General features: G+C 67.7%; 53 protein-coding genes and 1 pseudogene (2 of these 54 cut by a window edge). 37 read left to right on the forward strand and 17 right to left on the reverse strand.

Translation table 11 applies throughout. The annotated features are described in order from the left end of the window. The 5 genes in view from BLS74_RS06215 to BLS74_RS06235 are tightly spaced (at most 37 nt apart) and all read left to right on the forward strand, a layout consistent with a single transcriptional unit that may run on beyond the window. Positions 1–803: the 3' portion of an aminotransferase class V-fold PLP-dependent enzyme gene (locus BLS74_RS06215; RefSeq protein ID WP_093103803.1), read on the forward strand. 376 nt of this gene lie to the left of the window's left edge; only the last 803 of its 1,179 coding nucleotides appear in the window; its start codon lies beyond the left edge, outside the window; the stop codon is at positions 801–803. Between the two features lie 37 nt (positions 804–840). Continuing rightward, on the forward strand, positions 841–1,740 hold the full coding sequence (locus BLS74_RS06220; RefSeq protein WP_093103804.1) for a transporter substrate-binding domain-containing protein: 900 nt from the start codon (positions 841–843) through the stop codon (positions 1,738–1,740). 30 nt (positions 1,741–1,770) lie between these two features. Then, the gene (locus BLS74_RS06225) at positions 1,771–2,538 is read left to right on the forward strand and encodes an amino acid ABC transporter permease (protein WP_093103806.1); all 768 of its coding nucleotides are present in this window, start codon (positions 1,771–1,773) and stop codon (positions 2,536–2,538) included. Beyond that, entirely contained in the window at positions 2,535–3,227 is a 693-nt protein-coding gene (locus BLS74_RS06230; protein ID WP_093103807.1) for an amino acid ABC transporter permease, read from the forward strand. The genes BLS74_RS06225 and BLS74_RS06230 overlap by 4 nt, the downstream gene beginning before the upstream one ends. An 18-nt stretch (positions 3,228–3,245) precedes the next feature. Then, positions 3,246–4,037 (forward strand): IclR family transcriptional regulator, encoded by a 792-nt coding sequence (locus tag BLS74_RS06235; RefSeq protein ID WP_093103809.1) that lies wholly within the window; start codon positions 3,246–3,248, stop codon positions 4,035–4,037. 4 nt (positions 4,038–4,041) lie between these two features. Here the strand turns inward: BLS74_RS06235 and BLS74_RS06240 are convergent, their stop codons facing one another. After that, the gene (locus BLS74_RS06240) at positions 4,042–4,782 is read right to left on the reverse strand and encodes a hypothetical protein (protein WP_093103810.1); all 741 of its coding nucleotides are present in this window, start codon (positions 4,780–4,782) and stop codon (positions 4,042–4,044) included. Positions 4,783–4,916: 134 nt separating this feature from the next. Between BLS74_RS06240 and BLS74_RS06245 the strand changes: the two genes are divergently transcribed. Together BLS74_RS06245 and BLS74_RS06250 are read left to right on the forward strand one after the other, a co-directional pair. Beyond that, on the forward strand, positions 4,917–5,552 hold the full coding sequence (locus tag BLS74_RS06245) for an FABP family protein (RefSeq protein ID WP_093103812.1): 636 nt from the start codon (positions 4,917–4,919) through the stop codon (positions 5,550–5,552). Positions 5,553–5,634: 82 nt separating this feature from the next. After that, positions 5,635–6,873 (forward strand): lytic murein transglycosylase, encoded by a 1,239-nt coding sequence (locus BLS74_RS06250; protein ID WP_244503788.1) that lies wholly within the window; start codon positions 5,635–5,637, stop codon positions 6,871–6,873. Here BLS74_RS06250 and BLS74_RS06255 read toward each other — a convergent pair. Further along, positions 6,870–7,337, reverse strand: a complete 468-nt coding sequence (locus BLS74_RS06255) for an SET domain-containing protein (protein WP_093103815.1) — start codon at positions 7,335–7,337, stop codon at positions 6,870–6,872. The two genes, BLS74_RS06250 and BLS74_RS06255, sit on opposite strands and share 4 nt — an antisense overlap. 205 nt (positions 7,338–7,542) lie before the next feature. On the opposite strand from BLS74_RS06255, the gene BLS74_RS06260 reads away from it, so the two are divergent. From BLS74_RS06260 to BLS74_RS06270, 3 genes are read left to right on the forward strand one after another with little or no spacing between them, the layout of a single operon-like run. Next, entirely contained in the window at positions 7,543–9,453 is a 1,911-nt protein-coding gene (locus BLS74_RS06260) for a galactose oxidase early set domain-containing protein (RefSeq protein WP_093103816.1), read from the forward strand. Positions 9,454–9,485: 32 nt separating this feature from the next. Then, a complete protein-coding gene (locus BLS74_RS06265; RefSeq protein ID WP_244503780.1) occupies positions 9,486–9,923 on the forward strand; it encodes a hypothetical protein in 438 nt (145 codons plus the stop codon). Further along, on the forward strand, positions 9,920–10,522 hold the full coding sequence (locus BLS74_RS06270) for an SCO family protein (protein ID WP_093103818.1): 603 nt from the start codon (positions 9,920–9,922) through the stop codon (positions 10,520–10,522). The genes BLS74_RS06265 and BLS74_RS06270 overlap by 4 nt, the downstream gene beginning before the upstream one ends. On the opposite strand, the gene BLS74_RS06275 is transcribed toward BLS74_RS06270, so the two are convergent. Then, a complete protein-coding gene (locus BLS74_RS06275) occupies positions 10,505–11,941 on the reverse strand; it encodes a cytochrome P450 (protein ID WP_093103819.1) in 1,437 nt (478 codons plus the stop codon). The two genes, BLS74_RS06270 and BLS74_RS06275, sit on opposite strands and share 18 nt — an antisense overlap. Positions 11,942–12,006: 65 nt before the next feature. Next, entirely contained in the window at positions 12,007–12,660 is a 654-nt protein-coding gene (locus BLS74_RS06280; protein WP_093103821.1) for a GNAT family N-acetyltransferase, read from the reverse strand. Between the two features lie 216 nt (positions 12,661–12,876). Here BLS74_RS06280 and BLS74_RS06285 point away from each other — a divergent pair, with 216 nt between their 5' ends. Together BLS74_RS06285 and BLS74_RS06290 are read left to right on the forward strand one after the other, a co-directional pair. After that, a complete protein-coding gene (locus BLS74_RS06285) occupies positions 12,877–14,427 on the forward strand; it encodes a metallophosphoesterase family protein (protein ID WP_093103822.1) in 1,551 nt (516 codons plus the stop codon). 2 nt (positions 14,428–14,429) lie between these two features. Beyond that, positions 14,430–18,194, forward strand: coding sequence for an alpha/beta fold hydrolase (locus BLS74_RS06290; RefSeq protein WP_212733646.1), 3,765 nt, complete (start codon positions 14,430–14,432; stop codon positions 18,192–18,194). On the opposite strand, the gene BLS74_RS06295 is transcribed toward BLS74_RS06290, so the two are convergent. Further along, positions 18,157–20,793 carry an ATP-binding protein gene (locus tag BLS74_RS06295; RefSeq protein ID WP_093103825.1) on the reverse strand — a complete coding sequence of 879 codons (2,637 nt, stop codon included), beginning with the start codon at positions 20,791–20,793 and terminating at the stop codon, positions 18,157–18,159. The two genes, BLS74_RS06290 and BLS74_RS06295, sit on opposite strands and share 38 nt — an antisense overlap. Positions 20,794–20,889: 96 nt before the next feature. Next, a complete protein-coding gene (locus BLS74_RS06300) occupies positions 20,890–21,288 on the reverse strand; it encodes a nuclear transport factor 2 family protein (protein ID WP_093103827.1) in 399 nt (132 codons plus the stop codon). Positions 21,289–21,697: 409 nt separating this feature from the next. Here BLS74_RS06300 and BLS74_RS35030 point away from each other — a divergent pair, with 409 nt between their 5' ends. Beyond that, a complete protein-coding gene (locus BLS74_RS35030) occupies positions 21,698–21,787 on the forward strand; it encodes a hypothetical protein (RefSeq protein WP_244503781.1) in 90 nt (29 codons plus the stop codon). A 193-nt stretch (positions 21,788–21,980) separates the two neighbouring features. Here the strand turns inward: BLS74_RS35030 and BLS74_RS06310 are convergent. The 3 genes and pseudogenes from BLS74_RS06310 to BLS74_RS06320 form a co-directional block, all read right to left on the reverse strand. After that, positions 21,981–22,961 (reverse strand): annotated as a pseudogene (locus BLS74_RS06310) (IS66 family transposase); the annotation flags it as partial. A gap of 112 nt (positions 22,962–23,073) precedes the next feature. Continuing rightward, on the reverse strand, positions 23,074–23,451 hold the full coding sequence (locus tag BLS74_RS06315) for a response regulator (protein ID WP_093103830.1): 378 nt from the start codon (positions 23,449–23,451) through the stop codon (positions 23,074–23,076). 114 nt (positions 23,452–23,565) lie between these two features. Continuing rightward, a complete protein-coding gene (locus tag BLS74_RS06320) occupies positions 23,566–24,624 on the reverse strand; it encodes a hypothetical protein (protein WP_170855523.1) in 1,059 nt (352 codons plus the stop codon). On the opposite strand from BLS74_RS06320, the gene BLS74_RS33740 reads away from it, so the two are divergent. Continuing rightward, positions 24,581–25,024, forward strand: a complete 444-nt coding sequence (locus tag BLS74_RS33740) for a hypothetical protein (protein WP_170855524.1) — start codon at positions 24,581–24,583, stop codon at positions 25,022–25,024. The genes BLS74_RS06320 and BLS74_RS33740 overlap by 44 nt on opposite strands. 19 nt (positions 25,025–25,043) lie before the next feature. Here BLS74_RS33740 and BLS74_RS06325 read toward each other — a convergent pair whose 3' ends face one another. Further along, a complete protein-coding gene (locus BLS74_RS06325) occupies positions 25,044–25,376 on the reverse strand; it encodes a hypothetical protein (protein ID WP_093103833.1) in 333 nt (110 codons plus the stop codon). Between the two features lie 266 nt (positions 25,377–25,642). On the opposite strand from BLS74_RS06325, the gene BLS74_RS06330 reads away from it, so the two are divergent. Further along, positions 25,643–26,209 (forward strand): hypothetical protein, encoded by a 567-nt coding sequence (locus BLS74_RS06330; RefSeq protein ID WP_093103834.1) that lies wholly within the window; start codon positions 25,643–25,645, stop codon positions 26,207–26,209. A gap of 14 nt (positions 26,210–26,223) precedes the next feature. Then, on the forward strand, positions 26,224–26,814 hold the full coding sequence (locus tag BLS74_RS06335) for a hypothetical protein (RefSeq protein ID WP_170855525.1): 591 nt from the start codon (positions 26,224–26,226) through the stop codon (positions 26,812–26,814). Positions 26,815–26,864: 50 nt separating this feature from the next. Here BLS74_RS06335 and BLS74_RS06340 read toward each other — a convergent pair whose 3' ends face one another. Genes BLS74_RS06340 through BLS74_RS06350 form a run of 3 tightly spaced genes read right to left on the reverse strand, consistent with a single transcriptional unit; the run spans position 26,865 to position 30,194 of the window. Further along, positions 26,865–27,923, reverse strand: a complete 1,059-nt coding sequence (locus BLS74_RS06340) for a malate/lactate/ureidoglycolate dehydrogenase (protein ID WP_093103836.1) — start codon at positions 27,921–27,923, stop codon at positions 26,865–26,867. Positions 27,924–27,940: 17 nt separating this feature from the next. Continuing rightward, positions 27,941–29,467 carry a UxaA family hydrolase gene (locus BLS74_RS06345; RefSeq protein ID WP_093103837.1) on the reverse strand — a complete coding sequence of 509 codons (1,527 nt, stop codon included), beginning with the start codon at positions 29,465–29,467 and terminating at the stop codon, positions 27,941–27,943. A 19-nt stretch (positions 29,468–29,486) separates the two neighbouring features. After that, the gene (locus BLS74_RS06350) at positions 29,487–30,194 is read right to left on the reverse strand and encodes a FadR/GntR family transcriptional regulator (RefSeq protein ID WP_093103839.1); all 708 of its coding nucleotides are present in this window, start codon (positions 30,192–30,194) and stop codon (positions 29,487–29,489) included. A 149-nt stretch (positions 30,195–30,343) separates the two neighbouring features. Between BLS74_RS06350 and BLS74_RS06355 the strand changes: the two genes are divergently transcribed. The 3 genes from BLS74_RS06355 to BLS74_RS06365 are packed head-to-tail and all read left to right on the forward strand — an operon-like array spanning position 30,344 to position 32,692. Further along, positions 30,344–31,078: an SDR family oxidoreductase gene (locus tag BLS74_RS06355; RefSeq protein WP_093103840.1), complete on the forward strand. Its 735-nt coding sequence runs from the start codon at positions 30,344–30,346 to the stop codon at positions 31,076–31,078. Next, entirely contained in the window at positions 31,075–31,821 is a 747-nt protein-coding gene (locus BLS74_RS06360; RefSeq protein ID WP_093103842.1) for an SDR family NAD(P)-dependent oxidoreductase, read from the forward strand. Before BLS74_RS06355 ends, BLS74_RS06360 begins: the two co-directional genes overlap by 4 nt. A 22-nt stretch (positions 31,822–31,843) precedes the next feature. After that, on the forward strand, positions 31,844–32,692 hold the full coding sequence (locus BLS74_RS06365; protein ID WP_093103843.1) for a fumarylacetoacetate hydrolase family protein: 849 nt from the start codon (positions 31,844–31,846) through the stop codon (positions 32,690–32,692). A 22-nt stretch (positions 32,693–32,714) separates the two neighbouring features. Here BLS74_RS06365 and BLS74_RS06370 read toward each other — a convergent pair whose 3' ends face one another. The 3 genes from BLS74_RS06370 to BLS74_RS06380 form a co-directional block, all read right to left on the reverse strand. Continuing rightward, positions 32,715–33,068, reverse strand: coding sequence for a type II toxin-antitoxin system PemK/MazF family toxin (locus BLS74_RS06370; protein ID WP_093103845.1), 354 nt, complete (start codon positions 33,066–33,068; stop codon positions 32,715–32,717). Beyond that, on the reverse strand, positions 33,068–33,328 hold the full coding sequence (locus BLS74_RS06375) for an AbrB/MazE/SpoVT family DNA-binding domain-containing protein (protein WP_093103846.1): 261 nt from the start codon (positions 33,326–33,328) through the stop codon (positions 33,068–33,070). The genes BLS74_RS06370 and BLS74_RS06375 overlap by 1 nt, the downstream gene beginning before the upstream one ends. 221 nt (positions 33,329–33,549) lie before the next feature. Beyond that, on the reverse strand, positions 33,550–34,302 hold the full coding sequence (locus BLS74_RS06380; protein WP_093103848.1) for a tetratricopeptide repeat protein: 753 nt from the start codon (positions 34,300–34,302) through the stop codon (positions 33,550–33,552). Between the two features lie 126 nt (positions 34,303–34,428). Between BLS74_RS06380 and BLS74_RS06385 the strand changes: the two genes are divergently transcribed. The 16 genes from BLS74_RS06385 (at position 34,429) to BLS74_RS06460 (ending at position 51,535) form a co-directional block, all read left to right on the forward strand. Beyond that, entirely contained in the window at positions 34,429–35,211 is a 783-nt protein-coding gene (locus tag BLS74_RS06385; protein WP_093104163.1) for a GntR family transcriptional regulator, read from the forward strand. 15 nt (positions 35,212–35,226) lie between these two features. Then, entirely contained in the window at positions 35,227–36,429 is a 1,203-nt protein-coding gene (locus tag BLS74_RS06390; RefSeq protein ID WP_093103849.1) for an ABC transporter substrate-binding protein, read from the forward strand. A gap of 91 nt (positions 36,430–36,520) precedes the next feature. Next, complete coding sequence (locus BLS74_RS06395) at positions 36,521–37,393, forward strand: branched-chain amino acid ABC transporter permease (RefSeq protein WP_093103850.1); 873 nt, start codon at positions 36,521–36,523, stop codon at positions 37,391–37,393. After that, positions 37,390–38,370: a branched-chain amino acid ABC transporter permease gene (locus tag BLS74_RS06400; protein ID WP_093103852.1), complete on the forward strand. Its 981-nt coding sequence runs from the start codon at positions 37,390–37,392 to the stop codon at positions 38,368–38,370. The genes BLS74_RS06395 and BLS74_RS06400 overlap by 4 nt, the downstream gene beginning before the upstream one ends. Then, complete coding sequence (locus BLS74_RS06405; protein ID WP_093103854.1) at positions 38,363–39,118, forward strand: ABC transporter ATP-binding protein; 756 nt, start codon at positions 38,363–38,365, stop codon at positions 39,116–39,118. The genes BLS74_RS06400 and BLS74_RS06405 overlap by 8 nt, the downstream gene beginning before the upstream one ends. Next, positions 39,115–39,825 carry an ABC transporter ATP-binding protein gene (locus tag BLS74_RS06410; protein ID WP_093103855.1) on the forward strand — a complete coding sequence of 237 codons (711 nt, stop codon included), beginning with the start codon at positions 39,115–39,117 and terminating at the stop codon, positions 39,823–39,825. The genes BLS74_RS06405 and BLS74_RS06410 overlap by 4 nt, the downstream gene beginning before the upstream one ends. A 25-nt stretch (positions 39,826–39,850) precedes the next feature. Further along, positions 39,851–40,807 carry a tripartite tricarboxylate transporter substrate binding protein gene (locus BLS74_RS06415; RefSeq protein WP_093103857.1) on the forward strand — a complete coding sequence of 319 codons (957 nt, stop codon included), beginning with the start codon at positions 39,851–39,853 and terminating at the stop codon, positions 40,805–40,807. After that, complete coding sequence (locus BLS74_RS06420; RefSeq protein ID WP_093103859.1) at positions 40,804–42,081, forward strand: 3-isopropylmalate dehydratase large subunit; 1,278 nt, start codon at positions 40,804–40,806, stop codon at positions 42,079–42,081. The genes BLS74_RS06415 and BLS74_RS06420 overlap by 4 nt, the downstream gene beginning before the upstream one ends. Then, a complete protein-coding gene (locus BLS74_RS06425; RefSeq protein WP_093103861.1) occupies positions 42,078–42,575 on the forward strand; it encodes a LeuD/DmdB family oxidoreductase small subunit in 498 nt (165 codons plus the stop codon). The genes BLS74_RS06420 and BLS74_RS06425 overlap by 4 nt, the downstream gene beginning before the upstream one ends. After that, positions 42,565–43,938 (forward strand): MmgE/PrpD family protein, encoded by a 1,374-nt coding sequence (locus BLS74_RS06430; RefSeq protein ID WP_093103862.1) that lies wholly within the window; start codon positions 42,565–42,567, stop codon positions 43,936–43,938. The genes BLS74_RS06425 and BLS74_RS06430 overlap by 11 nt, the downstream gene beginning before the upstream one ends. Next, positions 43,935–44,903, forward strand: a complete 969-nt coding sequence (locus BLS74_RS06435; protein WP_093103863.1) for a tripartite tricarboxylate transporter substrate binding protein — start codon at positions 43,935–43,937, stop codon at positions 44,901–44,903. Before BLS74_RS06430 ends, BLS74_RS06435 begins: the two co-directional genes overlap by 4 nt. Positions 44,904–44,905: 2 nt before the next feature. Beyond that, a complete protein-coding gene (locus BLS74_RS06440) occupies positions 44,906–46,591 on the forward strand; it encodes a hydantoinase B/oxoprolinase family protein (protein WP_093103864.1) in 1,686 nt (561 codons plus the stop codon). Beyond that, entirely contained in the window at positions 46,588–48,663 is a 2,076-nt protein-coding gene (locus BLS74_RS06445; RefSeq protein ID WP_093103865.1) for a hydantoinase/oxoprolinase family protein, read from the forward strand. Before BLS74_RS06440 ends, BLS74_RS06445 begins: the two co-directional genes overlap by 4 nt. Beyond that, a complete protein-coding gene (locus BLS74_RS06450; protein ID WP_093103867.1) occupies positions 48,653–49,267 on the forward strand; it encodes a cysteine hydrolase family protein in 615 nt (204 codons plus the stop codon). Before BLS74_RS06445 ends, BLS74_RS06450 begins: the two co-directional genes overlap by 11 nt. After that, on the forward strand, positions 49,264–50,679 hold the full coding sequence (locus BLS74_RS06455; protein ID WP_093103868.1) for an FAD-dependent oxidoreductase: 1,416 nt from the start codon (positions 49,264–49,266) through the stop codon (positions 50,677–50,679). The genes BLS74_RS06450 and BLS74_RS06455 overlap by 4 nt, the downstream gene beginning before the upstream one ends. Next, positions 50,669–51,535 (forward strand): isocitrate lyase/PEP mutase family protein, encoded by an 867-nt coding sequence (locus tag BLS74_RS06460; protein WP_093103870.1) that lies wholly within the window; start codon positions 50,669–50,671, stop codon positions 51,533–51,535. Before BLS74_RS06455 ends, BLS74_RS06460 begins: the two co-directional genes overlap by 11 nt. 29 nt (positions 51,536–51,564) lie before the next feature. On the opposite strand, the gene BLS74_RS06465 is transcribed toward BLS74_RS06460, so the two are convergent. Beyond that, positions 51,565–52,866, reverse strand: a complete 1,302-nt coding sequence (locus tag BLS74_RS06465; RefSeq protein ID WP_348272416.1) for an NAD(P)/FAD-dependent oxidoreductase — start codon at positions 52,864–52,866, stop codon at positions 51,565–51,567. A gap of 234 nt (positions 52,867–53,100) precedes the next feature. Here BLS74_RS06465 and BLS74_RS06470 point away from each other — a divergent pair, with 234 nt between their 5' ends. Both BLS74_RS06470 and BLS74_RS06475 read left to right on the forward strand, forming a co-directional pair. Continuing rightward, on the forward strand, positions 53,101–53,784 hold the full coding sequence (locus BLS74_RS06470) for a TetR/AcrR family transcriptional regulator (RefSeq protein ID WP_093103873.1): 684 nt from the start codon (positions 53,101–53,103) through the stop codon (positions 53,782–53,784). A 51-nt stretch (positions 53,785–53,835) separates the two neighbouring features. Further along, positions 53,836–55,478, forward strand: the 5' portion of a protein-coding gene (locus tag BLS74_RS06475) for an acyl-CoA dehydrogenase C-terminal domain-containing protein (protein ID WP_093103875.1). Its footprint extends 154 nt past the window's final position; the window shows 1,643 of its 1,797 coding nt (coding positions 1–1,643); it begins with the start codon at positions 53,836–53,838; the stop codon falls past the right edge of the window.

The following is a 55,478-nucleotide window of genomic DNA, read 5'->3' on the forward strand; positions in this document are numbered from 1 at the left end:
AGGTACGCTTCGTGAAGGTGGCAGACGATGAAATCGCGACGGCGGAAACCTTCGAGCGCTTCATCGACGCCACGACCAAGGTGATCTCGCTGTCTCACGTGACCTTCCATGCTGGCCAGCGGCACGATATCGCCAGCATCGGCCGCCTGTGCGCACAAAAGGGCATCTACCTGGTTGTCGACGTGATGCAGTCGGTCGGCGTGGTTCCGGTCGACGTCAAGAAACTGGGCGTTTCTGTGCTCGCCGCCGGCTGCCACAAGGGTTTGCTGGTACCCCAGGGCCTGGGCATCCTCTACGTGAAGGCCGGCCTCGATGAGCTTCAACCGGCGTACCTGGCAATGAGCAGCCTGGCGAATCCCCCCGAAGACTACATAGCGCGGCCTGACGATCTTGCACCGCGCAAGGATGCGGGTCGCTTCGAGTTCGGCAACTACAACCTTCCGGATCTGCATGCCCTGTCGAGCTCGATCGGTCTCATTCAGAAGACCGGCGTCGAGCGAATCGAAGAGCATGTGCTCGCGCTCGGTGATCGGCTGATCGCCCAACTCGAAAAGCTCGACGTGCGCCTCGTTGGACCGCGCGCTCGTGCCAGCCGTGCGCACATCTACGTGATGGATCTGCCGGTTGCCGAGTGGCACGACTATTTCACGCAGAACCAGGTTCGCGTGTCGCCCGAGCGAGGCGGTGTTCGCATCTCCTTCGGCATGTTCAACACCGCCGAGGACGTTGACCAGGTTGTGTCGCTGATCGAGCAGCGCTTGAACCGAACCAGTCATCCGACCGCTGCGATACAGGTCGACTGAGCGCCATCCATTTCCATTGCCCGCAGGAGAATCTTTCATGAACTTGAAGTCGTCCTTTCTCACCATCGCAGCGGCGTGTCTGTTGGCTGCGAGCATGCCCACCTTCGCCCAGGCGGGCGGCGATACGCTGCAGAAGATCAAGGAAACCGGAGCGATCACGCTCGGCTACCGCGAGTCGTCCGTGCCGTTCTCATTCCTGGACAGCCAGCAGAAACCCGTTGGCATCTCGATGGACCTGTGCGCGGCCATCGTGGACAAGGTGAAGCAGCAGCTGAACCTGCCCAAGCTTGAAGTCAAGTACGTGGCGGTCAACTCGTCGAATCGCATCCCGCTGGTCGTGAACGGCACTGTCGACGTCGAGTGCGGTGGCACCGCGAACAATGCGGCGCGGCAGAAGCAGGTCGGCTTTTCCGTTGCTACCTTCGTCAGCCAGCCGCTTTGGCTGGTGCGCGTGGACTCCGGCGTGAAGAAGCCCACGGACCTCAAGGGCAAGACCGTCGTGGTCACGCAGGGCTCCAACGCCGTTGGCTTCGTGCGCAAGTTCAACGAAGAGCAGAAGATGGAGCTGGTGACGATCGCGGCCAAGGATCACGGCGAATCGATGCTCACGCTCGACAGCAACCGTGCTGTAGCCTGGCTCGAAGACGACATACTGCTGGCGGGCGAGAAGGCCAACTCGCGCAACTCGGCATCGTTTGCCCTCGTGCCGGGCGGCTTCGACAACATCTACTACGGCTTGATGCTGCGCAAGGACGATCCAGCGTTCAAAGCCCTGGTCGACGGCGTGCTCGGCAACCTCATGAAGAGCGGCGAGTACGACAAGCTCTACAAGAAGTGGTTCGAGTCGCCGATTCCGCCGCGCAACGTGAGTCTTTCCTTTCCGATGACGGAAAAGCTGAAGGAGCGAGTCAAGGCGCCCAGCGACAGGATCGACTGAAGAACCATCTGCAACTGACCGGAGCTCGGCGTGTTCGAAGTCCTTTTCGAAACAGTCCAGGACGGAGAGGAGCTGTATCTCACCTGGCTGCTCAATGGTTTGGCTTGGACGGTGGCTCTGGCGCTGGCAGGCTGGTGTTTTGCCTTCGTCTTGGGGGTGCTGGTCGGATGCTGTCGGACATCCTCCAACCGGGGCATAGCGCTGGCCGCGCGGCTCTATGTGGAGGTTTTCCGCAATATTCCAATCATCGTCCAGATGTTCCTTTGGTATTTCGTACTGCCGGAACTGCTACCAGCCGATCTCGGCAGTGCGATGAAGAAGATGGCGCCCCCCTGGGGTGCGTTCGTTCCGGCCCTCATCGCGCTCTCGCTCTACACCGGAGCGCGCGTGGCCGAGCAAGTCAAAGCGGGCATCGAGGCGTTGCCCTACGGCCAGCGTTCAGCAGCCAGGGCACTTGGCATGAGCGAGCTGAGGGTGTATCGCACCATCCTGCTTCCGCAGGCGCTGCGAATCATCATGCCTACGCTGACCAGCGAGGTGATGGGCATCTTCAAGAACACGTCCGTAGCACTAACCATCGGGTTTCTCGAACTCACCGCGCAAGCCCGACAGATCAACGAGTTCACCTTCAAGACGTTCCAAGCCTTTGGCGCGGCAACCCTTCTCTATCTGCTGCTCGCTCTCTTCGTCTACGCAATCATGCATGGCTTGGAACGGCGCCTTCGCACGCCTGGCTCGGAACTCACGATCGCGCGGCGCCGCTTCTTCTTGCTGAGGAAGGAGGCCGCAAAGCCATGAATCACATCGATTTCTCCGTGATTGCGCAGGCCTACCCGTTCCTGCTCAAAGGATTGGTGTTCTCGCTGGAGCTTACCGCGGTCGGCTTCGTCGGAGGGTTGGTACTCGGTATCGGCTTGGCTCTTGTGCGGCACCTTGAAGTTCCGGTGGCATCGCAACTGGCAAGCGCGTACATCACGCTGATTCGCTCAGTGCCGCTGATCATGGTGCTCTTCTGGTTCTTCTTCCTCATGCCGCTCGTGCTGATGTGGATGACAGGAGCTTCAAGGCCGGTGCAGATCGGACCTGTGTGGACGGCCTTCGTGACCTTCACATTGTTCGAGGCCGCCTACTACGCCGAGATCATCCGCGCCGGGTTCAAGTCGATAGCAAAGGGGCAGTATGGCGCTTGCAGAGCGTTGGGAATGTCCACCTGGCAGACTTATCGGCTGATCATCCTCCCGCAGGTCCTGCGGGTTGTCAGTCCGATCCTGCTCACGCAGACGATCATCCTGTTTCAGGACACGTCGCTGGTCTACGTGCTTTCCGTGACCGATCTCTTGGGTGCAGCGTCGAAGATCGCCCAACGTGATGGGCGCCTCGTCGAGATGTACCTGGCGGTCGCCGTGATTTACATGGTGCTTTGCTCGATCACGTCGCAACTCGTTGCCGTACTGAAGAATCGCTATGCAGTTCCAGGACGGCGCTAGAGTCCCAATAATCCGGTCATGAGCACATCGACCAGGAAGGCCAGGAAAACTTCGACAGCCGTCGCAGGAACGCCCGTCGAACGACTGTTCGCGGTCCTCAACCTGGCGGCCAAGATGGGCATGATCTCCGCAGCCGATGTCGTCTACCTCCTCGATCTGCCCAGGCCTACGGCTCACCGGATGATCGCCTCGCTGGAGGAACTGCAGTTTCTTCAGAAGATGCCGGCCAAGGGCAAGTACGCCGTCGCGCCCAAGCTGGTCGGATTGGCGACCTCGATCCTGAGCTCCACGATTGTCTACGCGCCCATCCAGGCGCTGTTGACCGCCGTTGCACAAAAGACCGGAGAGACCTGTGGGCTGGCACTGATGTCCTTCGGCGAGGTCGAGTACATCGCAAGCGTCATGGGCCAGTCGCCGCTCACGCTGCAGTTCCAGGCTGGGCAAAAGGCGCCGCTGCACTGCACGTCCAGCGGTCAGGTCTTTCTTGCAGCGTTGCCGCCGGATGAACTCGCAAAGTTCATGGCCTCCGGCCCCTGGGAGCCGCTGACGCCCAAGACCGTCACCGAACCGAAGGGGCTTCTCGAGCGCCTCCGAAAGGTGAAGAACCAAGGTTATGCGGCCAATGAGTCCGAGTACATCGTGGGCGTCGTCGGTGCCGCAGTACCCATACAGGGCACAGATGGCCAGGTCGTGGCGGCGCTCACGATTTCTGCGCCGAAGAGCAGACGCACGCTCGAGGAAGTCGTCGCGATGGTACCTACGTTGACGACGTACGCAGATCGGATCAGGCGGGCGATCCAACCTAGATAGGATCTCAGCGGTCTCGGCACCACCGGCCCGAATCCGGACACACACTGGCCCGTGCGCCGTTCAGCCAGACTTGCTCTTCATCCAATTGCAACGAGGTCGAAGGATCGATGTCGAAGTCGATCCGAAGTGCGCGCGCGACATCGGCATTCTCGATAGGAAGTTCCCAGGTCAGGAATACCTGGGTGCAATCCTGGTCGGGCGCGAAGTCGGCCACATGGAAGCCGCCGCTGCGGCGCTTGATGACGGCGTGCGGCTGGCCCGTATCGAATATCACAGCCATACCCCTGGCAAGCGGGATTCGATGACCTGTGGCGGGGAAATGCAAGTCCAGACCTCGGTCCTCGCTCAGGAAGAGATTGCAGAAGGCCGCACCGCCATAGTGTTCGCCGTCATGATGGTACTTGGCGCCGCGGCAGGCCATGAGGGCTACGTCACAGGAGGCAAGCACCTCAGGCAGGCCGAGCGTGCGCGTCCAATCGGACACTGCCTTCACGCAGTGCCTGTAGTCCGGCCAGCGCGCACGCGCTCGCGCCAGAGGCAATGCCTCGACGTCTCCGGGTTCCAGGCCCAAGCGCAACGATGTCTCCCTTTCCCAATCTGCCATCAGCCTTGCAGGGGGCGCAGGCACGTCGACCGTGCCAGACAGCACCACATCACTCATGCTTCGACTGCGGATGGCATCGCCACTCCAGAAATAGGAAGCAAGAAGGTCTTGCACGCGATGCGGTTGAGGGGGGTGGCTCATCCGACCAGTGTAGTAACCGGCGATGGATCACCCATCGCAAGCAGCCGTGCTGCGGTTGGCGCTGTTGTGGCAGGATGCGGCCAGAACCAGGCGATCGAACTCGCCGACTGCAACTCAACTTCCCGGCCTCTCCCATGCCCACGTTTCCGGACGACATCTACACCGAGCCTTCCGACCTGGATGGAAGAACCCTCTCCAACCTCGGTCCGCTGCGCAGGATGGCGGGCCTGTGGCAGGGCGAGAAGGGCGTGGACGTCAAGCCCAAGGCGCAGGGACCGAAGACGCAGGTCTATGTAGAGCACTACGAATTGCAGCCGATCGATCCCCAGACCAACGGCCCGCAAGTGTTGTATGGCCTGCGCTATCACACCTACATCCACAAGCCGGGCCTGACCAAGATGTATCACGATCAGGTCGGCTACTGGTTGTGGGAACCTGCCACCGGCACCGTCATGCACACACTGGCGATTCCTCGAGGCCAGGTAGCGATGGCGAGCGGCCAAGTGAAGGCGGACGCAGACCGCTTTGAACTCGTCGCCACGCGCGGGAGCCTCGTGAACGGCATCGTGTCCAACGCGTTCATCGAGCATGCTTTCACCACGCTGGAGTGGCGTATCGAGGTCGCGTTCAATGCCGATGGCACCTGGTCGTACAACCAAGATACCGTCATGCAGATCCAAGGGCTGGCCGAACCCTTTCATCACACCGACCGCAACACGCTCACGAAGATCGGTGAGCCGGCTCCCAATCCGTTGGCAATGCAGGATTGAGCGTCGGCGCCAGGATCGGTGGCGAATAGTCAGAATGCACCAAGCCCATTGCCCGTCGCTGCATTTCCCCCGGCTTGCCCTGATGGCGCTCGCGGTCGCTCTGCTGGGCGGCTGCGCTTCCGCGCCAGCTACAGCGCCATCGCAGCCATCAACAGCGCTCCCGACGCCCATGCCCGCGGCCGTGGACGACGCAGAGCTCCGCAAGCGGTTCGCACAGTGGGTCGCGGACTTCCGCGCGACTGCGCGCGCAGGAGGCATCGGCGAGGCCACGCTGCGCAGCGCATTCGACAATGTCCAGTACCTGCCGCGCGTCATCGAACTGGATCGTGTGCAGCCCGAACTCACGCGCACGGTCTGGGACTATCTTGAGAGAACCGTGACCGCCCAACGTGTTGCGGCGGGCCAGGACAAGCTCCTGCAGGTTCGCAACGAAGCCGAAGCGGCGGCCTCGCGCTACGGCGTCCCGCCCAGCATCGTGGTCGCCATCTGGGGCATGGAGAGCAACTACGGCAGCAATTACGGCAGTACCCCGACCATCGACGCGCTGGCGACGCTGGGCTTCGAGGGGCGTCGCGCGGACTGGGCGCGCGCTGAGTTGCTCGCGGCGCTGAAGATCGTCGACAACGGCGACATCGATCGCGAACACCTGGTCGGCTCCTGGGCTGGTGCCATGGGCCAGACCCAGTTCCTGCCGTCGAACTTCCTGGCCTACGCGGTGGATGCCGATGGCGATGGTCGGCGTGACATCTGGGGCAGCATGGCGGACGTGATGGCCTCGACCGCGAACTTCCTGTCGCGCGCGGGCTGGCAGGCGGACAAGCCTTGGGGCGCCGAGGTCCGGTTGCCGACTGGCTTCGACTACGGTCGGGCCGACACAGCCGTGCGCCAGTCCACGGCTCAATGGGCCGGCGAGGGGCTGCGAAGCGCGGACGGTCAGCCACTGCCGGAGTTTGCGGACGGCACGATCCTGCTGCCCGCAGGCGCCCGCGGGCCGGCTTTCCTGGTCGGATCGAACTTCCGAGCCATCTTGCGCTACAACAACTCGACCAGCTATGCGCTCGCGGTCGGCCTTCTTGCGCAACGCCTGACTGGCGGCCCCGACGTGCAGTCCCCTTGGCCGCGGGATCTGGCCGCTCTCACGCGCAGCCAACTGATCGAGCTCCAGACCGCGCTCAATCAGCGTGGCTTTGCCAGCGGAGCGCCCGACGGCGTGATGGGCCCCGCCACCCGTGACGGCCTGCGCCGCTATCAACGCAGTGTCGGCTTGCCCGCGGACGGCTATCCAAGCGCAGAGTTGCTTCAGCGCCTGCAACAGCGCTAGCCGAGGTCTGCGAGCATCGTGCCGCGGCAATTGGGAGACCCGCAACGGCAGGGATAGTCCGAGGCCGGCGGGCCGTCGTCCGCTGTCAGGCAATAGTCGATGAACAGTTCGTCCCCCGCGTTCACGGGAGCGATCGTCTGGAACTTCAGCAACAACTGGCCTGCGTCGTCGTACTCCTCGTCCGCCTCGCAGTTCGGGTCGCAGGCGTGATTCAGGTGGCGAGTGCCATTGCCTCCCTTGGCGCCATCGATGGTTTCCCGATTGGACAAGGTAAACAGGTAAGTGAGCTGGCCATCCCGGACCTTGGCGGCGATCTCCTGCTGTGAGTAGCGCCGGCCTTCGTAGATACCCAGCAATGCGAAAGCGGGCAACGCGCGCGTCGCGAAGGCGCCGAGGCCGTGGACTTCGCTGGGCCCCACCCTGAGGCAGGGCGTAGAGGAATGGTGTTTGCGAAGCTTTGCCATGTGAGTCGGATTTGTAGACGGAGCCCGAACTTGCCGAAGGCTGTATCGGGTAGTCGAACAGGTTCTTTCTGAAGTCGCTCCAGATCGGCGGTTTCATCCGAACAGCTGGGCCGCGGTGCCATTTTTGAATACTTTCTTATTGTTTCTTGCGCACGCAAGGACTAAGCTGGCACCCGTCGGATGAAGATCAAAAAAAGGAGGAACGATGACCAGCGTTCCATCGGCGCGCGCCTTGCGCGGCCTTGCTTATGCGTCCCTGGTGTTCCTGGCTTGGTGCGGCGGTGACGACGGAGGCGGCGGCAGAGCGCAGGGCGCCAACGCGGCGCTCGCGGACGTGTCCGCATCGAGCAACAGGCCGGCGCCGGGCGGAGAGCCTGCGATCCTGACCAGTCCGCCCCCCGGCACCAAGTTCGCCAGCCGCAGCGCGACCTTCGTCTGGACCAACACCGGCGCCAACCAGTACGGCTTCGCGATCCAGTCGACCTCCTCGGCGACACCGGTGGTCGACACCGTGACCAGCGCGACCACGCTGACGGTGACAAACCTGCCCACGGACGGCGCGGGACTCGTGGTCCGGCTGCGCTCCCGATTCAAGGGAAAGTGGCTGCCATCCAACGAGTACAGCTTCACGGCAGCCGGGTACACCGCGGCGCAGTCCACCGCTGCCGTCAAGCCCTGGTCCGATCCGATCGCGCTGCCGCTCGTGCCCGCCTCGGCCGCCAACCTGCCGGACGGCAAGCTGCTGCTGTGGGCCGCCCGCTCGCCCACCAGCTTCAGCACGAGCAGCAACGAGGCCTACACCTACACCTCGGTGTTCGACCCCGCCACGCGATCGTCGAGCCCCCTGACGGTCACGGCCACGGGCCACCAGATGTTCTGCCCCGGCCTCAGCATGCTGGCCGACGGCAGCGTGCTGGTCACCGGCGGCAGCGATGCGGTGAAGACCTCGATCTACGACCCGGCGCTGGGCGGCTGGGTGACGGGTGCGCAACTCGGGATCGCACGTGCCTACCAGTCCAGCACCACGATGTCCGACGGCTCCGTATTCACGGTCGGCGGTTCATGGAACGGCGGACTGGGCGGCAAGTATGGCGAGGTGTGGTCGGCCAGCACCAGCACCTGGCGCACGCTGTCCGGCGTACCGGCCAACATGCCGGACGCGAGCAATGTCTCCAACCCGCCGCTGGCCGGCCCGGACGCGGCCGGCGTCTACCGAGGCGACAACCACATGTGGCTGTTCGGCGCCGCCGGCGGCTGGGTGTTCCACGCCGGTCCCGCCGCCGCGATGCACTGGATCGACACGCGCGGTAGCGGTGCCATCCTGCAGGCCGGCCCGCGCAGCGACGACCCCTACGCCATGACCGCCAGCGCCGTGATGTACGACATCGGCAAGATCCTCAAGCTCGGCGGCGCGCCGAACCACGACAGCGGCAACGCCTTCAAGACCGCCTACATCATCGACATCAATGCGGGCGCGCCGAACCCACCCACGGTGCGCAAGGTCTCGCCCATGGCCTATGGCCGCACCTTCGTCAACAGCGTGGTGCTGCCCAACGGCGAGGTGCTTGTGATCGGCGGCCAGACGCAGCCCGTGACCTTCTCCGACTCCTTCAGCGTGCTGGCTACCGAGCTGTGGAGCCCGGTGCTCGAGAGCTTCATCACCCTGCCGCCGATGCAGAGACCGCGCAACTACCACAGCGTGGCATTGCTGCTGCTGGACGGACGCGTGCTGGCGGGCGGCGGCGGGCTGTGCGCTTGCCCTGCCGACCACCCGGACGCGGAGATCTACACGCCACCCTACCTGCTGGCGCCCGACGGAACGCCCGCACCCCGCCCGGCCATCACGGCCGCGCCGGCCACCGCCACATGGGGCAGCCAGATCGCCGTGGCCACCGACCGCGCGGCGGCCAGCTTTGCATTGGTGCGCATGGCGTCGGCCACTCACTCGGTCAACACCGACCAGCGTCGCATCCCGCTCTCCTTCACGGGCACGGCAGGCAACTACCAGCTGGGCATTCCGGCCGATCGCGGCGTGGTGCTGCCGGGCAACTACATGCTGTTCGCGCTGGACGGCAGCGGCGTGCCCAGCGTGGCGCGCACCATCAACATCCGCTAGTGGCCGGCGCGCTTCGCAAGCTGAGGCTCCCGATGGCGCTGGCGCTCGCAACCGCACTGGCCGCGGGCCTGGCGTGGCGCGGGTGGCGCGAACCCGCCGTGCCGGCCTCGGTGGCGCGCGGCGCGCGCCTGTTCGACGGCACCGAGCCGCTCGCCGGCACGCTGTCCGGCCACAGCGCGCCGCTGCCGGTCGCGGCGACGCGCTGCACCCAGTGCCACGCCGGCCCTGGCAAGTCCACCGCCGCGGCCTCCAATTTCGCGCCGCCGCTGGACCGGCGCCAGCTGCGCGAAGCCCGCCCGCGCCGGGGCGGCCCGCCCGTCGCGTACGAGCAGGCGTCCTTCTGCCGCACGCTGCGCACCGGCGTCGACCCGGCCCACATCGTGTTGCCCCGAGCCATGCCGCGCTTCGATGCCGACGATGGCCAGTGCGCGGCCTTGTGGGACTACCTGACGCAGGGCCTCCCCGAATGAACGCGCATCGCCCCCTCGTCCCATCCCGGGTTGCATCCCCCGGGCGCCGGCGCCTGCTTGCCGCCGGTGCGCTGGCGTGGCTGGGGGTGCCGCCGGCCGCCCGTGCCAACGCCGGCGTCGGCCCGGTGATGCCGGCCGTGGCGGCGCCGGCCTTGCCGCTGCGGCGTCACGACGGCGCCGCGCCGACGCTCGCGGCGCAGCTGCGCGGCGCCCCGACCGCCGTTCAATTGATGTTCACCGGCTGCAGCACGGTCTGCCCGATCCAGGGCGCCTTGTTCTCGGCGCTGCAGGCCGCGTTGCTGGCCGAGCGCGATGCGGCGGCGCGCCTGCTGTCGCTGAGCATCGACCCGCTGGCCGACGACCCCGCCGCCCTGAGCGCCTGGCTGCGGCGCTTCGGCGCCAGGCCCACATGGAGCGCGGCGGCGCCTGCCCCCGAGGCGCTCGACCCGATGCTCTCGCTGTTCAAGGGGGGCGCGGCCGCGGGCGACCGCCATACCGGCCAGGTTTATCTGTTCGATCGCCACGCTCGGCTGGTCTGGCGTACCAGCGAGCTGCCGCCGGCGGCCGAGGTCATGGCCGCGCTACGGCGCGTTGCGTAGCCGCAGCCTCAGGCCTACGGGCGACATCGTGAACGCCAGCCGCTCCTGCACTTCCATGCCGTCGGCGGTTGATACGTCCGCGATCTCGAACGCGCCGAGCAGCATGGCGGCCACCATCTTCATCTCCGACAGCGCGAGGTAGCGGCCGGGACAGGTGCGCGGCCCGGCGCCGAAAGGCATGGCGACCCGCTTGGCTGAGCCCGCGGCCCGGCCCGGGCCATCCCCGGCGAGCCAGCGTTCCGGCCGGAACGCCTCGGGATCGGAGAAATGCGCGGCATTCACGGCCCCGGGGCGCATCAGGCACATTACCGGCGTGCCGGCAGGCACTGCCACACCGTCCACCACGGTATCGCGCACGGCCTCCTGGATGAGGAGCGGGGCGACCGGCTTGAGCCGCATCGTCTCGTGCGCGCAGGCTTCCACGAAATCGAGCTGGCCCAGCTGCTCGTGGGTGGGATGCGATCCCTCGCCGATCACGCTGCGCACTTCCTCGGCGGCCCGTTGCGCGGCCTCGGGATGGCGATGCAGCAGCCAGACCATCCACGCCAGCGTGTTGGCCGTCGTGTCCTCGCCGGCCAGCAGCATGGTCAGCATGTTGCCGGAAACGTCCTCGTCGGTCAGCTCGGAGCCGGGCCGGTCGCGCTCGGCGACCATGGCTTCGATAAGGTTGCGGGGGTGCTCGCGCAGTTCAGGCTCGTCGGCGAGCCGTTGCCTCGCGGCGGCGATGAAGCCGTTCACGGCGCCGTGCACCGCCGCCAGATCCGCTTCCACCGCCCGGTCGCGCCGCGTCAGCCAGCGCGGCAGCGGCGACAGCACGCGCTTGGCCAGCGCGGGCAGCAGCTTGTCCAGGTGCTGCTGGATCACCTCCTCGTCCGACTCCAACGTGTTGATGTCCGTGCCGAAGGCCAGGCCCGCGGTCACGTCGACGGTGTAGCGCATCAGGTCCGCCTGCAGGTCGATCGGCTGTCCGGCCTCCGCGGCCCGGCGCCAGCGGCCCTCGAAGCGCTGCGTGACCTTCACCAGCGTCGGATGGAAGGCCTTGATGTGGGTCGGGTCCAGGCCGCGCAGCACCATGGGCCGGTGCCGCCTCCATTCGTCGCCGTTGATGGTGAACAGGCCATTGAAGCCCAGCGAGCGAGCCGCCGCGTTGAGCTTTGCGCCGCGCTGGAATCCGTCGGGCCGGTCGCGCAGCACCGCGGCGACCGTCCCCGGGTTGGAGATGACGACGAACTCGCGGGAGGCGATGCGGAACCGGTAGATCTCGCCGTACTCGCGCGCCCACTGCTCGACCTTCTGGTGCAGGCGTTCGCGCTCGATCTGGAGGGCATTGCCCAGCAGAGGCAGGCCGCGCGGCCCCGGCAGCTCGCGAATACGCCGCAGAGGTGCATCCGCACGCGGTCCATCGGTGGTGATCGCCATGTCGGTCCCTTCGTGCGCCGGCGCGCTAAAAGCGCGGCATCTTATCTCGACCCACGGGAGGCCACTCAGAAGCCGAACTGGAAGAGCTGGTTGTTCAGCCAGCGCCGCAGCACGTCCACGGGCCGCGGCGCGGGCGCCTGCTGCAGCCGCGCGGCCACGCCACGTTCCATGCGCAGCACCGGCCGATCGGCGCCCTGGGCGCACGCGACGAAGCCCATGCGCTGCATGAAGCGGATCATCCGGCGGTTGGAAGACGGCACCTCGCCGACAAGCCGGTGCAGGCCGGCATCGCGCGCCGCTTCGAGCAGGCGATCGAGCAATTGCTCGGCCAGCCCCTGGCCCTGCCAGAAGTCGGCCACGACAAGCGTCAGCTCCGCGCAGTCGCCGTCCGCGCCGACGTCGTAGCGCGCCTCCCCGATCACCTCCTCGTCGTGGTCCAGCCTCAGCGTGGCGACGAAGCCGGCATGGCGAACGCCGTCCACGTTGACCAGATCCAGCAGCATGGCCGGCGAGCAGGCACCGAAGCCGCGGCCGAAGCGCTCGCAGCGCGACGCGGCCGACAGCCTGGCGATGAAGCCGCCGAAGCGCTTCGCGTCGTCGGAGCGCAGGGAACGGATCTGGGCCGGTACGCCGTTGCGCAGCCGCACGTGCCGAGGCAGTCCCACGGCACGCCGCGTCGCGGCGATGGCTGCGGCCGGGGTGGTGTTCAGCTTGAGCATGGGGCTATTCCGTTGGCTGGTGAAAAGGAGTGCCAAGCTTCTCGCGCCGCGCCCTTCCAGTCCTTAAGTAGTACTGAAGCGTGCTGAAGCCCGCTTCAGGCGGCCGCCGGCCTCCCGAATTCAGAACGCTTAAGGGCCGAATTCATGACGCCGCGGCCGCCTTCGGCGACAGTCTCGGCACGGACCCGGCCGGGTCCACCGATCCGCCCACGAACCATGGCCTTGAATGCACCGCGCTATGTCTGCCTCTCCGACCTTCACCTCGGCGCCGCCTACAGCACCCTGACCTACGCCGACGCGCAGGGACGGCCCGATCCCGGCCGCCCCAGCGACACCCAGGTCGCCTTCGGCAGCGCCTTGCGCCAGCTGCTGTCCACCATGGACGGCCCGCCCCCGACACTGATCCTGCTGGGCGACGTGCTCGACATGGGCCTGTCGCCGATGGGCGACGTGGCGGCGGCCTTCCGGTGCTTCGTGGAGACGGTGATGCAGGACGGCGGCCGTCCGGTGTTCGCCCCGCGCGTGCTGTACGTGCCCGGCAACCACGACCACCATCTCTGGCGCATCGCACAGGACCAGCAGTTCCAGGACGCGCTGCAGCAGGGCCGCATCGAGGACGACCTGATCAAGCACACCGCGCTGTTCGAGGACGCTGTAGCGGGAGACGTGGCCGGTGCCGCCCGGATCGCGTCGTCGATGCTGACGCGGCTCGTGGCCGGCTGCCCCGGCCTGGCCGACGCGCGGGTGGACATCGCCTACCCGAATCTCGGCCTGCTCGATGCGTCGCGCCGCCGCTGCGTCGTGCTGCACCACGGGCACTACATCGACCCGATGTACCGGGTGATGACGATCCTGAATGCGCAGGCTCCGGGCCGGAGCGCGGGACGCAACCCCGGCACCGTGACGGTCTCGGACCTGGAGGGCCAGAACGGCGCCTGGGTCGACTTCATGTGGTCCGACCTCGGCAGTTCCGGCATGACCGGGGCCGGCGCCGGCAAGCTCTACGAGGTAATGCGCGATGCCGCCGCATCGCACGACTTCTCGCAACGGCTGGCCGCCCTGCTGGTGGCCAAGCTCGACCAGAACTTCGGCATGAGCGGGAGCATGGACGTGTTCCAGGGCATCACGGTCAGCCAGCTCGTGCTCGGCACGCTCGACGCCACGCTGGGCCGGGGCGCCGAGTCGCAGCGCGACGGCTATGCCGAAGTGATGAGCGCCGACGACGTGGCGGACCTGCGCTGGTACCTGTCGGGGCCGGTGAAGCTGCAGCTCGAGCAGGCCGGGCTCAAGCCGTCGGAGCTGGATTTCAGCTTCGTCTTCGGCCACAGCCACAAGCCTTTCGAGGACGAGCTGCCGGTGGCCGGCTTCGACCGGCCGGTCGGCATCTTCAACACCGGCGGCTGGGTGATGGACCAGCCCACCATGACCACCACGCAGGGCGCCTCGGCCATGTTCATCGACGATGCGCTGAACGTCGCGTCGCTGCGCCTGTTCAACGATCCGGTGAACGGGCGCATGCCCCCCGTGCACGCACGCGGCATCGGCGGTTTCCGCGACCGCGACAACCCGATGCTGGCGGCGCTGGCCGCCGGCATCGAACGCACGGCACCGGCCTGGGGGGCGTTCTCGCGCAACGCGCAACAGGCCACGCAGAGCCGCGCCACGCTGCTGCTCGACGAATTCTTCACCGCCTCGGTCGCGGTGATTGCGGACGCACGGGCAGAGATGGAGGCCCGGGCAAAGACGATGGCAAAGGCGAACGCATGACGATGAAGCCCATTTCCCGCTCACTCGACGAGATCGCCTCGCACTACACGGTGGTCGTGGTGGGTTCCGGCTATGGCGCCGGCGTGGCGGCTTCGCGCCTCGCGCGTGCCGGCCAGACGGTCTGCGTGCTGGAGCGCGGCCGCGAGATCCTGCCCGGCCAGTTCCCGAACGACATCGCCACCGCGCAGGCCGACATGCAGATCGACGGTGCGCGCGGCAAGCTCGGCGCGCCCGACGGCCTGTACAACCTGCACCTGAACGACGACATGCTGGCGATGGTGGGCTGCGGCCTGGGCGGCACCTCGCTGATCAATGCCAACGTCGCGCTGGAGATCGATCCGCGCCTGTTCGACGCCACGCCCTGGCCGGCCGAGTTCCGCCGCGACCCGAAGCTGCTCGATCCCTACATCGCACGGGCCCGGCAGATGCTCGACCCCTCGCCCTATCCCGAGGATTCGGAAGACTTCCCGCCGCTGAACAAGCTGCTGGCGCTGCAGAAATCGGCCGCGGCGATGAAGAAGCCGTTCAAGCGCCCGCCGATCGCGGTGAACTTCGTCGACCAGGTGAACCCGTTCGGCGTGACGCAGCCGCGCTGCAACCTGTGCGGCGATTGCACCAGCGGCTGCAACGTGGGTGCGAAGAACACCACGCGCATGAACTACCTGCCCGACGCGCACGGCCACGGCGCGCAGATCTTCACGGGCGCGCGGGTCAGCCACGTCGAGCGCGACGGCGCGCGCTGGCGCGTGTTCTTCGACGAGGTTGGCTTGCGGGGTCCGGACGGCCCGGCCGCGCAGGGGACCGCTGGCCGGCGCAGCGTCAGCGCCGATGTGGTGATGCTCGGCGCAGGCGCCCTGGGCTCGACCGAGATCCTGCTGCGCTCCAAGGCGCACGGACTGCCACTGTCGGACCGGCTCGGCCAGCGCTTCTCCGGCAACGGCGATGTGCTCGCCCTGGGCTACAACAGCTACTGGCAGTCCGGCACCGATGCGGAGGGCCAGGCGGTCCAGCGCAAGATCAACGGCGTGGGCACGGGGCGCAACGAGGTCGCGCTGGCCGATCTGCCAGGGCCGTGCATCACTGGCGTGATCGACATGCGCCAGACGCCCGAGGTGGGCGACGGGCTGGTGATCGAGGAGGGCGTGATCCCCGGCGCGCTGGCCCCGCTGCTGACGCCGGCGCTGTTCTTCGCCGACGCCATGCTTGGCGGCGAGTTCGCGTACGGCGCCACGCAAGCCAAGTCCCGCCTGCTCGATGCCCAGGCCCTGGGCGAGGCGGTGCAGGGCGACCCCGGCAGCCTGACCCAACTGGCCTACAGCGGCGCGGTGGCCCGCACGCAGACCTACCTGGTGATGAGCGTGGACGAGGCGGCCGGCCGCCTGCACCTCGAGGACGACCGGCTGCGCATCGACTGGCCGAACGCCGGCGCCAGCCCCACGATCGCCAGGGACGAGGCGTGGCTGAAGGCCGCCAACGACGCGGTCCAGGGCCAGTTCATCCCGAACCCGCTGTCGGCCGAATCGCTCGGCCGCAAGCTGATCACCGTGCACCCGCTCGGCGGCTGCGGCATGGGCGACAGCGCGCGCGCTGGCGTGGTCAATCACCAGAGCCAGGTGTTCTCGGGCAACGACGGCGAGGCGGTGCACGAGGGCCTGTACGTCTGCGACGGCGCGGTGCTGCCGGGCGCGGCAGGCGTGAATCCGCTGCTGACCATCACCGCGCTGGCCGAGCGCGCCTGCCAGAACCTGTGCGACGCGCGAGGCTGGGCGATCGAGCTCGGCCTGAAGCCACGCCAGATCTTGCCGGCGCGCAGCAGCACATCCTCGCCTCCAGCCGCGCCTCCTTCGGGCCTGCTGGAGCGCCTGGAGCGCGAGATCTCGTCGATCGCGCACGACGCCGAAGCGCTGCTCCAGAGCGTGGCCGGGAATCTCGAAACAGGCGCCATCGAGCTGGCGAAGTACGCGATCAAGAAGCTCATCGAGAAGGATCCGGCGCTGCTCAGCCCGAGCTTCCAGTTCACCGAAACCATGCAAGGCTGGATCAGCACCGAGGCGGTGGTCGCGCGCCCCGACGCGGCGCGCCGCATCGCCGACGACTACGAAGTCGCCTGCGCGTGGGGCCGCGTGCGCAACCAGACGATGTGCTTCGAGCTGACCATCCATACCCACGACCTGCACGCGATGGTCTCGGATCCGACCCACGCCGCAACCATCTCCGGCACCGTCACCTGCCCGGCGCTGTGGCACGAGCCGATGCCGGTCGTGAGCGGCGTGTTCCACCTGCTGCCGGCCGATGCGCAGCGCGTGGAAACCTGGACCATGACCTACGAGATGATGTTGCAGCGCGGCGACTCGCGGCTGCGCTTCAAGGGCCACAAGCTGCTGCACCAGCGGCCCGGGTCCTCACCCTGGACCGACACCACCACGCTGTTCGTGCGCGTACACGACGTGGAAAGCGCCGAGAGCCCGCTGGTCGCGCAGGGCATCCTGACGCTCGACCTCGACGATCTCCTGTGGCAGGCCTCCTCCATCAAGCTCGAGCCGCCCGCGAACCTGCTGGGCGAGGTGGAGCAGCAGGTGCCGGCCGCGCGCGACGCCATCAACGCCGCCTACCTGGCCAAGTTCGGCGGCTTCTTCGCCACGACGCTGTTCCGCGCCTACGGCGGACTGCTGGCGGACCTGAACAACTTCCCGGCGCTCGACCTCCGCCAGCTGCAGCGGCGCGCATTGCACGCACCGGTGCCGGTGCCGCACAGCGTGGACGTCGGCGACGGCTTCCGGATCAAGCTCACCCGCTATGCCGGCGGCGCGCGCGGGCCGGTGGTGCTGGCGCCGGGCTTCTCGGTGCGGGCGTCGTCCTTCGCCACCGACACGGTGGAGCAGAACCTGGTGGAAGCGCTCTGTGCGCGCGGCTGGGACGTGTGGCTGTTCGATTACCGGGCCAGCCCCGATTCCGGCAGCCCGATCGCCCCCTTCACCATCGACGACATCGCCCGCATCGACTGGCCGGCCGCGGTGCGCTTCATCCTGGAGGCCACGGGCGCACGGGATCTGCAGGCGATCGCGCACTGCGTCGGTTCGATGAGCCTGCTGATGGCCTTGCTCGACGGCATGACCGGCGTGCGGTCGATCGTCTCCTCGCAGCTGACGCTGCATCCGGTGACGAACTGGCTCAACTACGCCAAGGCCGATCTCGGCCTGGCCCGGCTGCTGGAAGGCTATGCACCGCTGGAGGACCGCTTCGACAGCGTGCCCGGCACCACCGACCTGGACCGCGAAATCGACACGCTCGCCTGGAAGGTGCCCATTCCCGCCGGCGAGGAATGCAAGAACCCGTTGTGCCGCCGCGTGTTCTCCATCTTCGGCCCCTCGTATGCGCATGCGCAGCTGAACAACGCCACCCACACGGCGCTGGCGGAAATGTTCGGCTGCGTCTCGCTGCGCCCCTTCGAGCAGCTCAGCCTGATGATGCAGCAGGCCAAGGCGGTGGACAGCGAGGGGCGCGACGTCTACGTCGTGCCGGAGAACGCGCCGCGGCTGGCGCTGCCGATCAGCTTCGTGGCCGGCGCCGGCAACCAGCTCTTCTTCCCGGAAACCTGCATCCGCACGCAGAGCTGGCTGTCGGCCTTCAACGACCCGGCGCTCTACACGCGCCACATCTTCGACGGCTACGCCCACATGGACCTGTTCATCGGGCGCGATGCGGCGCGGGATGTCTTCCCTTACCTGATCACGCAGCTCGAACGTGCGGACCCGAGGCAGCGTTGAGAAGGTGCCGTTCGGACACCAGCGCCACGATGTCGTCCTCGTCGAGCCCGGCCCCTTCGAGGCGCCAGGCCTCGATGCTGGCCGCCGGATGCGCGGCACCGATGAGCGCCAGGGCGGCCGCCATCGCGCGGTCGTCGCTGGGCGAGCGCCGCTCGCCGCGCCGCTGGCGCGCGGCGTCGTCGCAGCCGATCAGCAGCGCAGCCTCGCGCAGCCGGCCCTGGCGCGCCGCCAGCAGCGCCAGCATGCCCGCGAAGTGGCGCAGCCCGACCGAACGGCGGCAATGCGGCAGGCTTCGAAGCACCTGGGTCTGGGCCTCCTCGAGCGCGCCCTGGCCGGTCAGCGCATGCGCGTACCAGTTCAGCGCGAAGGCCATCATCTGCGCATCGGCCAGCGGCGAGCGCTGCAAATGGTCGATGAGCCCGCGGAACTGGGCCACCGCCTCGTCGACATGCCCCAGTTCGTGATGCATGGCAGCCAGGTTGTTGAGCACATGGAACAGCGTGCGCGCGTTGCCCTCTGACCGCACCAGCGGCAGCGCCTGGGAGAAGGCAGACAACGCCTGGACGGGCTGGTCCTGGTAGCGCCGCACCATGCCCGTGCAGTACAGCCAGGTGCCCTTGAAGGGGCGCAAGCCGGGTTGCTCGACCAGCTCACGGCATTGCACCAGCCTGCGCTCGGCGCTGTCGAAATCGCCGCTCACGGCTGCCACGTAGGCGTTCGAGCACAGGGTGAGGGCCAGCAGGCCGTGCGGCGGCTGCCGCTCGAAGATGTCGCAGGCCCGGTCGAGCAGTTGCATCCGCCGCTGCGCGCTGATGCCGCCGTGCAGCCCGACCAGCGCCAGGCCGAGGCTGAACTCGGCCACCACCTGCGCCGGCGTGGCCTCGTCGATCAGGGGCTCGGCCATCAGCATCCAGCGCAGGCATTCGGGGTAGCGGCCTGCCTGGTACATCAGCACTGCGGCGATGTTCACCAGGTCGAGCGCCAGCGCGGCATCGCCGCCGGGGCCGCAGGCCCATTCGATCGCGCTGCGCAGGTTGTCTATCTCGGGGCTGCAGGCCAGCACCCACTGGTCCACCGTCTCGGCGCCCAGGTGGCCGGCACGCACGCGCCGGTCGAGCGCCGACTGCATGCAGCGCGCATGCCATTGGCGCAGGCTGTCCCATTCGGAGGCCGCCTCGAGCTGCTCGCGGGCGTAGACGCGGGCCGTCTCCAGCAGGCGGTAGCGCGGCACCGGGCCGGCATCGACCACGACGATCGACTTGTCGACCAGGTTGCCGAGATGGTCCAGCACGGCCCAGACATCGATGCTCTCGTCGGACGCCACCTGCTGCGCCAGTTCGAGGCCGAAGCCGCCGACGAACACGCCGAGCCGGCGGAACACCTTCTGCTCATCCGGGCTCAACAGCGCATGGCTCCAATCGAGCGTGGTGCGCAGGGTGCGATGGCGCGAGGGGGCATCGCGCACGCCGCTCTTCAGCACATGCAGGCGCTGGGCCAGGTGCTGCCGCACGCCCTGCACGCCCAGGAGCGGCACGCGCGCGGCGGCGAGTTCCAGCGCCAGCGGCAGGCCGTCGAGCTCGCGGCAGATGTCCACCACCGCGTCCAGATTGCCTTCGTCGAGCCGGAAGCCCGGCTGCATGGCGCCGACGCGGGCCACGAACAGGGCCACCGCGCCATGCGTCGTCGCATCGGCCAGGACGGCATGGTCCGGCACTGCCAGGGCGCCGAGCCGGACCGGCCGCTCGGTGGCCAGCTTCAAGGGCTCCTGGCTGGTGACCAGGACATGCAGCTTGGGCACGGCTTCGAGCAAGTAGCCCACGAGCGCAGCCACGGGCTCGATCAGGTGCTCGCAGTTGTCCAGCACCAGCAGTTCGTGGCCGCGCAGGCGTTCGGCCAGCTCGACGCTCGCGTCGGCCCGGCCGGGCAGGTTGATGCTCAGGGCGAGCGCCACCGCGCCGGGCAGCGCGGCCGGGTCCGAGATGGAGGCCAGTTCCACCATCCAGGCGCCGTCCCGGAAGTCGTGCGCCACCTGGCGGGCGGCGGCGCGGGCCAGGCTGGTCTTGCCGATGCCGCCCGGCCCCAGCAGGCTGAGCAGCCGATGCTGCTGCAGCACCAGCTCGCGCAGCATCGCCAGCTCGGCATCCCGGCCCAGCAAAGGGGGCAGCAGGGCAGGCAGGTTGCCGGTGTCCGAGCGCAGGGCCCTGGCGGCGGATGCCATGGGAGCGCCCCTGGGACTCGATGCGGGCGCCCCGGCGCTCGCGGCAACCGCGGCGACCGCGGCCAAAGCGGGCAGGGCGTCCAGCGCGGCGGCGAAGCGATAGCCGCGGCCCGGAATCGTGACGATGGCTTTGGGCCCCAGCAGCTTGCGCAGCGCGCTCACATGCACCTGGAGGTTGTTTTCCTCCACCACCAGGTTCGGCCACACCATCTCGAGCAGCTCGTTCTTGGTCAGCATCCGCTCGCGGTGCGCGATCAAGGCCGAAAGCACATCGAAGGCGCGGCTCCCCAGGTTGGCGGGCTGGCCCCCTACCAGCAGTTGCCGGGTGGAAGGGCGCAATTCGATGTTGTCGAAGCGGTAGATCGAATCAGTCGGAAGCAAAGCGACCTCAAAGCGGTATGAACACAGGCAAAGCCAGGGTTGTAACCGCGTCGGTCGAAAGTAACAACTCCGGTAACAATTTTTGTCGATGCCCGGCTACTTCGAGTTGAGTCTGGCGGCCGTGTCCCCCGTCCCAATCCAGCGGCTGATCTTGGTGTCGTCCTTCCACGTAAAGACCTGCACCCATTCGGACTCGTGCATCTTGCCATCCGGGAGCGCCCTGCTTTTTACGCGGCCGAGGACCGTCACGTGGTTGGGCCCTTCGAGGAACTCGCGAGGCTCGAACTCCTGGATCTCATCGGCCTGCGCGAGCTTTCCGAAGAATTCGGCCACCTGCTGCTTGCCCTTGCAGGTTCCGCCATAGGGCGTACCGGTTTCCGGACTGCCCAGGAATCGCCATTCCACATCATCTGCAAGGAGCTCGAGGAGCGCAGGAATATCGCGGCTGGCGAACGCTGCGTAGCCTTGCTTCGCAATCTCGGTGGGGGTACCCATGGCGCGTCTCCTTGTGGGTTGAAAGGGGCGAATAGTTTAGTACTACATGCGCAACATGCAACGCCGCGCTGCGGTTAAGCGTTGCGCTGGCACCGGTGAGCTACTTCCTTGCGCATGCATGGGCTGTTCGAATCGCGGCCGAGATAGTGACCAGGCCGCAGGTCACATCGGGCGGCGCCGCGGGTGGTGGGTTCGTCGTGACGTCGGGGCGATTCACGGCGCGCGAGTTCGCCAAGGGACGCAATGCCAAGTTGATTTGGGTGGCGATGTGCTCTTCGAGTTGATCCGATCGGCGCGTGGAGCAGGGCTCGACGAGCGCTCATGGATTGCTGAAGCAAAGCCCCAGCCTGAAGCGACGGACACCAGCAGCGCATCGGCAACGCCTGTATGCCCACGATGCGCGGGGCACATGGTGCGAAGGACCGCGAGGAAGGGCGCGCATGTGGGCGAATCTTTCTGGGGATGCGCCGCGTTTCCCAAATGCAGGGGCACTGCATGAGCGCCGGTCGAGGTCGCGCGTGAAGAAGCTGATGGACGGTGCGGAACATCCATGGACAAGGGGCGCTTGAGCGATTCGCTGTGTCGGCGCCGAGATTGAACGTATGCGGTCATCTAACCGCGTCCCTTGCGTGAATTGAGGAGATGTGATGGACGGCCGACAGTGTGAGCTGAGGGCCAGCGGCCGGCGTTTCTCAGGTGTCTGAGAGCGAGATGTTCCAGGGCAGCAAGGCTTCGTAGTCGTCAGCGGTCTTGGCACGAGGCAGCGCGACGAGCAACGCTCGCAGGTACCGATACCCGTCGATGCCGTTGACCTTGCAGGTCTGCAGCAGCGAGTACAAGTTCGCGCTCGCATTGGCCCCGGCCACCGTGTCCGCGAATAACCAATTCCGGCGCCCGACCACAAAGGGGCGGATCGAATTCTCACAGGGGTTGTTGTCGATCGGGTAATTGCCGTCTTCGACGAAGAGCTTCAGCTTGGCCCACTGCGAGGACAGGTAGTGCAGCGCCTTGCCCAGCAGGCTCTCGGGCAGCACCGCATGCAAGTTGGCCAGCAGCAAGGCTTCGATCGCACCCAGCACCGCAACGCTGTGCTGTTGGCGCAGTTGCTTCAGGGCAGCTGCGTCGAGCTTCTGCTCGCGAGCTTGGGCCTCGACGCCGTAGAGTCGCGCGATCAACTCGATGAACCGCGCGGCCAGTTGATCCGCACCGCGCCTGTTCTTCGGCAGTGCCTGCAGCGCATCGTTGAAATAGCGTCGGCAATGCGCCCAGCATCCCACGTGCACCAGCTTGTGCGCCACCGCGATCTTGTTGTACACGTCGTAGCCGTCCGTCATCAACACGCTGCCTTCGCGCACGCCCGCGTACAGGCGCTGCGCGGCGTCGGTGCTGCGTGACGGCGAGTATGCGAACAGCCGGATCGGCGGGCCGGTGCCAGCGGCTCCCGACCGCTCTGTCATCTGCGCCCACATGAAGCTCTTGGACTGGGCGGTTTTGCCGCCGGCCTCCTTCAGCACCTGGATCGTGGTCTCATCCCCGTAGATCAACGGCGCTTCCAGCACCAGGTCGCGCAGCAGGTTGATGACCGGCTGCACCGCCTGGCCCACGCGCACGATACTCGCGGCCATCGTGTTGCGCGAGATGTCGCTGCCGCCGAAGCGCGCGAGCAGCGCGGCGTACTTCATCTCGACGAACGCCGAACTCTCGTTCTTCTCTTCTACGACTTCAAGCGCGATGAGTCCGTGCGGTAACGCACGGAGAAGTTCCAGCTCGCGCAGTCCAGGCGCGTCACATGGGGGTATCTTTTGGCGCATTGCAGAAGTTGAAAAACCCGTCCAGTTCCGTAGATTTGTCGAAGACGGCATCCGCACCCAGAGCCATGCATCGCGCACGGATGTCGACCGTGCAGTAGTTCGTGAGGATGACCACTCGTTGGTGCGGCTGTCGCTGGTCGCACCCTTTCAGAACACCGAGCCCTGACCCATCCTTGAGAAAGAGGTCGACCACCGCCAAGTCCCAGCCGTTGTGGCCGTCGAGCCACTCGCTCGCGTCATGCTCGCCTTCGGCAAACCCTACGACCCTGCAGTTGGAAAGATCGTGCAGCGTAGGAATCAGGTTTTCCCTGATGGTCGCATTGTCCTCAACGAGATAAGTGACGGCTGCCACAGGCGCACGCATTGGAGAGAGGGGAGCCTATGGCGCCTGACTCACCCAAGGAGATGGGTGGGCATGCTGCCCGACTTCTTGTGGGACCAACACCTGCTGGCAGCTGCGAGCTGCTTAAGCCTTGAACGCCAAAATAATCCGATCCATAAACGCAAACACCAGCTCCGTCCCGTACCCCGCCACAAACGCCAGCGTCCATATCGGCAGACTGCTCGACAGCCCCACCTGCTGCGGCGTCAGCAGCCAGGTCGATGCGATGCCGGCCAGTGCGCCGAGCGAGAGCCGCGCGATGTGGTGCAGTGACGAGTGCGGCGCAAACTGTTGGGCTCGAATCTCCAGGCTGATGTTGCGCAGCAGGTGAGAGTAGGAGCCGAGCAGCCCGAAGAGCAGGGGCAGCACGATGCGGTTGAGTCGGTCCAGCGTGGTCCTGGCGCTGTCGAGCACTTCGGCGGCGGATGTCGTGCCGTTGCCGTTGCCGTTGCCGTTGCGGACGTTGCCGCCGTTGCCATTGCCGCTGTCCAGGCACAGCCACGCCTTCAGCAGCCACGTGTTGCACGGCCGCTGCTCCCAGCGGGCCAATGTCGGCGGGATGCCGTCTCTTTCGGATTCGAGCTGCTTCTTCTGGTCGGCCTTCACCACCAGTTCGTCCCCGGCCTGCCGCACCGCGTTCGCAAGGGCACGTGCCGCAGGCGATCCGGGCTCCGACCGGTCCCTGTCCGACAGCGCCTGCTTGTCGAACATCGCGGCCTGCAGCTTCACCCTGTCGTCGGCCAGCTTGGTGATGTCGTCGCTCAGCGCCTTGTGGCGCGCCAGCGCGGCGCTGCCGATGGTCTGGTGGCCCAGCGCCAGGGCGGCCATGATGAGCACGACGACGAAAAGCACCGCGTGGATGAAGCGGCCCCAGGTCATGCCCGACATCCGGGTCATGAAGTTGCCGCGCAACTGCAACAGCGACGACAGCGGGGGCAGCCGCTGCATCGATGCCTGCAGCGTTTCGGCGGTCACGGGCGCGAGCTTGCGGGTCAGTTCCTGGTAGGCCTTGAAGAACTTCTGCTCGTCCTCGAGCGTTGCCGCGTGGCGGCCGACGAGGTCGTGGGTCGAGATGATGGCGTTGCGCAGGTCGTCGTCGATGTCGGGGCTCTTGGTCGATGCCGCATGGCGCAGCAGCTTCATCGCGTCGTCGACCATGGGCGCGAGGCGCATCGACCGTTCGCGTGCGCGCGTGGCCGGCGCGGTGGCCGACCTGGCGCGCGCCGCTTCCACCGTGATGGCGGGGAGCGGGGTCGAGACCGGCGCTCCCGCGATGTCGGTCGCCGCGTTCCACGATTCGCCGTCCTTCAGCTGGCGCATGGCGCCCGAGACGAGGTCGACGACCAGCGGCGGCTTGGTTTCTTCGCCGAAGTCGAGCTGCTTGTCCGCGGTGCTGGCCGCGTTGTCGACCTCGAAGACCGCGCTGCTCGCGCAGATCACCTGCCACCTGCCGGGGGGAAGAACGATGAAACCCATGCCGCCGGCTCCGAGAGTGGTCGCAGGCCGCATGATGACCCGCGCGCCCGCGGGCGCCATCCACTAAAGGATGTATGGCCGGGCGCTCAGTCCAGCGTCAAATTCCTGTACCCCGCCAGCTCGGTGCGCTGAAAGTCCCCCACAGGAATCCGCCGCTCCGCCATCCCCGGAAAGCGCGCGACGATCTCACCGCGTTCGCGGACCCAGCAGCCCTTCAGCGTCGCCGAGTCCCACCAGCTCAGGTAGGCCACGCGGCCGGGGGTGTCGCAGACGTCCTGCGCATCGGTCAGGCTCATCACGTTGAAGTCGGCGCCGTTGGCAACGTAGATCACGCCGGGCGTCATGTCGCAGCCGGTGGCGACCCATGCGCAGGCGGCGAGGAGCGCAGCGGTGGCAAGGCGATTTTTTTGGAACGGCATGGTGCTTCCTTCCTTCGATCGGCACGCGCTGAATGAAACGCGCGTGCATGCAATCTAGAAAAGAAGCCCCGCGGCAGAAATGCCGCCTTCGCGTTTGGCATCCCGCGTTCGGGGGAAGGGGACCGACGCTCGGTTCATGAGGCGCCTGAGAGAGAAATTTCACGAACGGTTGCGAAACCTGGGGGGCAGTTTCAGGGCGCGGCGGCCTTTGCTGTACAACAAGTTACATTTCCCGCTCCTCAAACAACCAGAAGAAAGAGCGAGAGATGGCATCACGCCTGAGACTGATCTCGATGTGCACGGCTGCGCTTCTAGCCACCGGCTGCGCGCAACTGATCGCACCCCCTTACTCCAGCGACTACGAAGCGCTCGACCGCCTGAAGCGCGTCCCGGCGGAGCGCGTCGCCGTGGCGACCGTGCAGCCCACGGACGCGAACAACGCCGTCAACAACCTGTCGCTGCGCGGCGCGGGTTTTCGGTCGGGCAGCGGCACTTTCGCCAAGTACCTGGAAGACGCGCTGGTTGGCGACCTGAAGGAAATCTCGTTGTACGACGCCGCCGCCCGTACGCGCATCGACACGGTCATTCAGAAGAACGAAATCGCCGTGGCCAACATATCGACCGGCACCGGGCTGATGGACGTCGAGCTGACGGTCGCCCGCGACGGCAAGCAAAGGCTGCGCAAGGTGTATTCGGCGCAGACGAGCTTCGAGTCGAGCTTCGCGGGCGCGGTGGCGATCCCGAAGGGCCAAGCCGAATACCCGAACCTCGTGCGCGCGCTGCTGCGCGAGGTGTACACAGACCCGGCGTTCATCGCCGCCATCAGCAAGTGAAAAAGAAAGATCCCATGTCCATCCGCAGTTTTGTTCGTCTTTGTGCCGCGACCGCGGTCGTTGCCGTTCTCGCCGGTTGTGCCCACCCCATCGTGGTCAGCGCCGAGAAGACGCCGGAACGCGTCGAGTCCCAGTTGATCCAGAAGAAGGTCGCCTATGCAATGACCGATGCGGACCGCGCCAAGGAAGTGACCACCGAAGGCGGCGGCGGCGACCGCGTCAGCTACTACCCGTATCGCGATCTGGAGAAGGCGATCCGCGAAGCGCTTCGCTCGGTGTATGCGGACGTCGTCGTGATCCGTTCGGTGGCCGACGCCAACGCGATGCGCGAATCGGGCGTGGCGCTGGTCTTCACGCCCGAGATCAAGACCACCTCCGGATCGCCGTCTCCGTTCACCTGGCCGCCGACGCGCTTTACCAGCGAGATCGCGTGCAAGGTCACGGATGCGTCCGGCCAGGAAGTTGCCAGTGTGCGTGCTGCCGGATCGGGCAACGCGGAGTTCAGCGAATTCAAGAGCAACTTCAGCCTCGCGGCGAACCGTGCGGGTACGGATGTCGCCAGCAAGCTGAGCGCCGAGATCAGGGCCAACGACAAGCTGCGCTGAAGGCGCGTCGCGCCTGAAGGATTGGGCGGCGAGCCGGACTTCCGGCTGCCTCAGCCGAGGCTCACGCCCACCTTCGCCCCGGCCGCGACGATCTCGCCCCAGGTCGCGTCGTCGAGCCAGATGCCCCCGCGCTCGCGCGCCGCACGCGCCTTGCGTTCGGGTTCGCCGGCGATCTGCACCGCGTCGAAACCCTGGCCTGCCGGGCTCTGGCGCAGCCAGGCGATGAAGGCGCTCGCCTCCTCTTCGAAGCTGGCCTGCGTGCCAAGCTTGGCCGGGTCGATCACGATCGCCAGCATGCCGTTGAGCACCGTGCGTGCGGTGTCGGCGGGGCGGTGCCATGTGCCGCCGCCGGTCAGCGCGCCGCCGAGCAGCTCGCAGGCCACCGCCATGCCGTAGCCCTTGTGTTCGCCGAAGGTCATCAGCGCGCCGAAGAGGCCGTTGCTCTGGGGCACGACGACCACGCCGGGGTCGTCGGTGGGCGCGCCGTGTTCGTCGATGAGGTAGCCGGGCGGCACGCGCTCGCCCTTGTTGTGGGCCACGCGCATCTTGCCTTGCGCAACGCGGCTGGTCGCATAGTCGAGGATGAAGGGCTCTGCGCCCTTGATCGGTATGCCGATGCAGCACGGGTTGGTGCCGAAGCGCCCGTCGCCGCCGCCCCAGGGCGCGACCACGGGGCGCGAGAGCACGTTGACGAAGTGCATCGCCACCAGGCCCTGCGCAGTCGCCATCTCGGCGAAGTGGCCGATGCGGCCCAGGTGGTGCGCGTTGGCGAGCGAGAGGATGCAGCTGCCGTGCTGCTCGGCGCGCGCGATGGCGAGTTCCATCGCCTGCACGCCGACGATCTGGCCGTAGCCGCGCTGGCCGTCGAGAGCGAGCATGGGGCCGGTGTCGAGGTTGATCTTGACGCTGGCGTTGGGTTTGAGGCCGCCTTCGGCTGCGGCGTCGACATAGCGCGGGACCATGCCCACGCCATGCGAATCGTGGCCGCTGAGGTTGGCGAGCACGAGGTTGGCGGCGACCTGTTCGGCTTCGGCGGGCGTGCTGCCGGTGCCGGCGATGATGGCGGCGACTTGGGTGCGGAGGGTGGATGCTTGAAGTGTTTGGGGCATGAAGATTTCCAATCCGGCTACATCACGGCGCCGACTTGCCACGGCACGAATTCGTTCTGCCCGTAGCCGTGCTTCTCGCTCTTGCTCTGCTCGCCCGAGGCCGTGGCCAGCACGAGCTCGAAGATGCGCTGCCCCATCTCCTGGATCGACACCGTGCCTTCGACGATCTCGCCGCAGTTGATGTCCATGTCCTCTTCCTGCCGCTGCCACAGCGCCGAGTTGGTCGCGAGCTTGAGCGAGGGCGAGGGCGCGCAGCCGTAGGCCGAGCCGCGGCCGGTGGTGAAGCAGATCATGTTGGCGCCGCCCGCGACCTGGCCGGTCGCGCTCACCGGGTCGTAGCCCGGCGTGTCCATGTAGACGAAGCCGTGCGCCGTCACCGGCTCGGCGTATTCGTACACCGCCTCGAGGTTGCTGGTGCCGCCCTTGGCCACCGCGCCCAGCGATTTCTCGAGGATGGTGGTGAGCCCGCCGGCCTTGTTGCCGGGCGAGGGGTTGTTGTTCATCTCGCCCTCGTTGATCTCGGTGTAGTGCTCCCACCAGCGGATGCGCTCGACCAGCTTCTCGCCCACTTCGCGCTTCACCGCGCGGCGCGTGAGCAGGTGTTCGGCGCCGTAGACCTCGGGCGTTTCCGACAGGATGGCGGTGCCGCCGTGCGCCACCAGCAGGTCGACCGCGGCGCCCAGCGCCGGATTGGCGCTGATGCCCGAATAGCCGTCCGAGCCGCCGCACTGCAGGCCGATGGTGATGTGCGCCGCGCTGCAGGGCTCGCGCTTCACCGCGTTGGCGCGCGGCAGCATCTCGTTGATGAGCGCCACGCCTTTCTCCACCGTCTTGCGCGTGCCGCCCGTGTCCTGGATGTTGAAGACGCGGAAGTTCTCGCCCTCGGCGAGGTTGCCGGTCGCGAGCCAGGCGTTGATCTGGTTGGCCTCGCAGCCCAGGCCGACCACCAGCACGGCCGCGAAGTTGGCGTGCGTGGCGTAGCCGGTGAGCGTGCGTTCGAGGATCTGCATGCCCATCCCGCCGGTGTCCATGCCGCAGCCGGTGCCGTGCGTGAGCGCGACCACGCCGTCGACGTTGGGGTAGTCCGCGAGTGCGGCCGGATTGGTCTTGCGCGAGAAGTGGTCGGCAATGGCGCGCGCCGCGGTGGCCGAGCAGTTCACGCTGGTCAGCACGCCGATGTAGTTGCGCGTGGCTACGCGGCCGTCGGCGCGCTTGATGCCCATGAAGGTGGCTTCGCGCCTCGCGGGCGGCGGCTTCACGTCGGCGCCGTAGGCGTAGTCGCGGTCGAAGTGGCCCTTGTCGGGGCCCATGTCGAGGTTGTGCGTGTGCACGTGCTCGCCGGGCGCGATCGGCTTGCTCGCGAAGCCGATGATCTGGTTGTAGCGGCGCACCGGCTCGCCCTGGGCGATGGCGCGAATGGCGATCTTGTGGCCGGGCGGGATCAGGCCGCGCGCGGCGACGCCTTCGACCGGCGTGCCGCCGAGCAGCTGGCCGCGCGCAATGACGACATCGTCGGCGGGGTGGAGGCGGATAAAGGGGTTCATCGTGTGTGTCCTTGAAGTATCAAGCGGCATTCGCGCGGCGCCAGCTCGCGCTGAATCGCTGGTGCGACTTGTCCATGTGCGCGTGCATCGCGCGGCGCGCCGCGTCGGCGTCGCGCGCGGCGATCGCATCGCGGATCGCCTCGTGCTCGGCGATGGCGCTGCGCCACGATTTCACGGTCTCGAAGTAGCCGCCCAGCCGGGTGAAGATGGGCCCCTTGCGCGAATCCCAGAAGGCCTGCACCGTTTCGGAAAGCACCACGTTGCCGCAGCAGTCGACGATCGCAAGGTGGAAGGCGCGGTCGCCATCGAGCGGCATCAGGTTGCGGTCGGCCAGCTCACGCATGCGATCGATGGCGCGCGTCATCGCATCGATATCCTTGCGCGTGGCGAGCTCCGCCGCGATCGCCGCGGTCTCGCCCTCGACCACGCGGCGCGCGCGGATCAATTCGAGCGGGCCCCATTCGGTGGCGGCCACGGGCGCCGCGGCGCGGTGCGAGCGGTCGAGCACATAGACGCCCGAGCCGGTGCGCACCTCGACCCAGCCCTCGACCTCGAGCGCGATCAGCGCCTCGCGCACCGAGGGCCGGCTCACGCCCAGCTGCTTGGCCAGGTCGCGTTCGGCAGGCAGGCGTGCGCCGGCTGCGAACTCGCCCTTGGCGATCAGCGCGCGCAGCTGGTCGGCGATCTGGCGGTAAAGGCGTCTGGGTTCGACGGTCTGCAGGGGCACGTGGGTCAATGGGTTTAAGGGTTGTCCTGAATTGGACAAGTGGTAAGGCCAATTCAGAATACGATTCTCGCCGCGATGCGGCCATCGGGCCAAACCCTGAACGCTGCATCGCTTCCCTTTTTTCGACCCAGATCCAACGAGGAAACCCCATGAGACTCAAGGGCAAGACCGCGCTCGTGACCGCGGCCGGGCAGGGCATCGGCCATGCCAGCGCACTCGCACTCGCCGCCGAGGGCGCGCAGGTCTGGGCCACCGACGTCAACGAGAAGCTGCTCGTGCGCTACGCAGGCGTCGCCAACATCCAGGCCGCCACGCTCGACGTGCTCGACAAAGCCGCGATCGACGCCTTCACCAAGACCCTGCCCACGCTCGACATATTGTTCAATTGCGCGGGCGTGGTGCACAACGGCGCCGCGCTGCAGGCCACCGACGACGACCTCGACTTCGCCTTCCGGCTCAACGTGCGGGCCCAGTTCTGGCTGATCCAGGCCGTGCTGCCCGGCATGCTGGCCGAGGGCCGCGGCAGCATCATCAACATGGCCAGCGTGTGTTCGAGCATCAAGGGCCTGCCGAACCGCTGCGTCTACGGCACCACCAAGGCCGCGGTGCTGGGGCTCACCAAGAGCGTCGCGGCCGACTACGTGGGGCAGGGCATCCGCTGCAATGCGGTGTGCCCCGGCACGGTGGACACGCCCTCGCTGGGCGAGCGCATCAACGCCAATGCCGACCCGGTCGAAGCGCGCAAGGCTTTCATCGCGCGTCAGCCGATGGGCCGGCTTGCGCAGGCAGAAGAGATCGCGCCGCTGGTCGTGTTCCTCGCCAGCGACGAATCGCAGTTCGTCACCGGCCAGGCCTACGCGGCCGACGGCGGCATCACCATATGAACCAGCTCGATTTCGCCGGCCGGCACGCAGTCGTCACCGGCGGCGCGACGGGCCTGGGCTACGGCATCGCGCAGCGGCTCATCGCCTCCGGCGGCAGCGTGACCTTGTGGGACCGCGACAGCGAAGCGGTCACCAAGGCGGCCTGGGCGCTCGGCGCCAAGGCCTTCGCGCTCGCGGTCGACGTGTCGCAGCGGCCCTCGGTGGCGAAGGCCGTGGCGGACACGCTGGCGCAGGCGAAGCGCATCGATGCGCTGGTCAACAGCGCCGGCATCACCGGGCCCAACACCCGGCTCTGGGACTATCCGGTGGATGCATGGCGCGAGGTGATGGAGGTCAACATCAACGGTGTTTTTCTCTGCTGCCGCGAGGTCGTGCCGCAGATGCGCAAGCAGGGTTATGGCCGCATCGTCAACATCGCCTCGGTCGCGGGCAAGGACGGCAATCCCAACGCCAGCGCCTACAGCGCGAGCAAGGCGGCCGTGATCGCGCTCACCAAGTCACTGGGCAAGGAGCTGGCCGACACCGGCATCCGCGTCAACTGCGTGACGCCGGCCGCGGTGAAGACCGCGATCTTCGACCAGATGACGCCCGAGCACATCGCCTTCATGCTCTCGAAGATCCCGATGGGGCGCTTCGGTACGGTGGAAGAGATCGCCGCGATGGTGAGCTGGCTTTGCACCGAAGATTGCTCCTTCTCCACCGGCGCCGTATTCGACCTGTCCGGCGGCCGCTCCACTTACTGAACTCGCAACAAGAAAGGCACACATGAAACTCGTTCGCTATGGCAACCCCGGCAAGGAGAAGCCCGGCCTCATCGACGACAAGGGTCTGCTGCGCGACCTGAGCGCGGTGGTCGAGGACATCGGCCCCAAGCAGCTGGGCGATGCCGCGCTGGCCAAGCTGCGCAAGCTGAAGACCGACAAGCTGCCGCTGGTCAAGGGCAAGCCACGCTACGGCAGCCCGGTCGCCGATGTCGGCAAGTTCATCGCCATCGGCCTCAACTACGCTGACCACGCGGCCGAGTCGGGCCTGCCGATCCCGGCCGAGCCGGTGGTCTTCATGAAGGCCACGAGCTGCATCCAGGGCCCGAACGATCCGGTCATGCTGCCCAAGAACTCGGTCAAGAGCGACTGGGAGGTGGAGCTCGGCGTGGTGATCGGCGCCCAGGCGCGCTACGTCTCGCAGAAGAGCGCGCTCGACTACGTGGCCGGCTACTGCGTCATCAACGACGTGAGCGAGCGCGAGTACCAGATCGAGCGCGGCGGCACCTGGGACAAGGGCAAGGGCTGCGACACCTTCGGCCCCATCGGCCCCTGGCTGGTGACGCGCGACGAAGTGCCCAACCCGCAGAAGCTCTCGATGTGGCTGGACCTCAACGGCAAGCGCATGCAGACCGGCAACACGAAGACCATGATCTTCAACATCGCCAAGATCGTGAGCTACGTGAGCCAGTTCATGACGCTTGTGCCCGGCGACGTCATCACCACCGGCACGCCGCCCGGCGTCGGCCTCGGCATGAAGCCGCCGCTCTATTTGAAGAAGGGTGACGTGATGACGCTGGGCATCGAGGGCCTGGGGGAGCAGCGGCAGGACGTGGTAGCGTTCAAGCTGTAGTCGTTTGCCGTTCGCCGAGTCTTCAGATTTCCAGGATCGAAGCTAACTCTTCGCACGCCGATCTGAAGACGGCTGGAGGCGCCTGCTTCCACGGATGCTGTCGAGCGCCGCGGGCGCGCCAGTCGAAAGACTTCGGCTGGTGACAGAGAACGTAGCAGGCCTCGTTCTTCGGGCCCTGAAACTTCACGGCGAACGGGTTGTCCTCATTCATCTCCGAATGCGTCATCGGCAGCCCGATGACGATGCCCGTTCGCTCGTTGAAGGCTTTGACCGAAAGAACCAGAAGCGGATGCGCGCCCGGCATCTCCTTGCCTGCTTTCGGGTCATGGTTGATCCAGATGACATCGCGCCGCTCGGGCGCCCAATTGCCAGCCATCAGAGAATTTCGCGGCCCACAGGCCGGCTGGCCATCGCTTCGCCGCCGTGCTTCTGCGGATCGAAGGCCTTGAGCTTCTGGGCCAAGGTCAGTCGCGGGCGGCCTGCCGGTCGCAAGAGCACGCCGTCCTCGACCACTTCAACCGTGATGGGAAGGCCGCGAGCGAAATGCGCGGCCTTCGCGATGGGCGCTGTGATACGAACACCCAGTCCGTTGCCCCATTCCTGGATCGTTTGGGCGACCTTGACTGTTGTTGTCATCCCTGTTCCTTTCGTTGCGCGAGGAGTCAGTATAGAGAGACTGAGCCGTTGTTTCAACGTGTATATACATTGTCGTTGCGCCGACTTGAAATGTCCCACGCCGCCTCCCTACCAGCGCACCGAAGCGGCTGCGCTGGTAGGCAATTTGCACTTGTGGCTCGATGCTCCAGCGCGTGTCGAGCGCGAAAGGCTTGCCCGCTTCGATCGAGGCCGGCACGCCTTCAAAGCGGCGTGGGGCGTCCGGGAAGCGTCGTACGACCGCGCGCGCGAAGACTGTCGATGAGGCGCAACTCCGTCTGCGCCCGCCTGTCGCCGGCATCGAGTTCGAGGCAGCGGCGATAGCGGCTCTCGGCTTCGTCGAGACGGCCCATCTCGATGAGGGCGAAGCCCTGGCCGCGCAGTGCGCGGGTTTGGTGGCGAACCCTTTCGTCGTCCTTGGAAAACTCGATGAGGCGCTCGGCCTCGGTGAAGATCTCGAGCGCCTTCGGCCAGTTCTTGTCGACCTGGTAGGTGTGGCCGAGCTCCGAGCGGAATTGCGCATTGGCAGGCGAGAGCTCGATCGCGCGCTCGATCGCGCGGCGTCCTTCGGGAACTCGCTTCAGTTCGATCAGCGCATAGCCCTTGAGGTATTGGGCATGGCCCCAGGTCGGGCCGACGTCGATCGCATCCTTCCGATCGCTCGCCGCCTGGGTCATGTAGTAGAGGCTTTCGGGCAAGGTGCGCGCGCTGTAGATGCGCTGCTTGCTGTCGCGGTATCGGGCCTCGAAGCGACCGATCAATGCATCGATCACTTGCAGACCTTCCGCAGGCTTGGCTTGCTTGAAGACCAGAAGGCTCGCCTTCTGGAAGTCGGCCAAGTCCTGTGCCTGTGTCTCCTTCGCGATGGGCGCCGTTGCCTTGGCACCCGGGCCGGTCGCGCAGCCGGAAGCGAGGAAGGCGACGGTCATCGCCAGCGCCAGCAGGAATGTCCTCACGTTTCCCTCCTCCTCTGCGGGCGAGCTTAGCTGAACACGCGTCCCCAGGACAGAGGGCCCACGCCGACTTCAAATGTCTCATTGACAGAACATTAGAACTCCACAAACATTCAGGGCATGTCGCAGATGCCCTTGCCGAAATACCACCAGATCTACCTGGTGCTGCGCGAGCAGTTGGATGAAGGGCGTTTCGCCGAAGGCGTGCCGGGCGAGCTGGCGCTGATGGCGCAGTTCGGCGTGGCGCGCGTCACCGTGCGGCGCGCGCTGGAGCGGCTGTCCACCGAAGGGCTGATCTCGCGCAACCCCGGGCGCCGGACGCGGCCGGTGCCGCCCGTGTCGGCCGCCGAGCCGCGCGAGAACGAGGGCAGCCAGCGCGCCAATCTGCATGGCCTGCTGGAGAACCTGGTCACCATGGGCCTGCGCACCTCGGTCAAGGTGGTCGATGTCGCCATGGTGTCGGCTTCGACGCAGGTGGCCGAGGCGCTGCAGATCCAGCTCGGCGATGCGGTGCAGAAGGCGGTGCGCGTGCGCTCGACGCGCGAGGGGCCGCTCTCGCACATCACCACCTACGTGCCGGCCGAGGTGGCGCGGCGCTTCGGGCGGCGCGAACTCGCCAAGAAGCCCATCCTCGTGCTGCTGGAAGAGGCGGGCGTCAAGGTCGGGCGCGCGCACCAGACGATCTCTGCGCGGCTTGCGGACAACGTGCTGGCCGAACACCTCGAAGTCTCCGTCGGCTCGGCGCTGCTGGCCGTGCGCCGCCTCGTCTACGACGACGCCGATCGGCCGGTGCAGTGGCTGCACGGCTTCTACCGGCCCGACCGCTACACCTACGAGATGCAGTTGTCCCGCGTGGGCAGCATCGACGCCAAGGTGTGGGTCAGCAAGGATGTGTCAGCCCAGTTCAACTGAAAGAGGAAAAGCCCCATGTCGAATCGTCGCCGCTTCATGTCGCAATCCGCCGCCGTGGCTTCCGCCATCGCATTCCCGCTCGTGGCCGGCGCGCAGCCGAAGCCCGTCAAGGTCGGCGTGCTGCATCCGGTGACCGGCGCGCTCGCCTATTCGGGCCAGCAATGCCGCCTGGGCGCACAGCTCGCGATCGAGGACATCAACAAGGCCGGCGGCATCAAGTCGCTCGGCGGCGCGCAGATCGAGGCCCTGCTCGGCGATGCGCAGTCGCAGCCGCAGGCCGGCACGGCGGAGGTCGAGAAGATGAACGAGGCCGGCGTCTCGGCCATCGTCGGCGCCTATGCCTCGGCCATCTGCCTCGCGACCACGCAGGCCGCGGCCAAGTACAACCTGCCGCACGTGGTGGATGTGGGCGTGGCCGACCAGATCGTCGAGCGCGGCCTGAAGAACACCTTTCGCTTCGGCCCCGGCTACAAGAAGTCGACCGAGGTCGCGATGGCCAATCTGCTGGTGCTCAACAAGGCCGCGGGCAATCCGGCCAAGACGGTGATGATCATCCACGAGGAGTCGCTGTTCGGCGCCGGCACGGCGGCGCTGCTGTCGCGCGAGCTGCCGGGCTATGGCTTCGACGTGAAGGAAGTGGTGAAGCACGCGAATCCGACGCGCGACTTCAACAACATCGTGCTGCGCATGAAGTCGGTCAACCCGGACATCGTGATCCCGGCCAACTACTACAACGAGTACGCGCTCCTGGTGCGCACCATGCAGCAGCAGAAGGTCAGTCCCAAGGCGATCTTCTCGGTGCTGGGCGGCGCGGCATCGAGCTACAAGTTCGTGAAGGAGTTTCCGGACGCGGCCAACGGCATCATCGACTGCAACCACTGGTTCAACCCGAAGGACAAGCGCTCGCAGGAACTGAAGAAGCGGGTCGAGGCCAAGGGCCAGTTCTTCAGCTACGAGGTGTTCATGACCTATACCGCGATGTGGCTGTTGGCCGATGCGCTGGAGCGTGCCAGGTCGGCCGAGCGCGCTGCCATCATCGATGCGCTGGAGAAGAGCACCTTCTCGAATCACATCATGCCGTATGGCCCGACGAAATTCACGAACGGCCAGAACGAGGGCGCGCAGCCGCTGATGACGCAGGTGGTGAAGAACGACATCAAGGTGATCATTCCGCGCGACTACCGCGAGGTGGATCCCGTGTTCCCGCTCAAGGCATGAGCACCATCTCTCGTTCCCTCCCCTCCCGGGGGAGGGCTAGGGTGGGGGCTGCGGGCCTGTCCATCGGCGTGCATCTTCGAGACGCCTGACCATGCTCGACTTCGGCATTCTCTTTCCCTCCGTCCTCAACGGCCTCACCACCGGCGCGGTCTATGCGCTGATCGCGCTCGGCCTCACGCTGATCTACGGCGTGCTGCACATCATCAACTTCGCGCACGGTGCCTGCCTGATGCTGGCGCTGTACGCGGTGTACTTCCTCAAGGAGCGCTGGGGCGTCGACCCCTACCTGGCGCTGCCGATCATCGTGCCGGGCATGTTCGCGCTCGGCTACGCGCTGCAGCGCATCGTGATCAACCGCGCGGGCCACGGCAAGGACGAGAACATCCTGCTCGCCACGCTGGGCATCGCGATCGTGATGGAGAACCTCGCGCTGATCTTCTTCAAGTCCGACACGCGCAACATCGACACCGCCTATTCGCTCAGCACGGTGGCCATCGGGCCCGCGATGATCGCGGTGCCCAAGTTGGTGGCCTTCGCGGGCGCGCTGGTGGTGTCGGCACTGCTGTTCTGGATCATGGGCCGTACCGACCTGGGCCGCGCGATCCGCGCGGTGGCCAAGGAAAAGGAAGGCGCCAAGCTCATGGGCATCGACGTCGACCATGTCTACGCGATGAGCTTCGGCATCGGCCTGGCCTGCCTGGGCGCGGCCGCGTGCTTCCTGCTGCCGGCCTACTACGTCAACCCGCAGGTGGGCAGCGGCTTCGTGCTGGTGGCCTTCACCATCGTCGTGCTCGGCGGCATGGGCAGCTTCGTCGGCGCGCTCCTCGGCGGCTTCCTGGTCGGGGTGGTGGAGTCGCTGGGCGGGCTCTACCTCGGCGAGTCGCTGGGGCAGATCGGCATCTTCGCGATCTTCATCGGCGTCGTGCTGTTCCGGCCCGAAGGCATGTTCGGAGCGAGGGCATGAGCGCAGGCAACCGGCAACTCGCCCTCATTGCGCTGTTCGCGGTGCTCGTGGCCTGCGTGCCGCTGGTCACGGCGTCCGGCACCACGCTCAACTTCGTGATGATGGCGCTCTATGCCACGCTCATTGCGCAGGCCTGGAACATCCTCGGCGGCTTTGGCGGGCAGTTCTCCTTCGGCCATGCGCTCTTCTTCGGCACCGGCGCCTACATCCAGGCCATCGCGCAGCTGCAGGGCGGCATCAACGCCTGGGTCGCGCTGCCGCTCGCGGTGGCGGGCGCGGCGCTGGTGGGGCTCTTCGTCGGCGCGCTGAGCTTCCGCTACGGACTCAAGGGTTCCTACTTCGCGCTGGTCACGCTGGCTTTCGCGGAGGCGTTCCGCATCCTCGCGCTGTCGGTGCCTTTCACCGGCGGCGGCGTGGGCTTGATGGTGCCGCTGCGCGAGTCCGCCGCCAACCTGCAGTTCGCCTCGCGCAGCGGCTACCTGTGGCTGGTGCTGGGCTTCGTCACGGCCGCGCTCATCGTCACCTGGTGGCTGCGCAACAGCCGCTTCGGCGCCTGCCTGCAGGCGGTGCGCGACAACGAGGATGCGGCGCGCGCAGTGGGCGTGAACCCCTTCAACGTCAAGCTCGCGGCCATCGGCATCTCGGGCGCCTTCATGGGCGCGGCCGGCGCGTTCTACGTGCAGGTGTTCCAGTACATCGACCCCGGCATCGCCTACGGCCCCGCGACCTCGGTCGAGGCGCTGGTCGCGGCCATCGTCGGCGGCATGGGCACGCTGTGGGGGCCGGTGCTGGGCGCGCTCGTGCTGCACGTGCTGTCGGACTTCACGCGCAACCTGTTCGGCGAGCTCCCGGGCATCAACATGGTGATCTACGGCGTGGTGCTGGTGCTGATCGTGATCTTCGTGCCGCGCGGCATCGCGGGCATCGGCCTGTCGGCACGGCAGCTCTGGGCCGGGAAGGGAGGCCGCCGTGGCTGAAGCGCTGCTGACCCTCGCCGGCATCTCGCGTTCCTTCGGCGGCCTCGCGGCGGTGCAGGACGTGAGCCTCGCGGTGGAGGAAGGGCGCCTGTGCGCGCTGATCGGCCCCAACGGCGCCGGCAAGACCACGCTGTTCGCGCTGATGTCGGGCTTCCTCAAGCCCGACAGCGGCACGGTGCGCTTCGCGGGTCAGGACATCACGGGCCGCGAGCCGCATCGCAATGCGCTCCTGGGAATGACGCGCACCTTCCAGATCGTCAAGCCTTTCGCGGCCCAGACGGTGCGCGAGAACATCGCGGTCGGCGCGCACCTGCACGAGCGCAGCCGCGGCATCGCGCTGGCGCGCGCGGAGGCGGTGGCGCAGCAAGTGGGCCTTGCGCGACAGATCGACAAACTGGCCTCCGACCTCACCGTGGCCGGCCGCAAGCGGCTGGAGCTGGCACGCGCGCTCGCCACGCAGCCGCGCCTGCTGCTGCTCGACGAGGTGCTGGCCGGCCTCAATCCGCAGGAGATCGCCGAGATGATGCCGGTGGTGCGTGGCATTGCCGCGAGCGGCGTGACGGTGCTGATGATCGAGCACGTGATGCAGGCCGTGATGCACCTGGCCGAGCATGTCTGGGTTCTGGCGCAGGGCCGCCTGATCGCCGAGGGCAGCCCGGCCGAGGTCACGTCGAACGACAAGGTGGTCGAGGCCTACCTGGGCCACGGCACGGCGGCGCGGCTGCGCGCCGCGGGAGCGGCGGCATGACGGTCCTGCTCGACATCAAGGAGTTGCGCGGCGGCTACGGTCGCGTCGAAGTGCTGCGCGGGGTCGACCTGCAGGTAAATGCCGGCGAGATGGTCGCGCTCTTGGGCAGCAACGGCGCCGGCAAGTCCACGCTCAACAAGGTGGTCTGCGGCCTCTGCCCGGCCTGGGCCGGCACGGTGCGCTTCGACGGGCAGGACCTGAGCGGCGCCCACTACCGCGAGGTGGTGCGCGCCGGGCTGATCCAGGTGCCCGAGGGCCGCAAGGTGTTCCCCAACCTCAGCGTGCTGGAGAACCTCGAGCTCGGTTCCTTCACGCGCGCCCGCGAACGCCGCGCGCTCAACCTGGAGCGCGTGTTCGCGATCTTCCCGCGCCTGAAGGAGCGCCTGCGCCAGCACGCCGGCACGATGAGCGGCGGCGAGCAGCAGATGCTCGCGATCGGCCGCGGCCTCATGGCCGAGCCGGTGCTGCTGATCCTCGACGAGCCCTCGCTGGGCCTGTCGCCGCTGCTGGTGGAGGAGATGTTCTCGCTCGTTCGCCAACTGCGCGACGACGGCCTTGCGGTGCTGCTGGTCGAGCAGAACGTGGGCCAGTCGCTGGAGATCGCGGATCGTGCGTACGTGCTGGAGAACGGCAGCGTGCGCTTCTCGGGCTTGCCGAAGGACTTGCTGGCAAGTGACGACTTGCGGCGCGCTTACCTGGGCCTTTGATCCGGCCGCGCCAGAAGGAGACAACATGAAACGTCGTGACATCCTCATTGCACCCATGGCGGCGGCATTCGCCGGCGGCGTGCGCGCCCAGATCGGCGGCGCGCCGGTGCGCATCCTGGTCGGCGCGCCGGCCGGCGGCTCCACCGACACGCTGGCGCGCACGCTGGCGGCCAGCATGGGGCCGGTGCTCGGCCGCACGGTGATCGTCGAGAACCGGCCGGGTGCCGGCGGCAACATCGCGGCGGACGCGGTGGCCAAGGCGGCGCCGGACGGCAGCACGCTCCTGATGAGCTTCACCAGCCATGCGATCAATGCCACGCTCTACCCGTCGCTGCCCTTCGATCCGGTGAAGGACTTCACGGCGCTGACCTGCGTCGCGACCGCGCCTTCCATCCTGGTCGCGCATCCATCGGTGCCGGCCAACAACGTGCGCGAACTGATCGCGCTGGCCAAGAGCAAGCCGGGGCAGCTCAACTTCGCGATCGGCGGCATTGGCTCCTCGCTGCACATGGCGGGCGACGCCTTCAAGATGCAGTCGGGCGCCTTCATCGTGAACATCCCCTACCGCGGCACCGCGCCGGCCGTGCAGGACGTGCTCGCGGGCCAGGTGCAGCTGATGTTCGCGGCGGTCGGCAACGTGCAGGCGCATATCAAGGCCGGCAAGCTGAAGGCGCTGGGCGTGACGAGCGCGAAGCGCCTGCCCGCCTTTCCCGAGGTGCCTGCGATCGCCGAGGTGCTGCCGGGCTACGAGTCGAGCGCCTGGTTCGGGCTCTTCGGGCCGGGCAACATGCCAGCCGACGTCGCGCGCCGCACCAGCGATGCGGCGCGCCAGGCGATTGCGCAACCGGAGATGCGCAAGCGCCTGGAGACCGAGGGCGCGATCCCGGTCGGCAACGCGCCCGAGCAGTTCTCGGCTTTCGTGCAGAGCGAGATCACGCGCTGGGCCAAGGTGGTCAAGTTCTCCGGAGCGAGGCCGGAATGAGCGCCGCTGCACGCGCGCCGCAGACGCTGGCGCAGAAGCTCATTGCCCGCGCCTGCGGGCGCGCGCAGGTGGCGGTGGGCGAGGTCGTGACCTGCGCGGTCGATCTCGCGATGTTCCACGACTCATCGGGCCCGCGCCGGCTGCAGCCGATGCTCGAGGAACTGGGCGCACAGGTCTGGGACAAGTCGCGCATCGTGCTGGTGATGGACCATTACGTGCCCGAGCGCGACGAGGACTCGCGCCGCATCGTGCGCATCGCGCGCGACTGGGCGCGCGACCAGAAGCTGCCGCATGTCTACGACAGCCAGGGCATCTGCCACGTGGTGGTGCCGCAGCACGGGCACATCCGCCCCGGCATGCTGTGCGTGGGCGGCGATTCGCATTCGCCCACCGGCGGCGCGTTCGGTGCCTACATGTTCGGCGTCGGCAGCACCGAGATGCTCGGCGTGGTGGTCACCGGTGAGATCTGGCTGCGCGTGCCCGAGACCATCCGCATGTGGTGGGATGGCGCGCTGCCTGCCGGCGTGACGGCCAAGGACATGATGCTCTCCATGATCGGCCGCTTCGGCATGAACGGCGGGCGCTACCAGGCGGTCGAGTTCTGCGGTCCGGCCGTGACCGCGCTGTCGATGCAGGAACGCATGACGCTGTCGAACATGAGCGCCGAGCTCGGCGCGCAGGCCGGGCTGATCGCGCCGGACGCGACCACCGCCGCCTACCTCGCCGAGGCCGGCGCGCCGCCGGTGGACATCGCGCCGTGGTTCACTGATGAAGGTGCCACGTTCGAGCAGCACCGCTTCGACGCCGCCGCGCTGGAGCCGCAGGTCGCGGCGCCGCACAGCCCGGCCAATGCCCACGGCGTGAGCCGCGATGCCGGCATGCCGGTCGACGTGGCCTACATCGGCGCCTGCACCGGCGCCAAGCTCGACGACCTGCGCGCCGCCGCGCAGGTGCTGCGCGGTCACAAGGTGGCGGCCGGGGTGCGCCTGATCGTCGCGCCGGCCAGCCTGCAGGACCAGGAGCAGGCGCGCGAAGAGGGCGTGCTGCAGGTGCTGATGGACGCCGGCGCCGAACTCTTCCCGACCGCCTGCGGCGCGTGCTCCGGCTATGGCGATCCGATGGGCGACGACATCACCGTGATCTCGACCACCGCGCGCAACTTCAAGGGGCGCATGGGTTCGGCGACGGCGCAGGTGTACCTCGGTTCGCCCTATACCGTGGCCGCTTCGGCGCTGCGCGGGTGCGTCACGGACCCGCGGGAGATCCTGCAATGACTCACCGCGTGTGGCGCCTGGGCGCTGATATCGACACCGACGCGCTGGCCCCCGGCCATGCGATGAAGCACGGCATTGAGACCATCGCGCAGCATTGCCTCGAAGCCGTGCGCCCCGAGTTCGCGCGTGAGGTGCGGCGCGGCGACGTGATCGTGGCCGGCCCGAACTTCGGCATCGGCTCTTCGCGCGAGCAGGCCGCGGCGGTGCTGGTGCAGCTGGGCGTGGCGGCGGTGATCGCACCCTCGTACAGCGGGCTTTACTTCCGCAACGCCTTCAACGTGGGGCTGCTGCTGCTCACTTGCGCGGAAGCCGAATCGCTGCAGGAAGGCGAGAGGGTAGAGCTCGATGTAGAGACGCCGGCTGTGCGCACCGCCGAGGGCCGCACGCTGGCCTGCGAGCCGGTGCCGGCTTTCCTCATGGACATGGCGCGCGCGGGCGGCTTGTTGAAGCAGCTGCGCCTGCGTCTCGCCACCGGGGACGCGCATGCGCGCTGAAGAAGGCGACCTGCGCCGCTGGGACGCGCATCTCGCGGTGCTGCATGCCACCGTGGCGCGACACGCGGCGCGCTCGGCAGACCCCGAAGCCGCGCAGCAGGCGCGGCGCCTGCTCGTCGACACCGTCGGCTGCGCGATCGCAGGCCGCCATGCAAGAGAGGTGCGGCAGCTCGAAGCGGCGGTGGCCGATTGCGAACCCGGCGGCTTCGCGCTGCCCGACGGTCCCTCGATGAGCGTGCACGCCGCGGCCCAGGTGCTGGCCATGGCCGCCACCTGGGACGAAGCCTGCGAAGGCCACGCGCTCGCGCACGGCCGGCCCGGCGTGCCGCTGGTGGCGGCGCTGCTGCCACTGGCGCTGCAGCGAGATACGACGCTCGACGCCTTTGTCGATGCCTTCGTGCTCGGCTACGAGGTCGGCGCGCGCTGCGGCGCCTGGCTGCGCATTCGCCCGGGCATGCATGTCGATGCCAACTGGCCGGCGCTCGGCGTCGCCGCCGGCGTGGCGCGGCTCATCGGATTGCCCGCGGCGGGCATCGTGCAGGCGATCGACATCGCCGCCTGCCAGCTCGCGACCAGCCTCTACCTGCCCGTGACCCAGGGCCGCACGGCGCGCAACACCTACCTCGGGCACAGCGCCTCGCTCGGCCTGCAAGCGGCCTTCGCGAGCGCGGCGGGCATCGACGCGCCGGCCGATGCGCTGGCCCACTATGCCAACGCGCATGCGGCCGCCGCGCAGCAGGCGCTGCCCGATGCGGAGATCACGCTGTTGCTGGATGCGTATCTCAAGCCCTTCGCGGCGGTGCGCCACGTTCACTACGGCGCGGTTGCTGCGCGGCAGCTTCGCGAACGACTGGCCGGCGATACCCGGGGCATTCAGGGCATCGCGCTCAAGGTCTACGAAGAAGCCATCGTCTACTGCGGCAACCGCGCGCCGCGCACGCCGATCCAGGCGCAGTTCAGCCTCAGCTTCGGCATCGCGGCGATGCTGTGCTTCGGCGACATCGACCCCTCGGTCTACGCTGAAGCGCGCTTCGACGACGCCGAGCTGCAGCGGCTCGAAGCGCTGGTGGTGCTCAAGCCCGATGCGGAGCTGACGGCGCGCAAGCAGCGCGGCGCCACGCTGGTGGTGGAGCATTCCTCCGGCCGCTTGCAGGAAGCCGTGCACACCATTGCGGGCGATGCCGCCCATCCGCTCGACTGCGCGGCGCTCGTCTCCAAGTTCAGGCGCTACGCCGCGCGCAGCCTCGCCGGCGAGCGGGCCGCGCTCTTCTGCAACACCGCGCTCGACGCGCAGCAGGACATCGACCTGCGCCTGCTCTGGCAGCAACTCGTTCCTCTTCACACCACGTCCACACGACCATGAAACGCCTGCGCCATCTCGCGACCACGCTCCTCCTTAGCCTGCCGCTTCTCGCCGCGGCCCAGGCCGACGACTTCCCGAACAAGTCGATCCGCATCGTCGTGCCCTTCCCGGCTGGCGGCGCCACCGACGCCGCGGCGCGCCTGGTCGCCACCAAGATGAGCGAGAAGTGGAACCAGCCGGTGGTGGTGGACAACCGCGCGGGCGCCGGCGGCAATGTCGGCTCCGACTTCGTCGCCAAGTCCGCGCCCGACGGCTACACGCTGGTGATGGGCGTGACCGGATCGCACGCGATCAACACCTCGCTCTACAGCAAGATGCCCTACGACCCGGTGGCCGACTTCGTCGCCATCAGCCAGGTCGCGGTGGTGCCCAACGTGCTGGTGGTGCACCCCTCGGTGCCGGTCAACAACCTGGCCGAGCTGGTGGCGCTCGCCAGGCGCGAGCCCGGCAAGCTCAACTACGCATCGCTCGGCAACGGCACGGCCGCGCACCTGGGCATGGAGATGCTCAAGTCCGCCGCCGGCATCGAGATCACGCATGTGCCCTACAAGGGCAGTGCGCCCGCGGTCTCCGACCTGCTGGCCGGTCAGGTGCAGATGATGGTCGATGGCCTGCCTTCGGCGCTGCCGCACGTGAAGGCCGGCAAGCTGCGCGCCATTGCGCTGACCAGCCTGCACCGCGCGCCGGCACTGCCCGAGCTGCCGACCATCGCCGAGAGCTACCCGGGCTTCTACGCTGACGCGTGGTCGGGCCTGTTCGCACCCAAGGGCACGCCGAAGCCGGTGGTGGACAAGCTCTCGGCCGAGGTGCAGCGCATCCTGAAGCTGCCCGAGGTGCGCGAGAAGCTGGCCGCGCTGGGCGCCGAGCCGGTGGGCTCCACGCAGGTCCAGTTTGCGGCGCATGTGAAGCGCGAAATCGATAAGTGGGGCAAGGTCGTGAAGACCAGCGGAGCGAAAGTGGATTGACCATGAACGACGCACTCGACCCCGTTACCCTCGCCGTGCTGCGCGGCCGCCTCGAACAGGTGGCCGACGAGATGGACGCGACGCTCTACCGCAGCGCCTTCAACCCGATCATCGCGGAGGCCCACGACGCCTGCCACGGCCTCTACGACGCGGTGAGCGGCGACACGCTGGTGCAGGGCAAGTCGGGGCTGCCGGTGTTCGTCGGCGCCATGGCCTTCGCGGTGCGCATGACCGCGGCCGCGGCGGCGCCGCGCGGCGGTATGGTCGACGGCGACATCTGGATCAGCAATGACGCCTACGACGGCGGCACGCACGCCAACGACTTCAAGCTGGTGCGGCCCTTCTTCCGCAGCGGCAAGCTCTATTGCTACATGGCCTCGGCCGCGCACTGGCACGACGTCGGCGGCGCGGTGCCCGGCAACTACAACCCGGCGGCCACCGAGTGCTGGCAGGAGGCGGTGCAGATCCCACCGGTGCGCATCGTGCGCGGCGGCGAGCTCGACGCCGACGTGCTGGCGATCCTGCGCGCCAACACGCGCCTGCCCGAAAGCCTGTGGGGCGACTTGAACGGCCAGCTGGCCGCGCTGGAGCTCGGTACGAAGCGGCTGCACGGACTGCTCGACGAGTACGGCGATGCGCTGGTGCTGCAGGCCATGGGCGAGCTGCGCAGCCGCGCGCTCAAGCTGATGCGCGCGCACATCGCCTCGCTGCCCGACGGCCGCTACAGCTTCGAGGACCTGCTCGACAACGACGGCATCACCAGCGAGCCGCTCACCATCGCGCTCGACATGACGGTGGCCGGCGAGCGGCTCCTGCTCGACTTCTCGCGCAGCTCGCCACAGTGCGCGGGGCCGGTCAACATCTCGCGCGCCACGGCGGTCGCGGCCTGCTACGTCGCGCTCAAGCACCTGTTCCCCGATGTGCCGGCCAATGCCGGTGTGCTCGACGCGGTGGACTTCGAGATCCCCGACCGGCTGGTGATCAGCGCCGAGCGGCCACGTCCGATGGGCGGCTACACCGAGACCATCCTGCGCATGATCGACGTGATCTTCAGCGCCGCGGCGCAGGCCGATCCGGCGCGCGCCGTCGCGCAGGCCTACGGCACCATCAATGCGCTGTCGATCGCGGGCCACCGCAGCGACGCGGGGCGCGAGGGGCAGCGCTGGGTGATGTTCAGCTTCTTCGGCGGCGGGCATGGCGGGCACTCGGGCGGCGACGGCCTCTCGCACGGCAACGCGCCGATCTCCACCGCCACCATCCCGCCGCTGGAGATCCTCGAGGCCGCCTACCCGGTGCGCTTCACCGAATGGTCGCTGCGCGCCGACTCGGGCGGCGACGGGCAGTTCCGCGGCGGCCTCGGCGCGGTCTACGAGATCGAGCTGCTCGAGAAGGATGCCGAGGTCTTCGTCTTCGGCGAGCGCGGCAGCTCGCCGCCCAAGGGCATCGCGGGCGGCGGCGCGGGTGCGCTCAATGTCTTTCGCTACGAGAACGAAGGCGCCTGGCACGTGCCGCCGATGGTGTCGAAGATGCGCGGCATCCGGCTCGCGCGCGGCGAACGCGTGCGGCTCGAAACGCCCGGCGGCGGCGGCTGGGGCGATGCGGCGGAACGCCGGCCAGATCAGCGCGCGCAGGACAGGGCGATGGGCTACGTGAGCGTCGAGCCCGCGAAGAAGAAGGATCAGCAATGACAGCAGCAATCAAATCCGCTGAAGGCGGCTCGCTGGTCGTCGGCGTCGACGTCGGCGGCACCTTCACCGACCTCTTCGTGCTCGACGAGTCGGCCGGCACGGCGCGCATCGTCAAGGTGCCTTCCACCCGCGGCGAGGAAGCGCGCGGCTTCATGAACGGCGTGGCGCGCGTGACCGATTCGGCCGCGGCCATCGCCACCATCGTGCACGGCACCACGGTCGGCACCAACGCGCTGCTCGAACGCAAGGTGGCGAAAACCGGCATCCTCACCACGCGCGGCTTCCGCGACGTGCTGGAAATGCGCCGCCGCGACCGGCCGCAGACCTGGGGCCTGCGCGGCAGCTTCACGCCGGTGGTGCCGCGCAACCTGCGACGCGAGGTCGACGAGCGCGTGCTGGCCGACGGCACGCTGCACACGCCGGTCGACCTCGACCAAGTGCGCGTTGAAGCGCGCGCGCTGTTGGCCGAGGGCTGCGAGGCCGTGTGCGTGTTCTTCATCAACACCTATGCGAACCCGGAGAACGAGCGTCTCGCCGTCGCCGCGGTGCGCGAGATCTGGCCCAACGCGCACGTGACCTCGGCCAGCGAGGTGCTGCCCGAGATCCGCGAGTTCGAGCGCTGCTCCACCGCCACGCTCAATGCCGCGCTGCAGCCGGTGGTCGGCAGCTACCTCGAACGGCTCGAATCCGATCTGCGCGGCCAGGGCTTCGCCGGCGAGCTGCTGGTGGTGCAGAGCAACGGCGGCGTGATGTCGCGCGCCACCGCGAGCGAGCTGCCGGTGCGCACTGCGCTCTCGGGCCCGGCGGCCGGCGTGATCGCCTGCGCCGAGATCGCGCGCGCGGCGGGCTTCCCCAACGCGATCACCGGCGACATGGGCGGCACCTCCTTCGACGTCTCGCTGGTGGCGAACGGCGAGGCGGCGCTGGCGGCGCAGACCGCGATCGAGTTTGGCATGGTGATCCGCTCGCCGATGATCCAGATCGAGACCATCGGCGCCGGCGGCGGCTCGATCGCCTCGGTGGATGCGAGCGGCATGCTGCAGGTCGGGCCCGAGTCGGCCGGCAGCGTTCCCGGCCCGGCCTGCTACGGCCGCGGCAACATGCGCCCGACGGTGACCGATGCCAACGTGCTGCTGGGCCGCATTGCGGCCGACCGGCCGCTCGGCGGCGGCCTGCTGGCGGCGCTCGACGCGGAGAAGTCCTATCAGGCCATCGAGGCGCACGTGGCGAAGCCGCTGGGGCTCGACGTCCATGCGGCGGCCGAGGCCATCCTTACGGTCGCCAACGCGCGCATGGCCGGCGCGATCCGGCTGGTGTCGATCGAGCGCGGCCACGACCCGCGCCGCTTCGCCTACATGCCCTTCGGCGGCGGCGGCGCCCTGCACGTGTGCGCGATGATGCGCGAGGTCGGCGTGGCCACCGGCATCGTGCCGCGCTATCCCGGCGTCACTTCGGCGCTGGGCTGCGTGATCGCCGACATGCGGCACGACGCGGTGCAGACGCTCAATCGGCCGCTGGCCGATCTCGACGTCGATGCCATGCGGCAGCGCATCGCGCAGCTGGCCGAGACCTGCCAGCGGCGCCTCGATTCCGCTGGCGTGCGCTTCGACGAGGTGCGCGAGATCGTCGCGCTCGACATGCTCTATGCGGGCCAGACCCATACGCTGCCGGTGCCGTTGCCGCCGGGCAGCGGCGCGACGCTCACGCGAGAGACGATCCGCGCCGCTTTCGAAGCGAGCTACGAGGCCACCTTCGGCCGCGTGCTCGACGGCATCGGCATCCGCGTGATGAACCTGCGCTACGCGCGCATCGGCGTGCGGCCCAAGTTCGACCTGGCCGTGCTGGCGCCGGAAGGCGAGGGCAGCATCGCCCCGCTGGGCACGCAGCTCGTGTTCCACCAAGGGCGCTGGCACGAGGCGCAGCGCTTCGCGCGCCTCGACCTGCCGGTGGGCGCGCGCGTCGAAGGGCCTGCGATCCTGGAGCAGGTCGACACCACCGTGTGGCTCGAGCCCGGCTTTCAGGCTGAGGTCGATGCCTTTGGCAACCTGCTGGTGAGTTCACATGGACGCTGATACACGCATTGCGGCTGCGAAGACCGCGCTGGTCATCATCGACCTGCAGAACGACTTCCTCGACCCGAAGGGTGCCTATGCGCGCGGCGGCGACACCAACCCACCTGCCTTGCTGCTGCCGGCGCGTGTGGCCGGCGTGGCGCGTGCGCTCAAGAGCGCCGGCGGTATGGTGGTCGCGAGCCAGTTCACGCTGTGGCCCGATGCGGCCGGCGAGCCCATGGTGTCGCCGCACCTGAAGGCGCTGCGGCCCTACCTGACGAAGGGCGACTTCGCGCCGGGCAGCTGGGGGCAGGCGAACGTCGACGAACTGGCAGGACTCATCGACGTGACGGTCAGCAAGGTCGCCTACTCGGCCTTCTTCAACACCCAGCTCGACTGGGTGCTGCGCCGCGCCGGCATCGATACCGTGGCCGTCTGCGGCATCGTGACCAACGGCGGCGTCGCCAGCACGGTGCGCGACGCCCACATGCGCGACTACCGCACGCTGGTGCTGGCCGACGGCTGCGCGGCCTTCGGCGAGGAGCGGCACCAGACCTCGCTGGCCGACATGCGCAACGTGGCCGAAGTCACCGACTGCGCGGCCTTCATCCAGTCGCTGGCATGACGTTGCAGCGAAACATCCGTCGCGCATCGGCCATCGATGCGGAGGCGCACACCGGCGTCGCCATCGTCGGCGCCGGCGCCTGCGGCCTCACCGCGGCGCTGATGCTGCACGACGCGGGCATCGACTGCGTGCTGCTCGAACGCGATGCGACGCCCAGTGGATCGACCGCGCTCTCTTCGGGCTTCATCCCCGCGCCGAGCACCCGCGTGCAGCGCGCGCAGGGCGTGCACGATGACAGCGCCGAACGCTTCGCCGCCGACATCCAGGCCAAGGCCCACGGCCGCGCCGCGCCCGCGCTGGTGCGGGCTTATGCCGAAGCCATCGGTCCCGCGCTCGACGCATTGCAGGCGCGGCACGGGCTCGGTTGGATCCTGCTCGACGGCTTTCTCTATCCGGGCCACAGCGCCCATCGCATGCATGCGCTGCCGCAGAAGACCGGCGCTGCGCTCATGGCCGCGCTGCAGGCGGCGGTAGGGACGGCAGGCATCCCGGTGCTTACCCAGGCACTGGTCGAAACGCTGTGCTTCGATGAAGAGGACCGTGCGATCGGAATCGGCTACCGCCGGCCCGACGGCCGCGAAGAATTGCTCGGCTGCGATGCGCTGCTGCTGGCCTGCAACGGCTTCGGCGGCAACGCGGAGATGGTGCGCGCGCTGCTGCCCGAGATGGCGGATGCCGCTTTCGGCGGCCACACCGGCAACGATGGCAGCGCCATCCTCTGGGGCCGGGCACTGGGCGCGCGGCTGCGCGACCTCGGCGGTTACCAGGGACACGGCTCCTGGGTCACGCCGCAGGGCGCGCTGATGTCCTGGGCCGTGATGATGGAAGGCGGCGTGCAGATCAACCGCGAAGGGCGGCGCTTCCATGACGAGACCCAGGGCTATTCCGAGGCCGCGGTGAAGGTGCTCGCGCAGCCGGGCGGCGTCGCCTGGAATGTGTTCGATGCGCCGCTGCTCGCGCTGGCGCACGAGTTCCCGGATTTCTGCGAGGCCGAGGCGGCCGGCGCGCTGCGCCGCTGCGACACGGTGGCGCAGCTCGCCGCGTGCATCGGCTGCGACGTGCCCACCTTGCAAGCCACGCTCGATGCCTTGCTCGCCATCGGTCCGCAACCCGACGGCCGCGTGTTCAAGCGCGGACTGGCCGCGCCGTACTTCGCGGTCAAGGTGTCGGGCGCGCTGTTCCACACTCAGGGCGGCCTCGACATCGGGCCGGACATGCGCGTGCTGCGCGAGGACGGCACGGCGTTGCCCAACCTGATCGCGGCGGGCGGCGCAGCCGGCGGCGTTTCGGGCGATGCGGTGTGGGGCTATCTCTCGGGCAACGGCCTCCTGAGTGCCGTGGCCGGCGGCGCCATCGCGGCGCGCACGGCGGCGGCGCTTGTCAAGGCAGGAAGGAACCAACATGGCGAATGACACTTCATTCAAGGAACGGCTCGCGTCCAGCGAGATCGTGCTCGCACCCGGCGTCTACGACGCCGTGAGCGCGCTGGTGGCCGAGCAGGCCGGCTTCGAGGCGCTCTACCTCTCGGGCGCTTCGATCGCCTACACGCGGCTGGGCCGTTCGGACGTCGGCCTCACCACCTTCACCGAGGTGGCCGACACACTGGCGCGCATCTGCGAGCGCGTGAACCTGCCGGTGATCATCGATGCCGACACCGGCTTCGGCAATGCGCTCAACACGCAGCGCACGGTGCGCGGCTTCGAGCGCGCCGGCGCGGCCATGGTGCAGATCGAGGACCAGGGCTTTCCCAAGCGCTGCGGTCACCTGGACGGAAAGACGGTCGTGCCTGCGCGCGAAATGACGGGCAAGCTCAAGGCTGCGCTGGATGCGCGTGCCTCGGCCGAGACGCTGATCCTCGCGCGCACCGACGCCGTCGCCGTCGAGGGGCTGGACGCGGCGCTCGACCGCGCCGAGGCGTACCTGGAATGCGGCGTCGATGCGCTCTTCATCGAGGCCTTGCGTTCGCCCGCGCAGATGGAGGCCGCCTGCAAGCGCTTCGCCCACCGCGTGCCGCTCCTGGCCAATATGGTCGAAGGCGGCAAGACGCCGATTCAGGATGCCGATGCGCTGCAGGCCCACGGCTTTCGCATCGCGATCTTTCCCGGCGGCACGGCGCGCGCGGTGGTCCACACGCTGCAGGGCTACTACGCGAGCCTCGCGCAGCACCGCACGACCGAGCCATGGCGCGACCGCATGCTGGACTTCGACGGCCTCAACGAAGTGATCGGCACGCCGGAGCTGATGGCGCTGGGCAAGCGCTACGAATAGGCGCGCATTCACACCGCCCTCGCGCGGCCTCATTCCGGCTTGAGAATGGTCTCGCCTTTGAGCTGCCCCATGTCGCGAATGTTGTAGCGATGGCGCCGCCAGCCGCGCCAGGTGCGGCGCAGGTAGCGCAGCGAGACGAGGTAGTAGACGAACTTGAACATGCGCAACGTGCCCCACATCGGCGTGCTGCCGTAGATGTCGCCGGCCAGGAGCGACATCAGCGCCTCCTTGATGCGCAAGGGGTTGGCCGGATGCATGAACATGTCGCGGATGGTCGGGTTGGTCACGCGGTAGATGAACCACGAATACTCGCGCGGCCCCTTGCGCATCATGGCCTCGAAGGCCTTGCGTTCGGCTGCCAGCGCGTCCGGCCGGTCGAGCGCGGTGGCGACCAGCTCGGCGCCGTCGAAGGCGCTGTGCATGGCCAGGTAGACGCCCGAGGAGAACATCGGATCGATGAAGGTGAAGGCATCGCCGAGCATCAGGTAGCGCTCGCCCGTGGCATGGGTGCTGCTGTAGGAGAAATTGCCGGTGGCATGCACCGCGCCGTCGACCAGCGTGGCATCTTTCAGGCGGTCGGCCAGCTCGGGGCACAGCGCGATGGTGTCGCGGAAGAATTCCGCCAGCGGCTTGTCGCGCGACTTCAGGTAGTAGGGCCAGCAGACCGCGCCCACGCTGGTGGTGCCGTCGGCCAGCGGAATGAACCAGAACCAGCCGTGGGGAAACCAGCAGATGCTGATGTTGCCCTCGCGTTTGCCCTCCAGCCGCCGCACGTTGCGGAAATGCCCGAACAGCGCGGTGCTGTTGTGCGCCGGGTTCTTCTCCTTGCTGCGGAACTTGTTCGCGAGCAGGGTGTCGCGGCCGGTGGCGTCGACCACGAAGCGCGCGCGCCAGCTGCGCTGCGAGCCGTCTTCCAGCTGCGCCTGCGCGGTCGCGCCCGCGTCGTCGAAGCGCACGTCGCGCACCTTGCAGCCTTCGAGCGTGCGCGCGCCGCGCGCGGCGGCATTGCGGAACAGCAGCTCGTCGAGCTCGGAGCGGCGCACCTGCCAGGCGGAGGGCATGGTCTTGTCCCAGGCTTCGGCGAACTCGACGTAGCTGCAGTGGTCGTGCTCCGGCGAAACGAACTCGATGCCCCACTTGGTCATGCCGATCCTGTCGACCTGCTCGCGCACGCCGAGGCGCTCGAACAGGGCGACGTTGGCCGGCAGCAGCGACTCGCCGATGTGGAAGCGCGGGTGGTGTTCCTTCTCGAGCAGCACGACATCGCGGCCCTGCTGCGCCAGCAGCGCCGCGATGGTGGAGCCAGCCGGGCCGCCGCCGATGACGAGCACGTCGCAGTTTTCTTCGTTCGACGCTGTTTCATGCGCGGTGGGGGAGGGGTTTGGCAGGGGCACGGCGAATCAGTCCAGGAAAGTCGGGATGCGCAGGATAGCGTCGTCCGCGAGCTGGTCTGCAAGCCCTGCCGAACCGTCGATAACCTTCCTCCGCCGTGGGTCTTTACACGGGCCGCGCGCCAAAGGGCTGCAAAATAGAACGACCGTTCGTTTTATTCGAAGCCCTTCCCCATGCCCGCCACCGACCTTCCACCCAAGGCCACCCGTGCGCCCCAGAAAGGCCAGCAGACCAAGGCCGTCATCGTCGATGCGGCGCTGAACCTGGCCGCGCAGATCGGGCTGGAGGGCCTGTCGATCGGCGCGCTGGCCGAGGTCACGCAGATGAGCAAGTCGGGCGTGTTCGCCCACTTCGGCTCGCGCGAGGAACTGCAGATCTCGGTGGTGCGCGAGTACCACGCGCGCTTCGAGCAGGAAGTCTTCTATACCGCCCTGCAGGCGCCGCGCGGCCTGCCGCGGCTGCGCGCGCTGTTCGCCAACTGGATGAAGCGCACCTCGGCCGAGATCGACTCGGGCTGCATCTACATCAGCGGCGCGGTCGAATTCGACGACCGGCCCGGCCCGGTGCGCGACGCGCTGGCCGAGTCGGTGAACATCTGGCTCGCGGCCATGCTGCGCGCCGTGATGCAGGCGCAGAAAGAAGGCCACCTGCACGCCGATGCCGATGCGAAGCAGATCTCCTTCGAGATCCACGCGCTGATCCTGGCCCTGCATTACGAAGCGCGCTTCCTGCGCTCGCCCGATTCGCTCTCGCGCGCCAACGTGGGCTTCGACAACATCCTGGCGCGCTGCGCCACGCCGGAGGCCCTGGCCGGCGACACCGCGCCGTCTGCGCGCCGGCTCAAGACCGTGCGCTGAAGCAGCCGCTCACCCTCTCCTTTTTTCTTTCTATTCCCTGGAGACCTTTCCATGCCCGCCTACACCCCGCCCCTTCGCGACATGCAGTTCGTGATGCACGAAGTGCTCAAGGTCACCGAAGAACTCAAGGTTCTCCCGAAGCACGCCGACGTCGATGCCGAGACCATCAACGCGGTGCTCGAAGAGGGCGGCAAGTTCGCCGCCGAAGTCACCTTCCCGCTCAACATCAACGGCGACGAAGAGGGCTGCGTGCTCGACAAGAGCACGCATGAAGTGAAGACGCCCAAGGGCTTCAAGGAGGCCTACGCCAAGTACGTCGAGGGCGGCTGGGCGGCGCTGTCGTGCGATCCGCAATACGGCGGCCAAGGCTTGCCTTTCGTGGTGAACCAGTGCTTCTACGAAATGCTCAACTCGGCCAACCAGGCCTGGACCATGTACCCGGGCCTCTCGCACGGCGCGTACGAGGCGCTGGTGGCGCACGGCACCGACGAGCAGAAGAAGACCTACCTGCCCAAGCTCACGAGCGGCGAATGGACCGGCACCATGTGCCTGACCGAGCCGCATTGCGGCACCGACCTCGGCCTGCTGCGCACCAAGGCCGAGCCGCAGGCCGACGGCACCTACAAGCTGACCGGCAACAAGATCTTCATCTCGGCCGGCGAGCACGACATGGCCGCCAACATCATCCACCTGGTGCTGGGCCGCCTGCCGGACGCGCCCAAGGGCAGCAAGGGCATCAGCCTGTTCGTCGTGCCGAAGTTCAACGTCAAGGCCGACGGTTCGCTCGGCAGCCGCAACGGCATCTACTGCGGCGGCCTCGAGCACAAGATGGGCATTCACGGCAACGCCACCGCGCAGATCGTGCTCGAAGGTGCCTCCGGCACGCTGGTCGGCGAGCCCAACAAGGGCCTGGCCGCGATGTTCGTGATGATGAACGCGGCTCGCCTTGGCGTCGGCAACCAGTCGCTGGGCCTGACCGAAGTGGCTTTCCAGAACGCGCTGGCTTACGCGAAGGACCGCATCCAGATGCGCTCGCTCTCGGGCGTGAAGGCCAAGGACAAGGAAGCCGATCCGATCATCTTCCATCCCGACGTGCGCAAGATGCTGATGACCGCCAAGGCCTATGCCGAAGGCGGCCGCGCGCTGGCCATCTACTGCACGCTCTTGCTCGACAAGGAGCACCACCATCCCGACGAGAAGGTGCGCAAGGACTCGGGCGAGATCGTCGCCCTGCTCACGCCGATCGTGAAGGCCTTCATCACCGACAACGGCCACATCTCGACCAACGCCTGCATGCAGGTCTTCGGCGGCCACGGTTTCATCAAGGAATGGGGCATGGAGCAGTTCGTGCGCGACAACCGCATCAACATGATCTACGAGGGCACCAACACCGTTCAGTCGCTGGACCTGCTGGGCCGCAAGGTGCTGGGCAACAACGGCGCCACGCTGAAGAAGTTCGGCAAGCTGGTCGCCAAGCTGGTGGAGGAAGAAGGCGTCAACGAGAAGATGAGCGAGTTCATCACGCCGATCGCGGTGCTGGGCGAGCAACTCACCAAGTTCACCACCGAGATCGGCTTCAAGGGTTTCCAGAATCCCGACGAGGTGGGCGCTGCGGCCGTAGACTACCTGCGCGTGGCGGGCCACTTCGTGTTCGGCTACTTCTTCGCGCTGATGGCGCGCGTGGCGCTCGCCGA

This window comes from Variovorax sp. CF079 (assembly GCF_900101545.1).
Taxonomy (GTDB): domain Bacteria; phylum Pseudomonadota; class Gammaproteobacteria; order Burkholderiales; family Burkholderiaceae_C; genus Variovorax.

Bases quoted from the DNA above. Each gene is read 5' to 3' on its own strand.
- BLS74_RS06360 (WP_093103842.1), top strand. From the start codon at position 31,075: ATGAACCAGCTCGATTTCGCCGGCCGGCACGCAGTCGTCACCGGCGGC.
- BLS74_RS06370 (WP_093103845.1), bottom strand. From the start codon at position 33,068: ATGGCTGGCAATTGGGCGCCCGAGCGGCGCGATGTCATCTGGATCAAC.
- BLS74_RS06440 (WP_093103864.1), top strand. From the start codon at position 44,906: ATGAACGACGCACTCGACCCCGTTACCCTCGCCGTGCTGCGCGGCCGC.
- BLS74_RS06345 (WP_093103837.1), bottom strand. From the start codon at position 29,467: ATGAACCCCTTTATCCGCCTCCACCCCGCCGACGATGTCGTCATTGCG.
- BLS74_RS06415 (WP_093103857.1), top strand. From the start codon at position 39,851: ATGAAACGTCGTGACATCCTCATTGCACCCATGGCGGCGGCATTCGCC.
- BLS74_RS35030 (WP_244503781.1), top strand. From the start codon at position 21,698: ATGGTGCGAAGGACCGCGAGGAAGGGCGCGCATGTGGGCGAATCTTTC.
- BLS74_RS06220 (WP_093103804.1), top strand. From the start codon at position 841: ATGAACTTGAAGTCGTCCTTTCTCACCATCGCAGCGGCGTGTCTGTTG.
- BLS74_RS06250 (WP_244503788.1), top strand. From the start codon at position 5,635: ATGGCGCTCGCGGTCGCTCTGCTGGGCGGCTGCGCTTCCGCGCCAGCT.
- BLS74_RS06365 (WP_093103843.1), top strand. From the start codon at position 31,844: ATGAAACTCGTTCGCTATGGCAACCCCGGCAAGGAGAAGCCCGGCCTC.
- BLS74_RS06255 (WP_093103815.1), bottom strand. From the start codon at position 7,337: ATGGCAAAGCTTCGCAAACACCATTCCTCTACGCCCTGCCTCAGGGTG.
- BLS74_RS06395 (WP_093103850.1), top strand. From the start codon at position 36,521: ATGCTCGACTTCGGCATTCTCTTTCCCTCCGTCCTCAACGGCCTCACC.
- BLS74_RS06270 (WP_093103818.1), top strand. From the start codon at position 9,920: ATGAACGCGCATCGCCCCCTCGTCCCATCCCGGGTTGCATCCCCCGGG.
- BLS74_RS06235 (WP_093103809.1), top strand. From the start codon at position 3,246: ATGAGCACATCGACCAGGAAGGCCAGGAAAACTTCGACAGCCGTCGCA.
- BLS74_RS06275 (WP_093103819.1), bottom strand. From the start codon at position 11,941: ATGGCGATCACCACCGATGGACCGCGTGCGGATGCACCTCTGCGGCGT.
- BLS74_RS06340 (WP_093103836.1), bottom strand. From the start codon at position 27,923: ATGCCCCAAACACTTCAAGCATCCACCCTCCGCACCCAAGTCGCCGCC.
- BLS74_RS06445 (WP_093103865.1), top strand. From the start codon at position 46,588: ATGACAGCAGCAATCAAATCCGCTGAAGGCGGCTCGCTGGTCGTCGGC.
- BLS74_RS06240 (WP_093103810.1), bottom strand. From the start codon at position 4,782: ATGAGCCACCCCCCTCAACCGCATCGCGTGCAAGACCTTCTTGCTTCC.
- BLS74_RS06325 (WP_093103833.1), bottom strand. From the start codon at position 25,376: ATGCCGTTCCAAAAAAATCGCCTTGCCACCGCTGCGCTCCTCGCCGCC.
- BLS74_RS06455 (WP_093103868.1), top strand. From the start codon at position 49,264: ATGACGTTGCAGCGAAACATCCGTCGCGCATCGGCCATCGATGCGGAG.
- BLS74_RS06385 (WP_093104163.1), top strand. From the start codon at position 34,429: ATGCCCTTGCCGAAATACCACCAGATCTACCTGGTGCTGCGCGAGCAG.
- BLS74_RS06460 (WP_093103870.1), top strand. From the start codon at position 50,669: ATGGCGAATGACACTTCATTCAAGGAACGGCTCGCGTCCAGCGAGATC.
- BLS74_RS06280 (WP_093103821.1), bottom strand. From the start codon at position 12,660: ATGCTCAAGCTGAACACCACCCCGGCCGCAGCCATCGCCGCGACGCGG.
- BLS74_RS06245 (WP_093103812.1), top strand. From the start codon at position 4,917: ATGCCCACGTTTCCGGACGACATCTACACCGAGCCTTCCGACCTGGAT.
- BLS74_RS06410 (WP_093103855.1), top strand. From the start codon at position 39,115: ATGACGGTCCTGCTCGACATCAAGGAGTTGCGCGGCGGCTACGGTCGC.
- BLS74_RS06355 (WP_093103840.1), top strand. From the start codon at position 30,344: ATGAGACTCAAGGGCAAGACCGCGCTCGTGACCGCGGCCGGGCAGGGC.
- BLS74_RS06420 (WP_093103859.1), top strand. From the start codon at position 40,804: ATGAGCGCCGCTGCACGCGCGCCGCAGACGCTGGCGCAGAAGCTCATT.
- BLS74_RS06425 (WP_093103861.1), top strand. From the start codon at position 42,078: ATGACTCACCGCGTGTGGCGCCTGGGCGCTGATATCGACACCGACGCG.
- BLS74_RS06435 (WP_093103863.1), top strand. From the start codon at position 43,935: ATGAAACGCCTGCGCCATCTCGCGACCACGCTCCTCCTTAGCCTGCCG.
- BLS74_RS06430 (WP_093103862.1), top strand. From the start codon at position 42,565: ATGCGCGCTGAAGAAGGCGACCTGCGCCGCTGGGACGCGCATCTCGCG.
- BLS74_RS06290 (WP_212733646.1), top strand. From the start codon at position 14,430: ATGAAGCCCATTTCCCGCTCACTCGACGAGATCGCCTCGCACTACACG.
- BLS74_RS06330 (WP_093103834.1), top strand. From the start codon at position 25,643: ATGGCATCACGCCTGAGACTGATCTCGATGTGCACGGCTGCGCTTCTA.
- BLS74_RS06260 (WP_093103816.1), top strand. From the start codon at position 7,543: ATGACCAGCGTTCCATCGGCGCGCGCCTTGCGCGGCCTTGCTTATGCG.
- BLS74_RS06375 (WP_093103846.1), bottom strand. From the start codon at position 33,328: ATGACAACAACAGTCAAGGTCGCCCAAACGATCCAGGAATGGGGCAAC.
- BLS74_RS06230 (WP_093103807.1), top strand. From the start codon at position 2,535: ATGAATCACATCGATTTCTCCGTGATTGCGCAGGCCTACCCGTTCCTG.
- BLS74_RS06470 (WP_093103873.1), top strand. From the start codon at position 53,101: ATGCCCGCCACCGACCTTCCACCCAAGGCCACCCGTGCGCCCCAGAAA.
- BLS74_RS33740 (WP_170855524.1), top strand. From the start codon at position 24,581: ATGTCGGGGCTCTTGGTCGATGCCGCATGGCGCAGCAGCTTCATCGCG.
- BLS74_RS06265 (WP_244503780.1), top strand. From the start codon at position 9,486: ATGGCGCTGGCGCTCGCAACCGCACTGGCCGCGGGCCTGGCGTGGCGC.
- BLS74_RS06335 (WP_170855525.1), top strand. From the start codon at position 26,224: ATGTCCATCCGCAGTTTTGTTCGTCTTTGTGCCGCGACCGCGGTCGTT.
- BLS74_RS06300 (WP_093103827.1), bottom strand. From the start codon at position 21,288: ATGGGTACCCCCACCGAGATTGCGAAGCAAGGCTACGCAGCGTTCGCC.
- BLS74_RS06285 (WP_093103822.1), top strand. From the start codon at position 12,877: ATGGCCTTGAATGCACCGCGCTATGTCTGCCTCTCCGACCTTCACCTC.
- BLS74_RS06450 (WP_093103867.1), top strand. From the start codon at position 48,653: ATGGACGCTGATACACGCATTGCGGCTGCGAAGACCGCGCTGGTCATC.
- BLS74_RS06400 (WP_093103852.1), top strand. From the start codon at position 37,390: ATGAGCGCAGGCAACCGGCAACTCGCCCTCATTGCGCTGTTCGCGGTG.
- BLS74_RS06320 (WP_170855523.1), bottom strand. From the start codon at position 24,624: ATGAAGCTGCTGCGCCATGCGGCATCGACCAAGAGCCCCGACATCGAC.
- BLS74_RS06390 (WP_093103849.1), top strand. From the start codon at position 35,227: ATGTCGAATCGTCGCCGCTTCATGTCGCAATCCGCCGCCGTGGCTTCC.